Source organism: Flavobacterium sp. MMLR14_040 (assembly GCF_033657265.1).
Classification (GTDB): domain Bacteria; phylum Bacteroidota; class Bacteroidia; order Flavobacteriales; family Flavobacteriaceae; genus Flavobacterium.
In genome coordinates, this window is the sequence record NZ_JAWVWO010000028.1 from 1 (window position 1) to 57,671 (window position 57,671).

The 57,671-nt window shown below is 32.7% G+C and carries 52 protein-coding genes; 38 read left to right on the forward strand and 14 right to left on the reverse strand.

Annotation, left to right across the window (positions count from 1 at the left end):
* Positions 1 to 474: 474 nt before the first annotated feature.
* A complete protein-coding gene (locus SD960_RS22060) occupies positions 475 to 1,443 on the forward strand; it encodes a TerC family protein (RefSeq protein ID WP_318806064.1) in 969 nt (322 codons plus the stop codon).
* Positions 1,444 to 1,513: 70 nt separating this feature from the next.
* Here SD960_RS22060 and SD960_RS22065 read toward each other — a convergent pair whose 3' ends face one another.
* The 3 genes from SD960_RS22065 to SD960_RS22075 all read right to left on the reverse strand — a co-directional run bounded on the left by SD960_RS22065 (position 1,514) and on the right by SD960_RS22075 (position 4,237).
* Positions 1,514 to 2,035, reverse strand: a complete 522-nt coding sequence (locus tag SD960_RS22065) for a hypothetical protein (RefSeq protein ID WP_318806013.1) — start codon at positions 2,033 to 2,035, stop codon at positions 1,514 to 1,516.
* 89 nt (positions 2,036 to 2,124) lie between these two features.
* Positions 2,125 to 2,994, reverse strand: coding sequence for an alpha/beta hydrolase family protein (locus SD960_RS22070; RefSeq protein ID WP_318806014.1), 870 nt, complete (start codon positions 2,992 to 2,994; stop codon positions 2,125 to 2,127).
* A gap of 370 nt (positions 2,995 to 3,364) precedes the next feature.
* On the reverse strand, positions 3,365 to 4,237 hold the full coding sequence (locus SD960_RS22075) for an AraC family transcriptional regulator (protein ID WP_318806015.1): 873 nt from the start codon (positions 4,235 to 4,237) through the stop codon (positions 3,365 to 3,367).
* A 451-nt stretch (positions 4,238 to 4,688) separates the two neighbouring features.
* Here SD960_RS22075 and SD960_RS22080 point away from each other — a divergent pair, with 451 nt between their 5' ends.
* The 4 genes from SD960_RS22080 to SD960_RS22095 all read left to right on the forward strand — a co-directional run bounded on the left by SD960_RS22080 (position 4,689) and on the right by SD960_RS22095 (position 7,533).
* Positions 4,689 to 5,087 (forward strand): T9SS type A sorting domain-containing protein, encoded by a 399-nt coding sequence (locus tag SD960_RS22080; protein WP_318806016.1) that lies wholly within the window; start codon positions 4,689 to 4,691, stop codon positions 5,085 to 5,087.
* Between the two features lie 438 nt (positions 5,088 to 5,525).
* A complete protein-coding gene (locus tag SD960_RS22085) occupies positions 5,526 to 5,921 on the forward strand; it encodes a T9SS type A sorting domain-containing protein (protein WP_318806017.1) in 396 nt (131 codons plus the stop codon).
* A gap of 456 nt (positions 5,922 to 6,377) precedes the next feature.
* Positions 6,378 to 6,782 carry a T9SS type A sorting domain-containing protein gene (locus SD960_RS22090; protein ID WP_318806018.1) on the forward strand — a complete coding sequence of 135 codons (405 nt, stop codon included), beginning with the start codon at positions 6,378 to 6,380 and terminating at the stop codon, positions 6,780 to 6,782.
* Between the two features lie 358 nt (positions 6,783 to 7,140).
* Positions 7,141 to 7,533 carry a secretion protein gene (locus SD960_RS22095; RefSeq protein ID WP_318806019.1) on the forward strand — a complete coding sequence of 131 codons (393 nt, stop codon included), beginning with the start codon at positions 7,141 to 7,143 and terminating at the stop codon, positions 7,531 to 7,533.
* A 71-nt stretch (positions 7,534 to 7,604) separates the two neighbouring features.
* Here SD960_RS22095 and SD960_RS22100 read toward each other — a convergent pair whose 3' ends face one another.
* The 4 genes from SD960_RS22100 to SD960_RS22115 all read right to left on the reverse strand — a co-directional run bounded on the left by SD960_RS22100 (position 7,605) and on the right by SD960_RS22115 (position 14,078).
* Positions 7,605 to 9,179 carry a T9SS type A sorting domain-containing protein gene (locus SD960_RS22100; RefSeq protein WP_318806020.1) on the reverse strand — a complete coding sequence of 525 codons (1,575 nt, stop codon included), beginning with the start codon at positions 9,177 to 9,179 and terminating at the stop codon, positions 7,605 to 7,607.
* Between the two features lie 524 nt (positions 9,180 to 9,703).
* Entirely contained in the window at positions 9,704 to 9,856 is a 153-nt protein-coding gene (locus tag SD960_RS22105; protein WP_318806021.1) for a hypothetical protein, read from the reverse strand.
* 3 nt (positions 9,857 to 9,859) lie between these two features.
* Positions 9,860 to 10,414 (reverse strand): hypothetical protein, encoded by a 555-nt coding sequence (locus SD960_RS22110; protein ID WP_318806022.1) that lies wholly within the window; start codon positions 10,412 to 10,414, stop codon positions 9,860 to 9,862.
* A gap of 223 nt (positions 10,415 to 10,637) precedes the next feature.
* Complete coding sequence (locus SD960_RS22115) at positions 10,638 to 14,078, reverse strand: methylmalonyl-CoA mutase family protein (RefSeq protein ID WP_318806023.1); 3,441 nt, start codon at positions 14,076 to 14,078, stop codon at positions 10,638 to 10,640.
* 337 nt (positions 14,079 to 14,415) lie between these two features.
* On the opposite strand from SD960_RS22115, the gene SD960_RS22120 reads away from it, so the two are divergent.
* From SD960_RS22120 to purU, 7 genes are all read left to right on the forward strand, one after another.
* Positions 14,416 to 15,987, forward strand: a complete 1,572-nt coding sequence (locus tag SD960_RS22120; RefSeq protein ID WP_318806024.1) for a L,D-transpeptidase family protein — start codon at positions 14,416 to 14,418, stop codon at positions 15,985 to 15,987.
* 245 nt (positions 15,988 to 16,232) lie between these two features.
* Positions 16,233 to 17,105 (forward strand): hypothetical protein, encoded by an 873-nt coding sequence (locus SD960_RS22125; protein ID WP_318806025.1) that lies wholly within the window; start codon positions 16,233 to 16,235, stop codon positions 17,103 to 17,105.
* A 189-nt stretch (positions 17,106 to 17,294) separates the two neighbouring features.
* Positions 17,295 to 17,636, forward strand: a complete 342-nt coding sequence (locus SD960_RS22130; protein ID WP_318806026.1) for a hypothetical protein — start codon at positions 17,295 to 17,297, stop codon at positions 17,634 to 17,636.
* A gap of 176 nt (positions 17,637 to 17,812) precedes the next feature.
* Positions 17,813 to 18,235 (forward strand): cytochrome c oxidase assembly factor Coa1 family protein, encoded by a 423-nt coding sequence (locus SD960_RS22135; RefSeq protein WP_318806027.1) that lies wholly within the window; start codon positions 17,813 to 17,815, stop codon positions 18,233 to 18,235.
* A 32-nt stretch (positions 18,236 to 18,267) separates the two neighbouring features.
* Positions 18,268 to 18,828 carry a hypothetical protein gene (locus tag SD960_RS22140; protein ID WP_318806028.1) on the forward strand — a complete coding sequence of 187 codons (561 nt, stop codon included), beginning with the start codon at positions 18,268 to 18,270 and terminating at the stop codon, positions 18,826 to 18,828.
* 196 nt (positions 18,829 to 19,024) lie between these two features.
* A complete protein-coding gene (locus SD960_RS22145) occupies positions 19,025 to 19,744 on the forward strand; it encodes a DUF4197 domain-containing protein (protein ID WP_318806029.1) in 720 nt (239 codons plus the stop codon).
* Between the two features lie 103 nt (positions 19,745 to 19,847).
* Positions 19,848 to 20,702, forward strand: coding sequence for a formyltetrahydrofolate deformylase (gene purU, locus SD960_RS22150; protein WP_318806030.1), 855 nt, complete (start codon positions 19,848 to 19,850; stop codon positions 20,700 to 20,702).
* A gap of 237 nt (positions 20,703 to 20,939) precedes the next feature.
* On the opposite strand, the gene SD960_RS22155 is transcribed toward purU, so the two are convergent.
* Complete coding sequence (locus SD960_RS22155) at positions 20,940 to 22,418, reverse strand: catalase (RefSeq protein WP_318806031.1); 1,479 nt, start codon at positions 22,416 to 22,418, stop codon at positions 20,940 to 20,942.
* A 622-nt stretch (positions 22,419 to 23,040) separates the two neighbouring features.
* On the opposite strand from SD960_RS22155, the gene SD960_RS22160 reads away from it, so the two are divergent.
* Together SD960_RS22160 and SD960_RS22165 are read left to right on the forward strand one after the other, a co-directional pair.
* Positions 23,041 to 24,051: an aldo/keto reductase gene (locus SD960_RS22160; RefSeq protein ID WP_318806032.1), complete on the forward strand. Its 1,011-nt coding sequence runs from the start codon at positions 23,041 to 23,043 to the stop codon at positions 24,049 to 24,051.
* A 93-nt stretch (positions 24,052 to 24,144) separates the two neighbouring features.
* Complete coding sequence (locus SD960_RS22165; RefSeq protein WP_318806033.1) at positions 24,145 to 25,065, forward strand: helix-turn-helix domain-containing protein; 921 nt, start codon at positions 24,145 to 24,147, stop codon at positions 25,063 to 25,065.
* 156 nt (positions 25,066 to 25,221) lie between these two features.
* On the opposite strand, the gene SD960_RS22170 is transcribed toward SD960_RS22165, so the two are convergent.
* From SD960_RS22170 to SD960_RS22180, 3 genes are all read right to left on the reverse strand, one after another.
* The gene (locus SD960_RS22170) at positions 25,222 to 26,022 is read right to left on the reverse strand and encodes a helical backbone metal receptor (RefSeq protein ID WP_318806034.1); all 801 of its coding nucleotides are present in this window, start codon (positions 26,020 to 26,022) and stop codon (positions 25,222 to 25,224) included.
* A gap of 277 nt (positions 26,023 to 26,299) precedes the next feature.
* Positions 26,300 to 27,127, reverse strand: coding sequence for an orotidine-5'-phosphate decarboxylase (gene pyrF / locus SD960_RS22175; protein WP_318806035.1), 828 nt, complete (start codon positions 27,125 to 27,127; stop codon positions 26,300 to 26,302).
* Between the two features lie 113 nt (positions 27,128 to 27,240).
* Positions 27,241 to 29,424, reverse strand: a complete 2,184-nt coding sequence (locus tag SD960_RS22180) for a DUF5723 family protein (protein WP_318806036.1) — start codon at positions 29,422 to 29,424, stop codon at positions 27,241 to 27,243.
* 159 nt (positions 29,425 to 29,583) lie between these two features.
* Here SD960_RS22180 and SD960_RS22185 point away from each other — a divergent pair, with 159 nt between their 5' ends.
* From SD960_RS22185 to SD960_RS22235, 11 genes are all read left to right on the forward strand, one after another.
* Positions 29,584 to 30,057 (forward strand): DNA starvation/stationary phase protection protein, encoded by a 474-nt coding sequence (locus tag SD960_RS22185; protein ID WP_318806037.1) that lies wholly within the window; start codon positions 29,584 to 29,586, stop codon positions 30,055 to 30,057.
* A 105-nt stretch (positions 30,058 to 30,162) separates the two neighbouring features.
* Positions 30,163 to 30,348 (forward strand): CsbD family protein, encoded by a 186-nt coding sequence (locus tag SD960_RS22190; RefSeq protein WP_042566323.1) that lies wholly within the window; start codon positions 30,163 to 30,165, stop codon positions 30,346 to 30,348.
* Between the two features lie 158 nt (positions 30,349 to 30,506).
* Positions 30,507 to 31,058 carry a helix-turn-helix domain-containing protein gene (locus SD960_RS22195; protein WP_302095263.1) on the forward strand — a complete coding sequence of 184 codons (552 nt, stop codon included), beginning with the start codon at positions 30,507 to 30,509 and terminating at the stop codon, positions 31,056 to 31,058.
* A gap of 30 nt (positions 31,059 to 31,088) precedes the next feature.
* Positions 31,089 to 31,538: a response regulator gene (locus SD960_RS22200; RefSeq protein ID WP_042566325.1), complete on the forward strand. Its 450-nt coding sequence runs from the start codon at positions 31,089 to 31,091 to the stop codon at positions 31,536 to 31,538.
* Between the two features lie 10 nt (positions 31,539 to 31,548).
* Positions 31,549 to 33,333, forward strand: coding sequence for a CHASE3 domain-containing protein (locus SD960_RS22205; protein ID WP_318806038.1), 1,785 nt, complete (start codon positions 31,549 to 31,551; stop codon positions 33,331 to 33,333).
* A 134-nt stretch (positions 33,334 to 33,467) separates the two neighbouring features.
* Positions 33,468 to 34,034 carry a DUF4142 domain-containing protein gene (locus tag SD960_RS22210; RefSeq protein ID WP_318806040.1) on the forward strand — a complete coding sequence of 189 codons (567 nt, stop codon included), beginning with the start codon at positions 33,468 to 33,470 and terminating at the stop codon, positions 34,032 to 34,034.
* A gap of 39 nt (positions 34,035 to 34,073) precedes the next feature.
* Positions 34,074 to 34,721, forward strand: coding sequence for a porin family protein (locus SD960_RS22215; protein WP_318806041.1), 648 nt, complete (start codon positions 34,074 to 34,076; stop codon positions 34,719 to 34,721).
* Positions 34,722 to 34,761: 40 nt separating this feature from the next.
* Complete coding sequence (locus SD960_RS22220) at positions 34,762 to 34,914, forward strand: lmo0937 family membrane protein (protein ID WP_007811479.1); 153 nt, start codon at positions 34,762 to 34,764, stop codon at positions 34,912 to 34,914.
* Between the two features lie 49 nt (positions 34,915 to 34,963).
* Positions 34,964 to 35,248 (forward strand): YtxH domain-containing protein, encoded by a 285-nt coding sequence (locus SD960_RS22225; RefSeq protein WP_042566329.1) that lies wholly within the window; start codon positions 34,964 to 34,966, stop codon positions 35,246 to 35,248.
* A gap of 36 nt (positions 35,249 to 35,284) precedes the next feature.
* Complete coding sequence (locus SD960_RS22230; RefSeq protein WP_318806042.1) at positions 35,285 to 35,674, forward strand: phage holin family protein; 390 nt, start codon at positions 35,285 to 35,287, stop codon at positions 35,672 to 35,674.
* Positions 35,675 to 35,679: 5 nt separating this feature from the next.
* Positions 35,680 to 36,072: a hypothetical protein gene (locus SD960_RS22235; RefSeq protein WP_318806043.1), complete on the forward strand. Its 393-nt coding sequence runs from the start codon at positions 35,680 to 35,682 to the stop codon at positions 36,070 to 36,072.
* Between the two features lie 369 nt (positions 36,073 to 36,441).
* Here SD960_RS22235 and prfA read toward each other — a convergent pair whose 3' ends face one another.
* On the reverse strand, positions 36,442 to 37,518 hold the full coding sequence (prfA, locus tag SD960_RS22240; protein ID WP_026981929.1) for a peptide chain release factor 1: 1,077 nt from the start codon (positions 37,516 to 37,518) through the stop codon (positions 36,442 to 36,444).
* Between the two features lie 375 nt (positions 37,519 to 37,893).
* On the opposite strand from prfA, the gene SD960_RS22245 reads away from it, so the two are divergent.
* The 3 genes from SD960_RS22245 (at position 37,894) to SD960_RS22255 (ending at position 41,700) form a co-directional block, all read left to right on the forward strand.
* On the forward strand, positions 37,894 to 39,942 hold the full coding sequence (locus SD960_RS22245; protein ID WP_318806044.1) for a hypothetical protein: 2,049 nt from the start codon (positions 37,894 to 37,896) through the stop codon (positions 39,940 to 39,942).
* A gap of 263 nt (positions 39,943 to 40,205) precedes the next feature.
* On the forward strand, positions 40,206 to 40,925 hold the full coding sequence (locus tag SD960_RS22250; RefSeq protein ID WP_318806045.1) for a hypothetical protein: 720 nt from the start codon (positions 40,206 to 40,208) through the stop codon (positions 40,923 to 40,925).
* Positions 40,918 to 41,700: a hypothetical protein gene (locus SD960_RS22255; RefSeq protein WP_318806046.1), complete on the forward strand. Its 783-nt coding sequence runs from the start codon at positions 40,918 to 40,920 to the stop codon at positions 41,698 to 41,700. The genes SD960_RS22250 and SD960_RS22255 overlap by 8 nt, the downstream gene beginning before the upstream one ends.
* A gap of 161 nt (positions 41,701 to 41,861) precedes the next feature.
* Here the strand turns inward: SD960_RS22255 and SD960_RS22260 are convergent, their stop codons facing one another.
* Positions 41,862 to 42,188, reverse strand: coding sequence for a hypothetical protein (locus SD960_RS22260; RefSeq protein WP_318806047.1), 327 nt, complete (start codon positions 42,186 to 42,188; stop codon positions 41,862 to 41,864).
* Between the two features lie 193 nt (positions 42,189 to 42,381).
* Between SD960_RS22260 and SD960_RS22265 the strand changes: the two genes are divergently transcribed.
* The 6 genes from SD960_RS22265 to SD960_RS22290 all read left to right on the forward strand — a co-directional run bounded on the left by SD960_RS22265 (position 42,382) and on the right by SD960_RS22290 (position 49,083).
* A complete protein-coding gene (locus tag SD960_RS22265) occupies positions 42,382 to 43,179 on the forward strand; it encodes a PhzF family phenazine biosynthesis protein (RefSeq protein ID WP_318806048.1) in 798 nt (265 codons plus the stop codon).
* Positions 43,180 to 43,307: 128 nt separating this feature from the next.
* Entirely contained in the window at positions 43,308 to 43,679 is a 372-nt protein-coding gene (locus SD960_RS22270; protein ID WP_318806050.1) for a hypothetical protein, read from the forward strand.
* A 125-nt stretch (positions 43,680 to 43,804) separates the two neighbouring features.
* Complete coding sequence (locus tag SD960_RS22275) at positions 43,805 to 44,560, forward strand: helix-turn-helix domain-containing protein (RefSeq protein ID WP_318806051.1); 756 nt, start codon at positions 43,805 to 43,807, stop codon at positions 44,558 to 44,560.
* Between the two features lie 63 nt (positions 44,561 to 44,623).
* Positions 44,624 to 45,781 carry an NAD(P)/FAD-dependent oxidoreductase gene (locus SD960_RS22280; RefSeq protein WP_318806052.1) on the forward strand — a complete coding sequence of 386 codons (1,158 nt, stop codon included), beginning with the start codon at positions 44,624 to 44,626 and terminating at the stop codon, positions 45,779 to 45,781.
* Positions 45,782 to 46,103: 322 nt separating this feature from the next.
* A complete protein-coding gene (locus SD960_RS22285) occupies positions 46,104 to 48,431 on the forward strand; it encodes a DNA topoisomerase 3 (RefSeq protein ID WP_318806053.1) in 2,328 nt (775 codons plus the stop codon).
* 175 nt (positions 48,432 to 48,606) lie between these two features.
* On the forward strand, positions 48,607 to 49,083 hold the full coding sequence (locus tag SD960_RS22290; RefSeq protein ID WP_318806054.1) for a DUF6265 family protein: 477 nt from the start codon (positions 48,607 to 48,609) through the stop codon (positions 49,081 to 49,083).
* A gap of 218 nt (positions 49,084 to 49,301) precedes the next feature.
* On the opposite strand, the gene SD960_RS22295 is transcribed toward SD960_RS22290, so the two are convergent.
* Complete coding sequence (locus tag SD960_RS22295; RefSeq protein WP_318806055.1) at positions 49,302 to 50,462, reverse strand: MFS transporter; 1,161 nt, start codon at positions 50,460 to 50,462, stop codon at positions 49,302 to 49,304.
* A gap of 261 nt (positions 50,463 to 50,723) precedes the next feature.
* Here SD960_RS22295 and SD960_RS22300 point away from each other — a divergent pair, with 261 nt between their 5' ends.
* The 4 genes from SD960_RS22300 (at position 50,724) to SD960_RS22315 (ending at position 57,624) form a co-directional block, all read left to right on the forward strand.
* The gene (locus tag SD960_RS22300; protein WP_318806056.1) at positions 50,724 to 53,030 is read left to right on the forward strand and encodes a TonB-dependent receptor; all 2,307 of its coding nucleotides are present in this window, start codon (positions 50,724 to 50,726) and stop codon (positions 53,028 to 53,030) included.
* Positions 53,031 to 53,111: 81 nt separating this feature from the next.
* On the forward strand, positions 53,112 to 54,260 hold the full coding sequence (locus tag SD960_RS22305; RefSeq protein ID WP_318806057.1) for a PepSY-associated TM helix domain-containing protein: 1,149 nt from the start codon (positions 53,112 to 53,114) through the stop codon (positions 54,258 to 54,260).
* Positions 54,261 to 54,368: 108 nt separating this feature from the next.
* Positions 54,369 to 55,094: a DUF4198 domain-containing protein gene (locus SD960_RS22310; RefSeq protein ID WP_318806058.1), complete on the forward strand. Its 726-nt coding sequence runs from the start codon at positions 54,369 to 54,371 to the stop codon at positions 55,092 to 55,094.
* A 235-nt stretch (positions 55,095 to 55,329) separates the two neighbouring features.
* A complete protein-coding gene (locus tag SD960_RS22315) occupies positions 55,330 to 57,624 on the forward strand; it encodes a TonB-dependent siderophore receptor (protein WP_318806059.1) in 2,295 nt (764 codons plus the stop codon).
* Positions 57,625 to 57,671 lie beyond the last annotated feature (47 nt).

Here is a 57,671-nt window from a genome sequence, read left to right on the forward strand (position 1 = left end):
GGCTGTACAAGGTAAACATCCAGTGAATGATCACAGTAAGTTTCCTCTCTGTTAAAACAAAGATAAAAAATATTAAAATTAATTAGGTAATTAAGATAGTACCTAGGGCATTCATTTTCATAAGAATATTTTCGGATGATTTCTCATTTCATTTTTTTATAATCTTAATGATCTGAATCCGTCCAGTTGTCATCCCGAGGAACGAGGGATCTTCGCAAGTAGCTCGACAAAGATTGAAGATTTTGATTGCGGAGTTTCTCCTGGAGATCCCTCGTTCCTCGGGATAACAAAAATGCGTTGACAAACTTTCGAAAAAGGTCGATACGCGCAATCAAACCCGACAGGTTTTAAAAACCTGTCGGGTTTCACTAACAAACACCAAAATCTTAACTAAAAATGAAAGTTATTTTCTAATAATTAATTTTTAAGTTAAACATCAAAACTTATCTTTGTAAATCATTTAAAAATTATCTTATAATGGTTTGGATTTTATTTTTAGTAGGCGTTGTACTTATTCTTGCTTTAGACTTAGGAGTTTTTAATAAAAACCCTCATATTATTAGCACCAAAGAAGCAAGCAAATGGACCCTGATTTGGGTTACACTTTCATTTTTATTTTCCGGAGTAATTTACTGGCTTTATACTACAGATTATATTGCAAACCCTGATGGATTGAAACCTGCAGTTGCTTCTATGAAGTTTATCACAGGTTATTTAATTGAGCTTTCTTTAAGTGTCGATAATATTTTTGTTATTGCTATTATTTTCGCTTCTTTCAAAATACCACAAAAATACCAGCACCGCGTTTTATTCTGGGGAATTATTGGTGCCGTAGTTTTCCGTGGATTAATGATTTTCTTCGGAGTTATGCTGATCAATAAATTTACGTGGACAACTTATTTATTTGGTGCTTTCTTATTATTTACAGCAATAAAAATGTTGTTTTCCGGCGAAGATGAAGACTTTCATCCAAAAGATTCTTTCATATACAAAGCCTTAGGAAAAGTAATCCCGATTACTTCTGAATTTGATAAGGAAAGATTTTTTATTTTAACCGAAAAAGGAAAAAAAGCTGCCACTCCACTCTTCGTTGCTTTAATCGTAATTGAAGTAATGGATGTGCTTTTTGCCGTAGACAGTGTTCCGGCGATTCTGGCGATTACCTCAGATCCGTTTTTAGTATTTAGTTCTAATATTTTTGCTATTCTTGGTTTGCGTTCTATGTACTTTTTCCTTGCTAATATGCTGGCAAAATTCAGTTATTTAGAATACAGCTTAATCGCAATTCTAAGTTTCGTTGGATTAAAAATGTTACTTCACGATTGGATTCACGTTCCGGAATGGGCTTCTTTAGGATTCATTGCCCTTTCTCTTTTAGTTGGAATCTTGGTTTCTCTTAAATTTGGAGAAGAAAAAGAATTGACAGATTTGGATCAGGAATAATTTTCGAGATATATATTCATAAAAAAAGGAAATCTTTCGATTTCCTTTTTTTATTATTTAATTAAAACAATTAATTTAATTGTTTCACTTTACTGTCATCAATGTTATACTTTTTGATTACTGCATAATAATCTGAATAATCTGGTTTAACAGTTGATTTATTTGAAAAATCACCTGGTACAATCACAATTCTAAAGGTTTGATTATTTATATATTCAGGAGTTAAAGCTAAATCATAATTTCCTCCAGCATAAATACTAAAATCTTCTCTACTAAAATCAAAGTCATAATCAAAATCTCCTCTTGATGTATAAACTGTTCTCGGAATTTGTTGCCAAATCGGTGTATTCGCATCAATAGTTCCAGTTAATCTATAAATCAAAAGAACATCAGAATTAAAAATTACAGGATTTAACTTTTGATATATATTATATCCATCAGTAGCACTATAACTAAAACTTACATTATTTAACTCAAAAACTTCAGCAACTGGCCCTACAGGTCCTTCTGGTCCCTGTGGCCCTTCCGGTCCTTCACAGCTCGAAAATGCAACTAATCCAACAACTGCGAATAGTATAAATATCTTTTTCATAATTTTTATTTTTTATGGTTATATACATAAAGGTATTTCAAAAATCAAACCAAAAAAAATATTTACATCATTCTTTGTTAAAAATTTCCTTATTTTTTCGCAACCAACTGATTCTTAAGTAGAATTTTATTAAAAAATAATACATGATATGGCAATGAATTTTCCCAGTAATCCCAAGTATGAGCACCCGGTCTTTCTGTGTAATCATGTTCTACCTTATTATATACTAATCTTCGGTGTAACTCTTTATTGGGTTCTATTAAAAAATCATCTACCCCGCAATCTATTATTAAAGGTAATTTGTTTGCTTTTATTTTGTCGAGCATATTGATAACCGCATATTGTGCATACATTTCAGAGCTATCACTTTTGTCTCCAAAAACGGGCTGCATTAATTTCACGACTTGCGCAGATGAATCTCTGTTTAACATTACACTCATATCTACAGCCCCGCTCATACTTCCGGCAGCGCAAAATAAATCGGGATGTTTAGCAGATAAATACAAAGCACCGTGCCCGCCCATCGAAAGTCCGGTTATAACTCTTCCGTTTCTATTGCTAATTGTTCTGTATGTTTTATCGACTTTCTGAATCACTTCTTGTGTAATAAAAGTTTCAAACTGACTCCCTTTATTTACCGGGCTGTCTAAGTAAAAACTAAAAGTTTCTCCTTCGGGCATTACAATAATTATGTTGTATTGATCTGATAAGCTTTGAACCAATTTTTTGTTTGGAGTATTTTTTAACCAATCACTAAAATGACCGTAAGCACCATGTAATAAATACATTACCGGAAAAGCAGTTTTACTTTTACTATAAGAATTTGGCAATACAACAGCAGCTTTATAGGTTTTACTCATTGCTGTACTGGCAATTTGCAATGTATCTACTTTTGCAGCATAACTCATAGAAGAAATGCATAGGAATACAGCAAATACAAGGAATTTAAAGTTTTTCATATTGATATTTTTTTCTGATTAGGGATTGTAAATATACCTTTTTCCAAATAAAATATATGAAAAATCCGACCGGTTTTTAGAAGATTAGAATTTAAACTTTAGTCTGTTTTTTTTTGCCACAGATTAAAGGATTAAAAGATTTTATTTCACGCGGATTTTGCAGATCGAGCAGATTTGAATTGATAATCATCTACTAAATCTTTTTAAAATATGCTCGAAAAACAAACAAGAGAAATTTAAATGTTTAAATTCACATTATACAATTAGTAAAAATTCGTGAAATTTGTGGCAGAAAAAAAACCACATATTAAAAAATCTTTAAAATCTTTTAATCTGTGGCATTAAACTTTAGACGAATCTGTGGCAAAAACTATTTAATAATAATCTTATGTTCGTTACGGTATTGCGAAGCGCTTTTACCAGTATATTGTTTAAACGATTTACTAAAATGACTAAAATTGTTGAACCCGCTTTCGTAACATACTTCGTTGATAGTGATTGGTTTTTCGGCCAAAAGTTTTGAAGCGTGAACCAAACGATATTCATTAACAAACTCCGTGAATGTTTTGTTAGATATTTTTTTAAAATATCTGCAAAATGAAGGCGTTGTCATACTTACCAAACTAGAAACCTCATCTATAGCAATAGATTCCTGAAAATGATCTTTTACATAATTAAAAACCACATTGATTCGATCACTGTCTTGCGTGTTTAATTCCATAGCAAAACCATCAGCATTTAATATTGTATATTCTTCTGATGAATCTAATTCATCTAAAATATTCAAAAGTGTCAGCAAACGTTCAAACGGAAGCTGATCATCCATCATCTCAATTTTTTTACCTATTCTCTTTTTGGTTTCTCCACCAAAAGCGATTCCACCTTTAGACTGGGTCAGAATATTTTGAACCTTTTTCATTTCCGGTGCAGCAAAAAATCCACTACCCAAAAAATCAGGTTTAATATGAATCACGGTTTCATTTACATTTCCTGTTTGTTCATTGGTAAAACCACAATGAGGTAAATTAGAACCTATGAGAATCAAACTACCATTTGTATAATAAGAAACATGGCTTCCTATTTGTCTCTTTCCTGCGCCACCATTAATATAAACCAATTCAATTTCGGGGTGATAATGCCACAAATGAGACTTAACGTTCGTCTTTTCAGCATGTTTGGTATACGTAAAAGAACTTCCGTATGAGTTGGATATCACTTCGAGAGCTGGGGCGATGGTCTTCATGATAAAAGTCTTTAAAAAATAATAGCAAATTTAACAAAAACGCCTACAATAATTCATATTTTAACCTATAACGGTTTCGTAACTGAGAATATTGCACAAAAATGATCTAGTTACAAAACTTGAAATTATCAACTTTTAGTCGTTTTTTCCATGACTCGTATTTTTATTGACTTTTTTTTTAATATATCGTATTTAATTCTGTCTTTTTATAAACATATACCATTATTGTAAGAATTTTACATGTTTAGTAAAAATGTTAATTTTTTTAAAACATTGAAAAATAATAACTGAATTAACTAAAACACCTAAAATAATTCAAATTTTAACCTATAACGGTTTCGTAAATGAGAATATAGCACATAAATTGGAAAATAGAGTTGTGATAAAAAACAGATAACTGAAGTAATTTTACATCACAGAAATGAACTAATAATTTAAAAGAAAGACAATCATGAAAAAGATTATAAAATTAAGTTTAGTATGCGCAGTGCTTTTTTCAGGAATGAGTACTTATGCAATTGATGGAAATGAAGATTTTAACCTTCATGTATTGAAAAACGGAAAAGTAATAACTTTTGGTTTAAACCAGACTCAAAAAGCTAGTTTAGCTATATACGATAATGAAGGCACTTTATTCTATTCTGAAAATGCTTCAGGTAAAGATGGAATTTTAAGAACTTTCAGTCTGCAAGATTTTCCTAACGGAACTTATTTCTTAGAAATTCAAGACAATGCGAAAAAAGTAAGATATGAAATTACTGTAAATGATAATGTTACGACTTTATCTCCAAAAGCAATTTCTGCAGTTTACAAGTCATCAGATAAAAATACAAGCGTAGCAGTACGCTAAAAGAGTTTATACTTTTACAGTATAAAAATGAGGTTAGATAGTTAGTAAAGTAAAAAACAATTTTTTGTTTTGAAACAGCTCTTTGTGGTTATTGAGCTGTTTTTTTTTGTTTTATACTTTTTTTTGCCACAAACGCACTAAGACACAAAGTTTAATTATTAAGCTTTGCGTAAATCTTTGCATTCTTTGCGATAAAATCTCAAATACATTTTTGTAAGAAATCACAATAAATTTACATTCCCATGATTTAAACAAAACATTAAAAAATAATAACCATATTAACAAAAACGATAAATATAATTCAAATTTTAACCTATAACGGCTTCGTAAATGAGAATATAGCATCGAAATCAGCAAATAGAGTTGTGATAAAATCTGTAATACTAAAGTAATTTTACATCATAGAATTAGAACTATTAATTTAAAAAAACTAATACGATGAAAAATTTAAAATTAAGTTTAGTATGTGCAGTACTTCTTTCAGGAATGAGTACTTACGCAATTGATGGAAATGCCGATTTTAACCTTCATGTGTTAAAAAATGGAAAATTAATATCGTTTGGTCTGAATCAGGTTCAAAAAGCAAGCCTGGCAATTTATGATCAGGACGGAAATCAGTTCTATTCTGAAACTGCTTCCGGTAAAGAAGGAATCTTAAGAACTTTCAGTTTAGAGGATTTTCCTGATGGAGTTTATTTCCTTGAAGTTGAAGACAATGCAAAAAAAGTGAGATACGAAATTGTGGTAAACAATTCAATTACTACTTTATCTTCAAAAGCAATTTCTACAGTATACAAATCATCAAATAAAAATACTAGCGTAGCAGTACGCTAAAAAACTTTTATACTCTACATACAGTATAAAAATGAGGTTAGATAGTTAGTAAAGTAAAAAACGTGATTGTTTTAAAACAGGTCTTTGTGGTTATTGACCTGTTTTTTTATGCTTTTTATTTTGCCCCGAAGACACAAAGGCACAAGGTTTTAATAATTAAACTTTGCAAACCTTGCGTAAACCTTTGCGCTCTTTGCGGTTTAAATTTTTTATAATTTATTGAAATCTATTTTGTAAGAAATACCAAAACACAGACTATTTAAATTTTAAACAAAATGTTATAAAAAATTAACTATATTAACATAAATGATAAATATAATTCAAATTTTAACCTATAACGGTTTCGTAAATGAGAATATAGCATCGAAATTAGCTAATAGAGTTGTGAGAAAAAAAGAACTACATAAGTAATTTAGTATCAGAGAATTAAAGCTAATAAACTAAAAAACTAATGTTATGAAAAATTTAAAATTAAGTTTAGTATGTGCAGTACTTTTTACAGGAATGAGTACTTATGCAATTGATGGAAATGAGGATTTTAATCTTCATGTATTAAAAGGAAATGGAAAGCTAATTACGTTTGCTCTTAACAAAGTACAAAAAGCAAAATTAGCAATTTATGATGCAGACGGTACCCTTATTTATTCTGAAACCGCTTCTGGTAAAGATGGGATTTTGAGAACTTTTAGCTTAGAAGAATTTCCGGAGGGAACTTACTTCTTAGAAGTTGAAGACAATGTAAAAAAAGTAAGACATGAAATTACAATTAATGACGGAACTTATGTTTTATCATCAAAAGCAGTTTCATCAGTTTATAAAGCAGGTTTTTCTGCCAAAAATACCAGCGTGGCCACACGCTAAAAAAGTTATACTATTATAGTATAAAATTGTGAAGTTAATTTGAAGATATTGTTTTAAAAAACAGCTCATTGTGGATATTGAGCTGTTTTTTTATGCCCAAATTTTATTAAAAAAAACAACTCGATTTCTTTTTGAAAAATTATTCTTAATAAATGAATACAAGCCGTATAAGCGGTATCAAAAAAAGTTTAAAGCAAAACATCCAGAACCCCAACAAATACGTACATAGTTCAAACAAAGTACAGAAAGAGTTTTAATTCAGCAACTTATGTCTTTAAAAAATAGATTTTTTTGCATAAAATTCAAATTGTATTTGTTAGTTTTACACATCCACGATTAATAATTAATTTAAAAAAACATGACAAAATTTACCAAAATGGGCTTAGTTGTTGCCGTATTTTTAACAACTATCTTTACTTATGCAATTGACGGAAAAGGGGATTATATCTTGTATATAAAAACCGGAAATGGAAAAGTAGTGAGCTTTACCTTAAATACCGTTGAAAAAGCAAATTTTTCAATTTTAAGCGAAAACAATACTTTGTTGTATGCAGGAGTTCCAGCTGCAGATGAAGACAATTTAGAGGTTTCAAAAACTTTAAGTTTAGAGGCTTATCCAGCCGGAACTTACTATTTACAATTGAACGAAAATGGTAAAGTAGTAAAACACAAGATTACAGTTTCAACAAAAAAGGTAAAAACAGTTGTGCTAGATGAATCAGTAAACGAAAGTCCTGCATTTCGTCGTTAATCGTTGTTTGCCTCAAACGTAAAGCATCAGCCACGGCTGATGCTTTTTTATTTACTTAATATTCTATCGTTTTATTCCTTTATAATTTTCTTTTCGATGAAGGTGCCATTGATTTTAATCTGCATAAAATAGTTTCCTTTAGTTAATTTAGAAATATCGATTTTACCATTATTGAGATCAATTGTATTGAAAACTAATTTTCCGTTTATATCATATATAGTAACATTTTCAATTCTATCGCTATCAGGTGTATTTATTTGCACAAAATCAGATGAAGGATTAGGATAAACCACTAAAGTTTTTTTACTGCCTTTTGATGGAATATCCAGATTATTCGCATACTTGTACAATTTGTTATCCTTTGCATAATATAATTCATCCTTATAAGAAATAGTATTCACGACATTATCTAAAATACTCTTATTTTCAGTGGTATTTAACGTAAGATCTGCAATCCATCCTTTTTTCATATAATTATTTTCTACCGATGAAATAAAATATTTACCATCGCTAATTTTAGAAATTGGAGAATAATCATAATTTTTAATAAACATAGTCGGCGCTATTAACCCATTAGATAATTCTTTTAAATATGAGAGTTTATTATTGGTAATCTCCAGCGACACTAATGATGTGCCTCCTGTTGGGTTTGAAGTAGTAAAAAGCAAAGCATTAGGTGTTTTTTCAAAATTAGAAGGAGAAAAATAATACTGGCTATTGTTGATGTATAGCAGGGACTCTTTTTTAATAGTTGTATCAAATTTCCAAACGGTCAGTTGATTCACCGATATTGAAAAAAACATAAAATACAAATCATCATTTAATGAGGTAACATCAGAATAATCTACTAAAGTATTTTGTGCAGTTGTTAAAGTGGCAACCGGTTTTGTATTCTCCAGAGTTCCATCAGTTTCATATAAAAAATACCTGCTAACAAAATACAGCTTATTATTGTGCTCGATATATTGTGTTAAACCTGTTGTTCCTCCAGGATCAGATCCGTTTCCATCTATTTGCGGCGTTATTGGAAAAGTACCATCAGCTGTTCCGTCGCTTCGCCAAACTCTCGAATCATTCGTTGAAGCTGGCTGAATTGTAAATATAAAAGTATTATTACACTTGCCTTGAAATGTCGCAGGATTCCATTGATTTAAAATCTCTTTGATAAGCACCATTCCGTTCGCTGTTCCGTCTGTTTTCCAAACCTGAAAGGTATCATCAATTTTCGCTAAGAAAAACAAGTAATTGCCCACAGCTGTAAGCTTAGAAATTTTTCCTTTAATAAAATTGGATACTTTTACGGTTCCTGCTTCGGTTCCATCCGTTTTCCATATTTCTACACCGGTATAAGCATCATCGTTAATGATGAAATACAGCTCATTATTTAAAATGGCTGAACCTTTTAATGAAGGTAAAAAGTCGCTGTCCGCTAAAGGATTGATATCCTTTAACAACTTTGTATTTTGAGTCGTCCCGTCACTTTGCCATATTTCACGGCCGGAATCTTCTTTATATCCCTGAAATAAAAAATTATCCCTGAATTTGACAAAATCACTTGGATAATTGCCAAAGCTATAGATTTCCTGCTGGGCATTGATTTTAATAACGGTCAAAATCAAAAGAAATAAAAGTAGTTTTGTTTTCATTAGCGCCTGTTTCTTTTTGTTTCTATTTATATAAAAAAGTAATGTAGTTTTTTTGTTAAACTAAAGAGTAAATATATACTTTCTACAATTACAAAAGAAAGAAGTCTATAAATAAAAAAGCATTTAATTGATAAAAAATCAACTAAATGCATTTGTTTTTCTATTTATAGATATTAGGTTCCCGAGCTGGATGCTCGCTCTATCAAGGCGCTTAGTGGTGAATTGTAGTAAATGGAAAACTCCCTAAATTAACTATTCGCATTTGCTGTGCGAAGTCTCCTGACTTCGTACAAGTTTCTATATTCCGTGACAATTATATTTTTTGATTCTCTTTGTAGATTATTGGAGCGGGTACGAAGTCGGGAGACTTCACATAGCGATCATCAAATCTTATAAATGAACACTTCGAGCCGGGATGAAGACTAGAAAGTATTACACAAAAGATATAATAAAATATCACTTTTTTTCAGCCTTTAAAAAAGAAGCAGTCTAACCGAGACGGCTTCTTTTTACTTCTTTTAAATCTATTTTTCTTCTTTTTTAGGCTTACCTATAACTATTGGTTTTAATGTATTTGAAGGTACAGGAACTACTCTTCCCGCTGTTACTTTATCCCCAATATTTGTTTTGTTAATAGAATTAAGTGAATCTAAAATCTTATTAATCTTTTTATCCATAATTTATTTTTTTGGTGGTGGATTTGATGGTCTCGAAGAAGGAGGAGTAATTGTTCTTCCTTTCTCTTCTGTAGCAGGCTTCGGACGTGGGGTTATTTTTTGTTTATCGCTCATATTATATATATTAATAGTTACAAATGTTATTAAACAGAGAATTCCAATTATTAATGACCAAATTGAAACTTTATTTAGGAAATTAATTTTTTGATTTCTTTTTTCGATATTCTTAAAAATCTTCTCATAATTATTATCATCTATATCTTTTATTGTAGCATCAGAATCTAACATTGATTTATAATGTGAGTACAGATTAGAAAGTAAAGTTAAAACCATTAGATACATTCCAATTACAACTAATGATTTCCAAATTGCTTTATCCAATGATACTATCTTTTCCAAAAAAGTTAAAGAAAGTACAAGTCCACCAGAAGCCATAAGATTTATGTACTTCTCAAAATCATCTTGACTTTTAGTTTTGTTTTCAATAACAGAATTACGATAATCAATCCATCCTTGGTGATCAATTACTTCCTCAGTATTTTCTTCTTTATCTTCCATCAAATTGTATTTTTATCTAATTATAAAAGAAAAAAATGACCACACAAAATCGTAATCAACAAACTTAACAATCCATCAAACATACCAATAAATAACATCAAATACAATTTAAAATTCTTGTTAAATAATCCTATCGATTTATTTAATTAAAAATAGTTTCAAAAAAAACAAAAAAACCTCCCATATCCTGAGAGGTCTTTCCATAAATATAAAACAGTAAAATTTACATATTCCTTCTATACTGCCCGCCAACTTCAAACAAAGCCGAAGTAATCTGACCCAGCGAACAAACCTTTGTAGCTTCCATTAAATGGTCGAATAAGTTTTCGTTTTTAATGGCGGCTTCCTGTAGCTTGTTTAGATGCTCGTTTACTTTTGCTTCGTGAAACTGGTGTAAATTATCCAGCATCGTAATTTGGTATTGTTTTTCTTCTTCGGTGGCGCGAATTACTTCTGCCGGAATTACCGTTGGAGAACCTTTTGAGCTCAAAAACGTGTTTACACCCACAATTGGGAAATCGCCGTTGTGTTTTAAGGTTTCATAATACAAACTTTCTTCCTGAATTTTAGAACGTTGGTACATGGTTTCCATTGCACCCAAAACTCCGCCACGTTCTGTGATTCTGTCAAATTCCTGTAAAACGGCTGCTTCTACCAAATCTGTTAATTCTTCGATAATAAACGACCCCTGAATTGGGTTTTCGTTTTTCGCCAAACCTAATTCTTTATTAATAATCAACTGAATTGCCATTGCTCTACGAACAGATTCTTCTGTTGGTGTTGTAATTGCTTCATCGTAAGCGTTCGTATGCAATGAATTACAGTTGTCGTAAATCGCATACAAAGCCTGCAAAGTAGTTCTGATATCGTTAAAATCAATTTCCTGTGCGTGTAACGAACGTCCGGAAGTTTGAATATGATATTTCAGCATTTGTGCTCTTTCGTTGGCTCCGTATTTGTTTTTCATGGCTTTCGCCCAAATCTTACGTGCCACACGACCAATAACCGAATATTCAGGATCAACTCCATTTGAGAAGAAGAACGATAAATTAGGCCCAAAATCGTTGATGCTCATTCCGCGGCTTAAGTAATATTCCACGTAAGTGAAACCATTAGAAAGCGTGAATGCCAATTGTGTAATTGGGTTTGCTCCCGCCTCAGCAATATGATATCCTGAAATTGAAACCGAATAAAAATTACGAACGTTTTTAGTAATAAAATATTCCTGAACGTCGCCCATTAATCTTAAAGCAAATTCAGTTGAGAAAATACATGTATTTTGTGCCTGATCTTCTTTTAAAATATCGGCCTGAACCGTTCCACGAACTTGCGATAATGTTTTGGCTTTTATTTCATTGTAAACTTCCAAAGGCAAAACCTGATCTCCCGTAACACCCAAAAGCATTAAGCCTAAACCATTGTTTCCTTGTGGTAAATCGCCTTGGTATTTAGGGCGCTCTAATCCGCTTTCTTTATATATTTTGTTGATTTTTGCTTCAACTTCTTTTTCTAATTCGTTCTCCTTTATATAATACTCACATTGCTGATCGATTGCGGCATTCATAAAGAAACCTAACAACATTGGCGCTGGTCCGTTTATGGTCATGCTTACAGAGGTTAACGCATGAACCAAATCAAAACCTGAATACAGTTTTTTAGCATCATCCAAACAACAGATTGAAACTCCGGCATTTCCAATTTTCCCGTAAATATCAGGACGAATATCCGGATCGTTTCCATATAAAGTTACACTGTCAAAAGCAGTCGAAAGTCGTTTTGCCGGCAATCCTGCGCTCACATAATGAAAACGTTTGTTGGTTCTTTCCGGTCCGCCCTCGCCGGCAAACATTCTCGACGGATCTTCGCCTTCACGTTTAAACGGATATAATCCTGAAGCAAACGGAAATTCTCCGGGAACATTTTCCTGTAAATTCCAACGTAAAATATCGCCCCAGGCTTCGTATTTAGGCAAAGCAATTTTCGGAATCTGAATGTGCGATAAACTTTCGGTATGTGTCGCGATTTTAATTTCTTTGTCACGAACCTTAAACGAGTAAACCGGATTTTTGTATTTGTTTACTTTCTCCTCCCAATTCAGAATAATTTCCCAATTGTAAGGATCTAAATCCATTTTTACTTTATCAAATTGGTTTAGTAAAAGGTTAAGGAAGATTCTGTTTTCGTCTAGTCCTTCGACTCCGCTCAGGATGACACTACTGTCGTCAATTCCGGCTTTATTGATTTGTGGAATTTTTCCGGAAACAGATTCTATCGTTTTAAAGATTCCGTATAATTTCTGTGCTACTTTTTGCTGCGAAAGGGCGCTTTCATCATAACTTCTATTGTTTTCTGCAATTTCAGATAAATAGCGCGTTCTGTGTGGCGGAATCACGAAGATTTTCTCGCTCATTTCGCGCGTAATTTCAAAAGTCGATTTTAATTCAGAATCTGTTTTTTCGACAATTTTATCCATAATCGCTTTGTAAAGCGTATTCATTCCCGGATCGTTAAACTGAGAAGCTATGGTTCCGAAAACCGGCATTTCGTCCGGATTTTTATCCCATAAATTATGGTTTCTCTGATATTGTTTCTTAACGTCACGAATCGCATCCAATGCGCCTCTTTTATCGAATTTATTTAAAGCCACTAAATCCGCAAAATCAAGCATGTCGATTTTCTCCAATTGTGTTGCGGCTCCAAATTCTGGTGTCATTACATATAAGGATACATCGGAATGATCCATAATCTCAGTATCAGATTGTCCAATTCCGGAGGTTTCCAAAATAATCAAATCGTATTTTGCGGCTTTTAAAACCTGAATGGCTTCGGCTACATATTTAGACAAAGCCAAATTCGACTGACGTGTCGCCAGCGAACGCATATAAACTCGTGGGTTATTTATGGCATTCATACGGATTCTGTCTCCCAAAAGTGCGCCTCCGGTTTTTCTTTTCGAAGGATCGACAGAAACTAATCCGATTGTTTTTTCAGGGAAATCAATTAAAAAGCGACGAACCAACTCGTCAACCAAAGATGATTTTCCGGCTCCGCCCGTTCCCGTAATTCCCAAAACAGGAATTTTAGAATCGGCATTGTTTTCGTGAATCTGATCAAAAACCGGTTTTGCAATTTCAGGAAAATTCTCTGCTGCAGAGATTAATCGTGCAATTGCCGTTGGCGTTTTATTTTCTATATGATCGATTTCTCCATTTAATTTATCTCCTATCGGAAAATCAGAACGTTCAACCAAATCATTGATCATTCCCTGAAGCCCTAAAGAACGGCCATCATCTGGAGAATAAATTCTTGTAATTCCATATTCATGTAATTCAGAAATTTCGCTTGGAAGGATTACTCCGCCTCCACCGCCAAAAATCTTGATGTGTCCCGCTCCTTTTTCATGAAGCAAGTCATACATATATTTAAAGTATTCATTGTGCCCGCCCTGGTAGGATGTCATGGCAATAGCATTTGCATCTTCCTGAATCGCGGTATTTACCACTTCTTCTACACTTCGGTCGTGACCTAAATGTATTACCTCAACTCCGGTTGACTGAATAATGCGTCGCATGATATTAATCGCAGCATCATGTCCGTCAAAAAGAGATGCAGCAGTAACAATTCTTACTTTATTTTTAGGAATATATGGTATTTGTTGTTCCATTTTATGAATATGATAATTTTAAGGGAGCAATTTACAAAATATTTTAATATTTGTTTATAGTTGAAGCTTTATGTTAATAAAAAAAATCCAGTCTTCCTTTTTCTTTTCACATTCCACGCTAAACATTTATGCACAAAGGGTAACAATTTCCATATCTATCGTATTTATCTTATATAAGTCTTATAAAAATGTTAATAACATGGCAATCTTGAAAGATTTAAATTTAATACAAGAACCTGTTTACCAGATCACTGAAGTAATTTAGCAATGTAGAAAAGCCCCAAATTTTTACCCAAAACTTTTACCGTCAAGTAATAACGTAAAAATTTAAAACACAATGAAAACATTATATCCATTATCACTAATTATAGCTGCGAGTTTTTTTGTATCTTCTTTTAAAAGTACAGAAAACGACATTCATTCTTCCAAAAAAGCTTCAAATATTGCAGCTGTTTACAACTCGGATTCTGATAATCTTGACAAGATTTCAAAAGAATTCTTTAAAAGATATTCAGATTTAAAAAAGTATAAATCTGATATCATGTCATTATACAAAAAAAGAGCCTTAGGTACAATTTGGTTTGATGAAGATGAGATCAATGAATTTGGTTCGGTGTTATATGAAAAAGCAAAGAAAACAAATGATTTGACTATCCCTTATCAAAAGGAAATTGACGAGCTTTTTTCTTCATCAGAAACAAAACTATCCAAAGTTGATGCGGATATGCTCTTAAGTTCTTTGTATGTTATTTATACGCAAAAAAATAATTCAGATTCTAAGAAAAAAATATCCTACAATGATGCGCTAAAAGATTTCCTTAACTATAGCACTATCGAACAGGCAACTGCTTCAACAACAGAAAATGTTAAGGTAGAATATGATCAATATTACAAATTACAAGACGTTCTAAAAAAATATAAAAAATTAGACCGATCAAATAAGTGGAAACCTATTGTTCCTGAAGAAGTACCTTATAAAGATTTACGCCCGGACGCTGTTTCGAGCACTATATCACAAGTCAGAACCCGTTTATATTTATTAGGAGATTTAAAAAATGATTCTAAAAGTGATATTTACGATCGTGAACTGATGGATGCCGTAATGAAATATAAAGTTCGCAACGGGTTTAAACCCAATTATATTTTAGCAGAAGAACATATTAAAGAAATGAATGTGCCGCTTGCTGATAAAGTGGAAACGCTAAAACTTAACATGGAAAGATGTCGTGCTATTTCGGCTCAAATTGCCAGCAGCGATGAATATGTTTTAGTCAATATTCCTTCGTACGAATTAGTGTATGTTAAAAACGGAAAAATACAATTGACCTCTCCTATATTTGTTGGTGCGCCATTAACTAAAACGACCATTTTTAACGGTGAAATTGACAGAATTGTTTTTAGCCCATATTGGACAGTTCCACAAAGTATTGTGAACAATGAATTAAAAAGTAAAATGGCCGAAGATAAAAATTATCTGGCTGAAAAAAATATGGAAATAGTAAATGGTCAGGTGAGACAAAAACCAGGTCCGGATAACTCTTTGGGATTAGTGAAATTTATGTTTCCAAACCCGGATGATATCTATATGCATGATACACCATCAAAAACTTTATTCGATTTTGAAAAAAGAACTTTCAGCCATGGTTGTATTAATGTACAAAAAGCAAAAGAATTAGCGGTTGCAATGCTTGCCGATTATCCGGAATGGACTCCTGCTAAAATTGACAAAGCTATGGATGGCCAAAAAGAAAACAGTTTTAAACTATCTAAAAAAGTGCCAATCTATATTTGCTACTTTACCTCACTGGTAAATGAAAATGGCGAAATTGGTTTCTATCAGGATGTTTATGAAAGAGATAATGAACCGAACAAAATTTTGGTTACAGAAGAAGCTGTTGGTATTAAATAATAATTATAACACAGCTTAAACGTAAATTTTAACTAAAGATAGCTTTTTGTTGCACCTTTTAGAAATTGATTTTTTGGAAGGGTAACAAGGAGCTATTTTTATTGTTTTTCACTTTTTATTTGCGATCAAAGATTGTCTTAAAACACAAACTTTAAAACTTCTATAGATAATTGATCCAGACTATTAAAAAGATCTTTGCCGGTATTTTCGACAAAATATCTGAAAGTACTTTTAATAAGTCTAAAATGAAAAAACAAATTTTAATTTTCAGTATTGTAACACTATTTTTTTGCTCTTGTAATAAAAATATTTCTACTGAAAATCAAACTGCATTGGGAAAAAACATTCCACATCCCAAACCTCCAAAAACAAACGCACCTCCACGTATATTGTTTATAGGAAACAGCCAAACCGAATATTTTGTAAGCGCTCCAATAATGTTTGAAGAATTTTGCAGAGCCAATAATCAACGAATGAATGTTGACCAACTAATTACAATTGGCGCTTCGTTACAAAAGGTTTACAACACAAATAAAACAGAAGCCAATCAAAATTTTTCTAATAAAGATAAGGACGGCAATTATTACGATTATGTTGTGGTTCAGGAAGCAACTGACATAGCTTTATCTGAACTTGAAAATTATAAGGCAAACGTACAAATGATTATCGAAAAAATACATCAAAACAGTCCAGATGTGGCGGTGTATATCTATCAGGGAATTCCGCCTGTTCCTTATACTGATTCTGATTACATGAAATATCGCAATAAAATGCGTAAAAATGATATCTCGGTTATGGGATTTATAAAAAACGCAGGCTTATTAAGAGTTGGGGATGCTGTTAAAGATGCTTATGATGGTAAAAACGGTTATAAATATCTTGTGGGCAATAAAGATAATTTACGCTATGGAAAACATACACTTCATCTTTTAAACGATGGCGGTTTTATACAGTCAATTCTGCTTTATGCTACCATTTTTAACAAAAAGCCCATGATTCCGAAAAAACTTCTTTTAATTACCGGCACCGGCTATTTTGACTCCATGAGAAAACAAGAAGTTGCTAAGGCAATTAGCAATCCAGAAGCGTTAAAAGAAATAGCTTTCAATAATCGTTAATTACAATTCTTATTACTGTTTTTATTAATTTTTTCAATATTAATCTTTCTTTGTAATCCGTTTACTACAAATACATTCTTTCGACACAAAAAAAAGCGTAACTTATTAATTTCAAACCGATTAAAGGATAATTAAGTACGAAAACCGGCGGAAATTTGCATCATAATAATACCACTAAAATTTATTATCATGAAAACAGAGAATATCGAAGGATTATCACTTTTTGAAATAAACGTGTTACTTCAACAAGGCGGAAGATTTGTAATGTTTCCGAACCTGATGACCAAAACTAAAAGTTCGACTATCTATTTTGTTCGTCCTGAAGAAAAAGTATTCAAGTACAGTTTGAGACATTTCCTGAAAAATTTAAAAAACGCCTGGCGTACGTTGCCCTTAAGACCCTTTTATGTTTCCAAATCTTTATTTTATTTAGCAATTGGCGGTACAGTTTATACTCACAATATTCTAGCCGATTTAAAACAAATAAACCCTATTCATAATCCTAATTTATACTGCTTACAATACGTATAATTTTAAATCTTAATATTCAATTCAATATAAACACAAATCCTACTGGAAAATCCCATTGCTTTAAATTTAGTAATGGGATTTTTTTTTGCAAAATAATGCTGAAGAAAATGCCCCGTTAAATCTAATAATTTCCATACATTTATTTTTTTATTACTCAGCAAAAAAATAAATATTCTATGGAAGATTCAAATAGCGAACATATTAAAAAAGACTGGTTTACCCGAAACTGGAAATGGTTTGTGCCAACCGGATGTTTAAGTATTCTAGTGCTTTTTGGCTTGTTTATAGCAGGGATTTTCTTCGGAGTAACCTCTATAATGAAAGATTCTGATGCTTACAAAGGTGCAATGACAGAAGCACAAAATAATAAATTAGTGATTGAAAAATTAGGAAATAATATAGAATCAGACGGAATGGTTTCGGGCAGTATTAATGTAAACAATAATACCGGAAACTGTGACATACAAATTCCGATAAAAGGAACTAAAGGAACAGGGACTTTATTTGTAGTTGCCACTAAAAGAGGAAAATGGAAATACAATGAATTGTCTGTTTATATTCAAAAAACCGAAGAAGAGATAGATTTATTACAGAAATAAAATCATTTATATATAACTTTAAATATTGTCACTTGAGATTATTTTTCCTTTTCAATTTATTTCTTTTTCAAAGCACTTTATCGTTCGCCCAGTCTGATGCTAAATATCATGGTTTTACAGATCGAATTTTGCAATTTTCAAAACCAAACAAAGTTTTATATTACAATATCGATGAAAAAGGAAACGGTACGATCGAATACACAAATGTAAAAAAGCAAATACTCCGTTTTCGTGTTCTTAATCACAAACTTCAAATATTACATGGCGGAATTGCTTATCAATTGTTTATTTATGAAAATAATGATTTACAAAAAATTGCAACTTTTGACAGCAACGGAAAACTAGCCGGTGAACATGAATCTCAAAATGAAGCCATAATTGAATTTATTGTAGAGAAAAAAGAGCAATATCTGAGGAAAAAGAAAATATTAGATGATGCCGAAGGAAATATTGATTTAAAAGATGACAATAAAGAACAAATCATAAGAGTAAAATTATTCGATTCTAATAACCGCCCGATAATGGTTTTAAACTCTAATTATATTTCGAGTAAAGAGTATTACAATTATTCTCATAGAATGTATTGGCCGTGAGAAAGATGCTAAGGCTCTAAGATAATGATTAGAATTTATCATTCAAACAACCTGAATCGTAAAAACTCAGAAGCTTAGTATCTCAGAATCTTAGAACCTTAAAAAAAACAAACAAAATCTTTCTGCTCCTGAAATAAAATTGTGGCTTTGTTTTTGAATAAGTAGTATTTTTGAAACTTAAAATAACCCCCATCTAATGAAAAAGATTTTATTATTGACTATTGTTACATTTTCTCTTGCTTCTTGTGCGCAAGTACAACAAACTCTAAATCAATTGCCACAATTGGCATCACAATTTCCTACCGGAAGTGTTGACATTGCTTCTGGATTGAAAGAAGCTTTAAATAAAGGAATTACTCAACAAGTAAGTAAATTAACCGCAACTGATGGTTTTTATAAAAATGAAGCTGTAAAAATTTTAATGCCTGCCGAATTACAAAAAGTAGATGCAACTTTACGTAAAATTGGTCTTAGTTCATTGGCAGATGAAGGAGTTAAAATGCTAAATCGCGCTGCCGAAGACGCTGTAAAAGAAGCAACACCAATATTTGTATCAGCCGTAAAAAATATGTCTTTTACAGATGCAAAAAATATTTTACTTGGAAATGACAGTGCTGCAACAACTTATTTACAAGGAAGTACAACAACAGCTTTATACGGAAAATTTAATCCGGTAATTAAAAGTTCATTTGAAAAAGTAGGTGCCGATGTAGTCTGGACAAAAATTATCAATAAGTACAACACAATTCCATTAGTAAAAAAAGTAAATCCTGATTTAACAGATTATACAACAACTCAGGCTTTGTCTGGTGTTTTTAAAATGATTGCTGTTGAAGAAAAAGATATCCGTAACAATATTAGTGCAAGAACAACTCCACTATTAAAAAGTGTTTTTGCAATGCAGGACGGGAAATAATTTCTCCGAAGGTACAAAGGCTCAAAGTTGCAAAGGTACAAAGCAACCTTTGCAACTTTGCAACTTTGCAACTTTGTCACTAACCAAAAACAACCAAAAAACAATGCAAAAAATTACCATTCTGATTCATTGCAAAGACCAAAAAGGTATTATTGCCGCAGTGACTACTTTTATTGCAAAAGTAGAAGGAAATATCATCTACATCGACCAGCATGTTGATATAGAACAAAATGTTTTTTTTATGCGATTAGAATGTGAATTGACTAATCACCACATTACTATTGAAGGCTTAAAAGAAGATTTTAATCAAACTATTGCAACAGATTTTAACATGTCATGGGATTTGTACAATCAGGAACAAAAACCAAAAATGGCTTTGTTTGTTTCTAAGTATGATCATTGTCTTTTTGATATTTTAGGCCGTTACAGCGCAGGAGAATTAAATGTCGAAATTCCGTTAATTATAAGTAATCATAATGACTTACGATCCATAGCAGAGCGTTTTGATATTCCGTTTCATTGTGTTCCTTTTACAAAAGATAATAAAGAAGAAGGTGAAGCCAAACAAATCGAATTACTGAAAAGATATCAGATTAATTTTATTGTCCTGGCACGTTATATGCAAATAATAACGCCAAATTTGATTGCACTTTACGAGAATAAAATTATTAATATCCATCATTCGTTTTTACCTGCATTTCCCGGCGCAAAACCTTATCATTCCGCTTTTAAGCGTGGCGTAAAAATCATTGGTGCAACAAGTCATTATGTTACAGCAGAATTAGACGAAGGTCCAATTATTGAACAGGATATTGCGAGGGTTTCTCACATACATTCTGTCGACGATTTTATCATGAAGGGACGTGATTTGGAGCGTATTGTTTTGGCAAGAGCTATCAAACTTCATGCAGAACGTAAGACGATGGTTTATAGTAACAAGACAGTTGTTTTTTCTTAGGAACTCAGGTACTCAGGTACTAAGATTCTAAGTTTTTTAACTCAAAGAGCGCAAAGGTTTACGCTAAGTTCGCAAAGCTTTCAAATAATACAAAATAGCAAACCCGACAGTTTTCAAAAAACTGTCGGGTTTTATTATGTCAAAAAGTTCCCAAAGTAAAGCCTTTGAACCTTTGTCACTCTGTCCCTTTGAACCTAAACTCAGAGCCTTAGAATCTTAGCATCTTAGAACCTTCCTCTACACTCTTGGATCAGCAAAACTATGTACTTGTTCCATTGTTAATCCTAAAGCATTTGCTACACCTTCTCCATAAGCCGGATCTGCTTTATAACAGTTTCTGATATGACGAATTCTAATAAATAACTGTGCTCCTCCTACTTGTGCTGCAGTATTTTTGAATAATAATTGTTTCTTCTCCTCTGTCAGTAAACGAAATAATAAGCCTGGCTGAGTAAAATAATCTGCATCATCTTCTCTAAAATTATGCGCATAGGCGTCACCGTGCAGTGCTAATGGCGGTTCTTTAAATTCCGGCTGTTCCTGCCATTCGCCAAAACTGTTTGGCTCATAATGTTTACGGCTTCCAAAATTACCATCTACGCGCATGGCTCCGTCTCGGTGAAAACTATTATAAGGGCATCTGGAAGAGTTTACCGGAATTTGATAATTATTTACTCCCAAACGGTAACGATGGGCATCTCCGTATGAAAACAAACGTGCCTGAAGCATTTTATCCGGAGAAAAACTTATTCCCGGAACAATATGAGCAGGATTAAAAGCAGCTTGTTCTACTTCTGCAAAATAATTTTCGGGATTTTTATTGAGTTCGAATTCCCCAACCGGAATAAGTGGAAAATCTCCTTTTAGCCAAACTTTTGTCAAATCAAAAGGATGAAAACGATAAGTAGCGGCTTGTTCTTCGCTCATTATTTGGACAAACATTTTCCATTTCGGAAAATTTCCTTCTTCAATAGCATCGTATAAATCTCTTTGGTGACTTTCTCTGTCGCCGCCTACTAACAATGCCGCTTCTTCATCAGATAAATTTTCAATTCCCTGTTGTGATACAAAGTGGAATTTTACGTAATGTCTTTCGTTTTGCGCGTTTAGAAAACTAAATGTATGGCTTCCAAACCCATGCATTTCACGATATGATCTCGGGATTCCCCTGTCGCTCATTACAATTGTAATCTGATGCAGGGCTTCTGGCAATAATGTCCAAAAATCCCAATTGTTATCAGCACTTCTTAAGTTAGTTCTTGGATCACGTTTTACGGCATGATTTAAGTCTGGAAATTTCATCGGATCACGAAAAAAGAAAACCGGCGTATTATTTCCTACCAAATCCCAATTTCCTTCATTCGTATAAAATTTCATTGCAAAACCGCGAATATCTCTTTCAGCATCAGCAGCACCTCTTTCTCCCGCAACAGTTGAAAACCGAACAAACATATCTGTTTTTTTTCCAATTTCCGAAAATATGTCGGCTCTTGTATATTTTGTAATGTCATGAGTTACAGTAAAAATTCCATAAGCACCCGAACCTTTTGCATGCATTCTGCGTTCCGGAATTACTTCACGATCAAAATGCGCCATTTTTTCTAAAAACCAAAAATCTTGTAATAAAACAGGTCCGCGAGGACCAGCAGTCTGAATGTTTTGATTGTCCGGAACAGGAGCTCCTGTTACAGTTGTTAATTTTTTGTTTGTTTCCATGTTGCTGATATTTAATATTTTATCAAATATACAAACTAATCTTACGATATATATAGGCAAAAATTGATTGTTGCTATAAATTAATAACCAGAAGTTATTTACAGTTACAGAATCCTCAAAACAGAGATCTTAAAAAATCTTAACTTAAGTCCAACAAAGTAATAACAAAACCTTAACAGCAGAACATTCATATATGTCGGATCTTTGTAATGTAATAAACTGGTTATTTATTATTTTGGTTTTGGTTAGTTAAATGATGCCGGCGTCTTCGAGATGCCGGCATTCTTTATTTATATAAGTTTTGTTTTTTTGTTTCAGGTTTAAAGTTTCAGGTTGCTTTAGATTGAACATAATTACCACAGAGTTTCACAAAAGGTTTTCACAGAGATTCGCAAAGTTTTTTATAATACCCTAATAAAATTACTCAGTGTACCTCTGTGAAAAAACTTTGTGCAACTCTGCGGTAGAATCTACACAATTCAAAAACTTGAAACATAAAAAACCTGAAACTTTCTACTCTTTCTCCAATATGGATACAACTACAAGGGATTTGGCTACTTTACAACTTTATTGTTGACGGATCTTTGTGCTATTAATTTAAAACACAAAAATCAAACAGGTTATGAGCACAATACAAAAATTTAAATTAGGAAATCAGGGGCTTGTTGTTCCTAATATTGGTTTAGGGTGTATGGGAATGACCCAAATTGCAGGAATGAATATTTATGGCAAAGCCGATGAAAAAGAAGCTATTGCAACAATTCACAAATCCCTTGAGTTAGGTGGAAATTTTCTGGACACAGCCGATTTATATGGTCCTTTACTGAATGAAAGATTAGTAGCAAAAGCAATAAAAGGCAATCGTGATGCTTATATTATTGCAACAAAATTTGGCTACGAAATTGATGATAACGAACAACTTACCTGGCAGTTTAACGGCAAGAAAGAATATGTAAAAAAAGCGGTAGAACGTTCTCTAAAAAACCTGGGAACTGATTATATCGATTTGTACTATTTACACAGACTTGACCCAAACACACCCATTGAAGAAACGGTACGGGCAATGGCCGATTTGGTAAAAGAAGGAAAAGTGGGTTATATCGGATTATCTGAAGTTTCAGCTGAAACGATACGCAAAGCACACAAAATTCACCCTTTGACTGCCGTACAAACAGAATATTCTTTATTTGAAAGAAGCGCTGAAGAAGCTGGTATTTTGGATACGCTAAACGAATTAGAAATTGGTTTTGTTGCCTATTCACCACTAGGAAGAGGTTTTATTTCGGGAGATATAAAAAGTCCGGATGATTTTGACGATACTGATTTCAGAAAAGCAATTCCGCGTTTTCAGGGAGAACAATTTTATAAAAACATAGAATTGGTAAATGAAATTCAGAAAATGGCAAACGAAAGACAAATCACTGCTTCTCAATTGGCACTTTCATGGATTGCATCAAAAAATATTTTAGCAATTCCGGGAACAAAAAGAGTAAAATATGTAGAGCAAAATATCGCCGCTGCGCAAATGGTTCTCTCTGCAGACGAAATGAATCGATTAGAAACGATTATTCCGCTTGGTACGCAAACCGGTGCCCGATATGATGCGGCTAATATGGCTGGAATTGATCAATAATTTACTTAAATAAATCACTCAGGAAAAGTTATCTTTACGGTAGCTTTTCCTCTTTTATATTGTTTTAAATATAATTGTTTTAAATATTTCGCTATGAAAAAAGAAGTTCATATTCCCTATACGATTCAGTCCATATCAGAATTACATTCTTTACTCAAAATTCCAAAACCAGAACATCCTTTAGTGAGTTTTGTCGATTTAAGTAAAATAACCTGCCATTTTGATGACAATCTAAAAAGTGTTGTTTACTCTTTTTATGCCGTTTGCATCAAAAAAGGTTTTACGGGAAAAATGAAATACGGACAAAGCAATTATGACTTTGATGAAGGTGTAATGACTTTTATGTCACCGGGACAAGTAATTTCTACAGAAGTTAGTGTTGATACTGCAGTTTATGGCGCAATGTTGGTGATTCATCCTGATTTTATTCAAAACTATGCCTTGGCAAAAAACATAAAAGATTATGGCTATTTTTCATATTCTGTTAGCGAAGCTTTGCATCTTTCTGACAAAGAACAAATTATGATTACCGGAATCATGAAAAATATCGAACAGGAATATTGTTCTTCTATAGATGCTTTTAGTCAGGACGTAATGGTTTCTCATATCGAACTGCTGCTTAATTATTGTAACCGTTTTTATAACAGACAATTCATTACGCGAAAAAGTGTCAATAACACTCTTTTAAGCAAATTAGAAACTTTGTTATCTGCTTATTTTGAAGGTGATAAAGTACAGAAATTCGGATTGCCTACCGTTGCTTATCTTTCAGATGAGCTAAATGTTTCTCCCAATTATTTAAGTGATATGCTGCGTTCCTTAACAGGACAAAGTACACAGCATCATATTCACAATAAAATTATCGAAAAGGCAAAAGAACTGCTGACAACAACTTCCTTAAGTGTAAGCGAAACCGCTTTTCAATTGGGATTTGAGTATCCGCAGTCTTTTAATAAATTATTTAAAAGTAAAACAAACGTATCGCCGTTGGAATTTAGGAGCTCGTTTAATTAAAGTGGCTTTGTTTCAAGTCACTTTTGAACTTAATTTTCTACCACAGAGATTCACAAAGGTTACGCAAAGTTTCACAAAGGAAAAATAATTTACTTTGTGAATCTCTGTAAAAAAACTTTGTGAATCTCTGTGGTAAAATTTATATCCAACTTGGAATTAATTCTTTAACCTTTCATGGAGTATTCTAAAATACGGAAATGCTTTTAACAATCGGCTGCCGTGCCACGAGAACATTTCGCCATCAACGAAAATAGTTTTGGCATGATGCGTAAAACGTCCAATTTCAAAAGCATCTTCTTCCTTAAAAGGATAGGGTTCTGAGGAAAGAAAAACCAAATCAGGATCGCCTTCCAATCTCATTTTTTTGAGTTCTACTTCGGGATAACGGCCTTTGTCTTCGTATATATTCTGAAAATGATTCAGTTTTAATAATTCATTGATATACGTATCATTTCCGGCAACCATATAAGGATCTTTCCAAATAAAATAAGCGGCTTTTTGCATTGGAATATCCTGAATGTATTTTTTAAAATCGCTCAAGGCAAAAGCCAGTTTGTCGTTCCATTTCTGTGCTTCGGTTCTGCAATTAAAAAGCTGCCCGAAATCTGAAATCATCTGAAAATTATCTTCAACAGAAATAATATTCGTTACCCAAACCGGGCAAATCGCACTTAATTGTTCGACGATTTCCTGCGTGTTTTCTTCTTTATTACAGATGATGATATCAGGCTGTAATAGTTTTATTTTTTCGAAATGAATCTTTTTGGTTCCGCCAACCACTTTTTTGGTTGATTTAAAATGATATGGATGTACACAAAACTTAGTTATTCCAATGATTTTTTCTTCTAAACCTAAATCAAACAACAACTCGGTTTGAGATGGCACTAACGAAATGATTCGTTTTGGCGTTTTCTCAAAAGAATGTAAAGTGCCAAGCTGATCGGGTAATTGTTTCATTTTTTTTTTGTTTCAGGTTTATTGGATTGTGTTTTTTTTACCACAGAGTTACACAAAGTTTTACACAGAGATTCGCAAAGCTTTGTTCTGAAATTTTACGGCAGAGTGAATACAAAAGTTTTCCAAAAGTTCACAAAGCTTTACTTTGTATTTAAATAAAATCTTTGTGGACTTTTAAAATAAACTTCATATACAGAATAACCTTTGCGAAACTCTGTGAAAAAACTTTGTGCAACTCTGTGGTAGAACTATATTCAAAGTATAGCAACCTGAAACTTTAAACCTGAAACCTGGAATCTAAAATCTCTTCCATCTCTTTTTGAACTAACAGTGCTTCCTCTCTGGCCTTTTCTGCAAAGTCAGTTCCTTTTGAGGCGTAGATAATTGCTCTTGCAGAATTTACTAACAAACCTACTTTGTCGTTCATTCCGTATTTGCAAACTTCAGATAAGCTTCCGCCCTGAGCGCCAATTCCGGGAACTAGTAAGAAACTATCCGGAACAATTTTTCTGATTTCTGTAAAATATTCAGCTTTTGTCGCGCCTACAACGTACATTAAGTTCTGACTATTTTTCCATGTTTTAGAGGTTTCTAAAACTTGTTTGTATAATTCTTTTCCGTTTACATTTAAAGTCTGAAAATCGAAAGCGCCTTCATTTGAAGTTAAGGCTAACATTATAGTATGTTTATTTTCGAATGCCAAAAAAGGTTCAACTGAATCTTTTCCCATATAGGGCGCAACGGTTACACTATCAAAATTTAAATCTTCAAAAAAAGCTTTTGCGTACATACTTGAGGTATTTCCGATATCACCACGTTTTGCATCGGCTATGGTAAACATTTGAGGAAAATTCTCGTTGATGTAATTGATTGTTTTCTGTAATGAAATCCATCCTTTTATTCCGTACGCTTCAAAAAAAGCAGTATTTGGTTTGTATCCTACCGCTAAATCGTGTGTGGCATCAATTATTGCTTTATTAAATTCGAAAATTGGATCTTCGGTTTCTAATAAATGTGGTGGAATTTTGGCTAAATCAGGATCTAATCCAACGCATAAAAATGATTTTTTTTGAAGAATTTGTTCGTGTAGTTGTTGTGTTGTCATTCTTGTTTTTTTAGTTCTTCTAATTTCAAAGAAATGGCTCTTTTTAGAAAGTATGCAAAAATAAAAAAAGCCACTCAATTAAGAATGGCTTTTTGGTATTATATTCAATTGATTTACAAATTACCTAAGTAAACAATTTCTGTTCTTCTGTTTTCTGCTCTTCCAGAAGCGGTTTTATTTGATTTAACCGGTTTTGTAGATCCAAATCCCTGAGAAGTTAGATTGGCAGGGTTTACACCTTTTTCTATTAAAAGATCCATTACTGCTTTTGCTCTGGCTTCAGATAATTTTTGGTTTGCTTTTGCATTTCCAACATTATCTGTATGACCGTTAATGGCAAATTTAGCATTTGGATAATTTTTCAATATCTCTTTTATAGCGTCTAATCTTCCAGAAGTCACCCCTTTTTTAGCATCATTTAAAGTCGCTTTTCCTGTTACGAAGAAAATAGATTTTGCTTCTACTTTTAGTTGCTCTAATGTTGCTTTTGTTACTTTAGGACAGCCTTTGTTTTCTGCTGGTCCTGCGATTAACGGACAATCATCTTCTTTATCAGAAACACCGTCTTTATCAGCATCAAGATCCGGGCAGCCTTTATTTTCAACTAAACCAGCGACATCCGGGCAAGCATCGTCTTTATCTAAAACGCTATCTCCATCTGTATCAGGCCAAGGGCATCCTTTGTTTTCTACCGGACCGGCAACTGCAGGGCAAGCATCAACATTGTCTAATAAAGTATCTCCATCTGTATCTTTCCAGGGACAACCTTTGTTTTCTTTTGGACCTGCAACAGCTGCACAAGCATCGTCTTTATCAAAAACACCATCTGCATCAGTATCTGGCCATGGGCAACCATTATTTTCTGCCGGACCTGCTACTTTTCTACAAGAATCTTCCTTGTCGATTACACCGTCTTCATCGGTATCTTTAAATTTCTTTTCGTAAACCGGAATTTTCAATCCAAGATAAAAATCAGCTGCCTTAGATTCTTTTGAAACTACATTACTAAGAATCGATCCAGAACCTACGAAAAAAGCTCCAACACGCAATCCAGAACCAACTTGTGTTCCGCTGTATTCCATCCAGGTAACTGGCAAATAAAAACTGAACCATCTGCTTTCGTAACGAGGTGATAAACTCACTCTGTTTGCAATACCATTCCCGTTTAGTTTACCAGAAGATACCATATTAATATCTCCGTTAAGATTCAGGTAAAATTTATTGTGAATATTCCAGTCAACATCAGGATGAAGCGCTGTTGGTAAATTTGTTTTTAATCCTTTTGAAGTTGAAACTTTAGTATAATGTTCATTCAAAAAGTCGTAAAAATCATCAGCCTCGTCAATCATTTCCTGATTAATAGAACCGTTTACATTATAAGTATCTTGTTTTGCATTTTTGTAATTGATAGATCCAATATCTGTTACAGACAATCCAAAACGTACTTTGTATTTATTTAAATCCCTGAAATTATTATCAGCAGGTTTTGCTTTACTTAGATCATATTTATCATAATCGGGTCTCCATTCGTACACAAGTCCAAAATCAAAACCAAAACCTCTTGAATTAGCATCAAAGTCATAATCATTATTAGTTTCCCAATCCTGACTTGTACCAATAGTAAGCTGTCCTTGAGAATTTAACGTTCCATTTTCAGGATTAGCGGTATTTTCAACGTAGGAAAGATTGATATCTTTTCCCTGGATATATCCGTTTGTTCCACCCTGAAGGTATTTTACAGTTAAACCTCCTTTTAAAAAGTGCTGGTCTTTTTGGTATAAAACTGCGGCGTATGAAATACCCAATTCTCCCCAGGAATTAGAAGATCCGTTTGCATTACCAGCATTAAGATTAAAACTGCTGGCTTTGTCTAAACCTTCTTTAACCTGATCTACAAGGTTTCCGTTGATGTTTCTTAAATTGCTTACCGATCTGGCTCTTGTAAAAACTGCGATGGTATGTTTTGGTGCAATATTAAACATGAATGACGGTCCCATAATATCAAAATTAATCACCGCATTGTTTGAATTTGATGGGGTTACTTTAGACTGGGTATCAAAATCATATCCGTCTTTATAAACATCAGTAAGTTTAACTCCGTACAAATCATTTTGTACAGCTCCACTAACAGAAAACAAGTTAATATCTGTTTTAAAACGAGAATCGGCTATAAAAGCCGGATTGAAAAGAACGCTTTGAACTCCGGCGTAATTGTCCTGAAAATACCCCATGTAAGATTGGGCATTAACGGTTAAAGTGCATGTAAAAAGAAATAAAATAAGTAGTGTTTTTTTCATTTAAAATTGGTTTAAAATTTAGTTGGCGGCAAAACTACAATAATAGATTTGTTATTGTGTTATGCTAACATTGAATTCATGTAACATCTTTAATAAATTATGTAAATAAAAAACTTGCTGTGTTCTATAATTTTGGCCTAAATCTAAAATAAGAGGATTATGAGCCCAAATATTGGAATTACGCCAAAAAGTTTAAAGAAAAGTACAAGTATATTAGCCACGATTTTATCTAACGAAATGACCTTATATGTAAAAACCAGAAAATTTCACTGGAATATTTCAGGAAACAGTTTTATGGAACTACATAAATTATTTGAGGATCAATACCGAGTTTTAGAAAACAATATTGATGAGGTTGCAGAACGCATTAGTCAACTTGGAGAAAAGACTATTGGAACAATGAAGGAGTTTATAGAAAACTCTACCTTAAAAGAATCTCCTAAAGAATACGCTTCGCAAAAAAACATGCTGGAAGAACTTTTAGAAAACCACGAACAATTGGTTACTGAATTTAGAGACTATATTCCGATTTTTGAAAATGATAATAACGATATAGGGTCTGCTGATTTTATAACAGGTTTATTACAACAACACGAAAAAATGGCCTGGATTTTACGTCGTTATCAGGTTTAAAACCTAAAACTGTGAATTATGCAACAATCCTGAAAATGTATATAACACATCGTTATGGATTAATTTGCAACTTTACAATACTATAAATTACTAAATAAAACTATCATGAATACTACAGAGATAAAAGGAAACTGGAATGAGTTAAAAGGGAAATTAAAACAAAAATACGCTGATCTGACAGACGATGATTTAATGTATGCTGAAGGTAAAGAAGACGAAATGTACGGAAAACTTCAGCAAAAATTAGGTAAAACTAAAGAAGAATTTCATCAAATGTTATCGGATTTGTAATCCTTTTTGACCCAATCAAGATACCGTCTAAAATTTTAAACTTAGACGGTATTTTTTTGATTAGCTCAATGACCAATTGACAAATAAATTTCACTTAAATCTGTAATCTCAGCAAAAAGTCCAAAAAATTTAACTATCTTTAACCCTATTTCGATCCTATGAAACTATTTATAAAGTTTGACATCAACACAATTTGTTCTCTATTTTTAAAGCAAAAATTAGAAGAACAAAACATGAATTTTACCACATTAGGTTTTGGCGAAATTGAACTAGATGAAAATCTGAGTGTTGAAGCGCTGGAAGCTTTAAAAAATGATTTAAGCCCTTTTGGTTTTGAAGTTGTTGAAAACCAAAAAAGCGTTTTAGTTCAAAAAATTAAAGATGCCATTATTGAGCTTGTTTATATGGATGATAATAATAATTTTAAAAGTTCTGTATTTTTGGCAGAGAAATTAAATCATAGTTATGGTTATTTATCGAATGTGTTTTCGGAAGTAACGTATTCTTCTATAGAAAATTTTATTATTTTGCAAAAAATAGAAAGAGCCAAACAATTGATGCTAGTCAATGAAATGAGTTTAACCGAAATTGCTTTTTTACTTAATTATTCGAGTGTTGCTCATTTAAGTACCCAGTTTAAAAACACAACGGGAATAACTCCTTCGGCTTTTCAGAGAATTATTAAAAAAAGAAGAGAGAATTTAAAATAAAAATATAAAACCAATAAACCCACTAATTCGATGCAAAAAAACGCATTACACATTTTACTCGCTGATGACGATGAAGACGACCGCCTTTTCTTTAAAGATGCCTTTGAAGAAGTAAGAGTACAAACCAAAGTAACATTTGTTCATGATGGTCTTCAATTAATGGAACATTTAATGCAACCGGATGTAAAATTACCTGATATTTTATTTCTGGATTTGAACATGCCTAAAAAAACAGGAAAAGAATGTTTGATTGAAATTAAAAAAACCGAGCATCTTAAAAATATAATTATTGCCATTTATTCTACCTCTTCGTCTGAAGAAGACATAGAAGATACTTTTATTGAAGGAGCCAATATTTATATAAAAAAACCAAGTGATTTTAACACTTTAAAGAAAATTATTAATGAAGTCGTGACGTTAAATTGGCACTATCACACGTCTGGTTTAAACCGAGATAATTTCCTGTTGCGCCTAAAATAATAATGCCTAAATGAAGTGGATACCCAAGTTTAATTCTTCAAACTCATTGAGAGTTATTTTTGTAATCGCAGTTTTCATTCTGTTATTTCTTTCTTCAATTGCTTACAAACACAACCAGGATTTAAACGAATCCAGTAAACTTGTAATGCATACTTATGAAATAAACATTCAATTAGAGCGGTTAATGTCGGCGATAAAAGATGCCGAAACGGGGCAGCGTGGCTATATAATAACACGTAACGGCCGTTTTTTAACCCCTTATATTTATTCTCGCGACAAGGTAAATACTTCATTCATTACATTAAAAAAACTTACAGCCGATAATCCGAAGCAACAAAAAAACCTTCAAAAATTATTTAAGCTCATTACACAGCGTTTCATCTCTTTCGAAAACTGTTTTAAGTACAGCAATCCTCAAACATATGATAAAAGAAAACTTGACAATCATATGTTTGGCGGACGAATTTTAATGGATAACATTCGTTTTCAGGTTGATGAAATGAATGATATCGAAAAAAAATACCAACAAAAAAGATTAAAAATATATGATCAGGAAATTTCTTTAAGTCCTGTTTTCTCTATTTCATTATTTTTAACCGCATTAATCTTTATTATTCTTTCTTACAGACAAATCAGCAAAGACATTAACCGCTTAAAGATATTCAACAAAAAACTTTTGATTTCTTCGCGATTAATGGCCGAGTCTGAGGTTATTGGTAAATTCAGCACCTGGCAATGGGATCTTGATGTTGATAAAATCGATTATTCAGACAATCAATATCGTTTATTAGGTTTTAAACCAAATGCTTTTGTTCCTGAAAAAGATACTTTTTTAAATTTCGTACATCCGGATGATAAAGAGGCTGTAGCAAAATCTATGGAAGGAATCGTTAACAATAAACAATTACCTTTTATTTATTATAAGATCATGCTTCCTAATAATGAAATAAGATATTTCAAATCGACAGGAAAATTGTTGACTGATCAGCAAGGAAGCCAAATTTTACTCGGAATCAATTTTGATATTACTGACGAGCATTTATTAAACATAGAACTTCAGGAACGTAATAGAGAACTGGAAAAAAGCAATCAGGAACTTGCCTCTTTTAATCATGTTGCAAGTCATGATTTACAGGAACCTCTTCGAAAAATTCAAACCTTTATTTCAAGGGTTTCTGATGCAGACAAAGCTGTTTTATCTGATAGTGCCAAAAATTATATTAATAAGATTGAAGTTTCTGCAAAAAGAATGCGTGTTTTAATAGACGATTTGCTTTTGTTCTCCAGAACGAATACTACTAAAAAGGAATTCATAAAATCGAATTTGAATGAATTACTGGAAAATGCCAAATCTGAATTAACAGAAATCATAGACGAGAAAAAAGCAACCATTACGGTTTCAAAATTACCAAAGCTTGATGTTATTCCGTATCAAATCGAACAGCTTTTTATCAACCTGATTGGAAATTCCTTAAAATACAGTCAGCCTGATATTCGTCCGGAAATTAATATTGTAACTGAAAAAGTTTCATCAAAAGATTATCCTGATTTATTAGAACAAACCAGTAAGAAATTCTATAAGATAACTTTTTCTGATAACGGAATGGGATTTGATCCTCAGTTTAAAGAAACCATTTTTATTTTATTTCAGCGTTTGCATTCTAAAACAGATTATCCGGGAACAGGAATTGGTTTGGCGATTTGCAAAAAAATTGTCGAGAACCATAAAGGTCATATTACTGCAGACAGCATTTTAGGAAAAGGCTCCGTATTTACTGTGTTTCTACCAGAATAAAACTTCCAAAAAACTACATAAAAAACGTTATATAAATCCATTATGGGAATTATATAACGTTTCTTTTTTATGCTGTAAAGCAAAACGCTTCATTCGTTAGCATCTTTGTAATGTAATACTTTAACAAGTAATTAATGAAAGCAATGCCCATATTGAGAGCAACATTTTTAAAAATATTCTTTTTATTGATCATCGTATGCAACACGTCTTGCAACAAAAATAATCTAATAGAAAGCAACTTTAAAAATGAAGCTTTTAATACAAATGACAAAGAGCAAATGGAAGCTTATTTTTTTATTGCGACGGCAAATTTAAGTAAAGCTATTATTTCTAAAAGTCAGATTGCAGAACAAAAAACTTCTAAAAGTATTATCAAGCAATTAAGCAGGAAAATTGAAAATCACCAAAATAATTTGTTAAGGGATATAGCAAAAATAGCCAATAAAAGGCTGGTGATTGTTACCGAAATAAACAACTCCAGTAAACTGGAATTATATAAGTTAACTGATACTAAAGCTGCCAGCTTTGATAAAGTTTATCTGGATTCATTGTTAGAATCATTAAACGGACAAATTGAAGCATTAGAATCGGTTTCTAGAGAAACAAATGACGAAGTGATTTTGAAATTAGTATTGCATTATTTGCCAGAAATGTATCAGCTTTTAAGAGAAACTGAACAAATTAAACAAAAAATTAATTAAATGCCTGTAGAGCAATCATTAACCTAAATTATCACAATTATGAAAATGCAATCAAATTTATTATGCGCCTTAGTCCTATTTATGACAGCTTCTTTTGGAATGTTACACGCTCAGGACGAAAATGTTACAACCGAGTTTGGTGTAAAAGGAGGTTTCAACATGTCTAATTTTTTATCTGACGATGATGAAGCAACTGACGAAAATATCCTATATGGTTTTAATGCCGGTGTTTATGCCACATTACCAATATCAGATTTTGTTGCTATTCAGCCAGAGGTTTTATTTACCACAAGAGGTTCTAAGTTAGAATATAACAGTGATCTTGCAAGCGGAGACGCAAAATTCAAATTAAACTATATCGAAGTTCCTTTATTAGTTAGAGTTAATATCACTAAAAACTTTAACCTTCAGGCAGGTGGATATGCATCTTATTTAGTAAGTTCTAAACTTACCGGAGACGGAGCTGCTGAATTTGACGAAGATATTGATACAGATGACTTAAACAAATTCGATGCTGGTATTGTAGCAGGTGTTGGAGTTGATTTTAGCCCGGTAAGTATTGGTGTTCGTTACAACTATGGTTTAACCACTATTGGTAAAGAAAGAACTGTTGCAGGACAAACTTATACATTCCCGGATGCAAAAAACAGTAACTTCTCTGTTTACTTATCATACAAATTAAATTAAAAAATAAATCAATTAATTATTAACCATAAATAACAAGACCATGTCAAATTTATTATATACAATCGCAGTGATTCTGGTTATCCTTTGGGCCCTTGGGTTCTTTGTATACAGCGCCGGAAGTATTATTCACATTTTATTAGTAATTGCTATTATCGCAATTCTGTTCAGACTTATTAAAGGTCGAGAAATTTAAAAAACACAACAATTAATTAAATATACATTAATCCATTAAATCAAATATTATGAAAACTAGTAGCACAATTTTAGGAATTTTAGGAGCCGCAGCGGCGGGAGCATTTTTAGGAGTTTTGTTTGCACCGGATAAAGGTTCAGAAACAAGAAAAAAAATAAAAGATAAATCAAAAGATTACGGAGATAACCTAAAAGGTAAATTTGACGGAATTGTAAGCACGATTACTTCAAACGGTAAAGATATTATCGAAGAAGGAAAAGCAAAATTCAATTCTGTGAAAGAAGACTTCAACACTGTTAAAGATGAAGCTAAAGCTGTAAAAACGAACTATTAAAAAAGTGAATTTTTTAAACCATAAAATACCTTTATCATGGAAACAAATGCAACAACAAGAAACGACGAAAACATTTTTGAAAAAGCTGAAAATTATACCCGAACAAGTATTGAATTAGTCAAACTTAAAACGGTATCTGCATCAGCAGATGTTCTTTCTACATTAACATCTAAAATTGCCGTTGGTGCTGTTGTTGCGTTTTTTACCTTGTTTCTTAATATCGGGATAAGTTTATGGATTGGAAAACAGCTTGGAGAATATTCTTATGGCTTTTTTATATTGGCGTTATTTTACCTGATTGTTGCCATTGTATTGAACAAATTTCAACATTCGCTAATAAAAACACCAATTGGAAATATGATTATTTCCAGTATTTTAAAAGAAACTAAAACTGATTCGAACGAAAATGACCAAGCTTTAAATTAATTGTTATGGGAACCATTAAAGAAAACGTTTTTACTGTTGACAGATTAGAACAAATGATTCTTGAAACAAAAGCGCAACAAAAACAGGACTGGATTGCAATTAAAGATGAAGTTGCAGAAATTAAACACAATCTGAAACCGTTAAATCTGATTAGAAATACGGTTGAAGAAATTAATGAAGCAGTTGGAGTTAAAAGTCATTTGGCACAAGCAGCAATCAGTATAGGAATTGGTTATCTCGCAAAGAGATTAGTAGTAGGAAAATCCGATTCGGCCTTTAAAAGCATCTTCGGATCAGTAATACAATTGATTATAACCAATTTAGTTTCAAAACCTCATGAATCTGAACCTTCAGAAGAAGATAAAGATCCATCACAACACGAACCATCACAAGAGTAATTGTACAACCTTAAATTATGTATCATGGAAAAGTTAAATGAAATAATTATAAAAAATGGTGTTTACATGTACTCTAACCTATATAAATGTTTTGAATTTACGAGAGTATTTTTAGGTATCTAACTTGATTATACGTTTTTATAAATAACAACGGTTAGTCAGTTAATATCCTTCACTATATATCTTAAAAGGTTCAAAGAGGCAAAGGCGCAGAGGTACAAAGATGCCAAAGATCCGGAGTTATCAGATTTGAATCTTATAAAAAAGGGACTGTTTCACAAGTGAAACAGTCCCTTTTTAAATTTTATTAAATCGTAAGGCACATTCTAAACCTCTGTACCTTTGTTCCTTTAAACCTCTGTACCTTTTTTAGAACACTTCCGAAGCTTCTTTCAATTTCTCCATATTGTTTACCAATTGTAATTCGGCAACAATTTTTTGGATATCACCGTTCATGATGTTTCCTAAATCGTATAAAGTTAAACCAACTCTGTGATCTGTTACACGACCCTGAGCGTAGTTGTACGTACGAATCTTAGCCGAACGGTCACCAGAACTAACCTGAGAGGTACGTTTTGTAGCATCTTCAGCCTCTTTCTTAGCCAATTCCTGTTCGTATAAACGAGAACGTAAAACGTTCAACGCTTTATCTTTGTTTTTATGCTGTGATTTCTGATCCTGACATTGCGCCACCAATCCGGTTGGAATGTGCGTTAAACGTACCGCAGATTTCGTTGTATTAACCGATTGTCCTCCAGGTCCTGATGAACAGAAGAAATCAACACGAACATCGTTCATATCAATTTGAACATCAAACTCTTCCGCTTCCGGTAAAACCATAACCGTTGCAGCAGATGTATGCACACGACCTTGTGTTTCAGTCTGAGGAACACGCTGAACACGGTGAACACCAGCTTCAAATTTTAAAGTTCCGTAAACATCTTCACCCGAAACCTCAAAAATTACCTCTTTGAAACCTCCGGAAGTTCCTTCGTTCATATCTACAACCGAAGTTCTCCAGCCTTGATTTTCACAATATTTAGTATACATTCTGAATAAATCTCCGGCAAAAATACTCGCTTCATCCCCACCCGTTCCGGCACGAATCTCGACCATTACGTTTTTAGCATCTTCAGGATCTTTAGGAATCAACATAAATTTGATTTCTTCCTCAAGTTCCGGCAATCTTTCTTTTGCTTCGTCTAATTGCATTTTGGCCATTTCGGTCATATCTGCATCACTTCCATCAGCAATAATTTCGTTTGCCTCATCTATATTAGCCATCAAAAGCACATATTCATCACGCTTTTCAGCCAATGCTTTCAGGTTTTTGTACTCCTGATTCAATTGCACATAACGTTTCTGATCAGAAATAACATCCGGCTGGATAATTAAGTCCGAAATCTCGTCGAAACGCTGTTTTACTATTTGAAGTCTATCTAACATTTTCTAATTCCTTTTATTGGAGTGCAAATTTACGAAATTTTTGTTGAAAATTCTATTATTGATTTTTTGAGTTTTTTAGGTTGACTTTTTAGTGGAATTATGTCAGCTTTTTGGATCTGTTTCCTGCTATTCGTTTACAATCTTTTGTTTCGCTAAAGCTTCACAAAAGGATTTCCACTTTTATCAGGGCTAGGGAGTTTGGTTTACAAGAATATTTATGGTTTCCGTAAAAAATGATTTTACAAATTTAATTTTGGAAAAATGATTTTACGATGTTAATTTATATATTTGAAAAATATAATTTTAACAAAAACTCAGCAAGATTGTTAATTAGTCATATGTTCTAAAACTAAAAAAGAAAAAATAATTTAATAAATGAACAAAGAAAAAGCAATAACGTATAGTCTTTTAGCTCACATAAGAAATACAGGTACATTAGCTAAAGGACCTATTGATATTTTTATTCCGCTTATAAAAAGAGTTCTTTCAAAAATGAATTCAAATGGTATATTTCAAGGTAAAAGCGTTTCTGAAATAAAATCTACTGCTGATCAATTATATTATATTGACTTCCCAATCCCTGTTTTAAAAAAGATATTGGTCGAAATTTGTAAAGAGGTAAATACTGAAGAAAAAACGCACTTTGTATTATACAAAGATGGTGCGTTTAGTATCAAGGAATTTGCATTTATAGAATATGATGAAATAATTGAATCCCAAACTAAAGATATAAACGAATTAGAAGATCTTTTTAAACAGTTTTGTGAAACTTCGGAATTAAAAATTGAAAACAGCAGTTCAATATTTAAGTTTATTGAAAAAAATAAATTTAATCTTTCAAAATACATTTCAAATAGCCAAACTACAAATGGATTTGATTATACAGCAGAAGCACAATTTGTAAATTTCTTTAAACAAATCCCTCCAATTTATGAAAGAATAAAGAATATTTATTTGGGTTCTATTATTTCTGGTTATATCGAGTACAATTCTGACGAAGCTGAAAGAGATATAGAATTATTATTTGATACTAATTTTATTGTTGGATTAATTGATTTAAATACCCCAGAATCAACACATACTTGCAGAACATTATTAAAAATTGCTAAACAACAAAAATTCAAAATTAGAATTTTAAAAGATACAATTGAAGAAACTAAAAATCTTCTAGATACAAAAGCAGAATTTTTTGAAAAGTCTTTTTTGCAAAAAAAAGTAAATCCAGAAGATGTTTATAATGCCTGCGATCGGAGAAGGTTAAATAAATCTGATTTAGAAAGAATAGCAGATAATTTAGAAACTACAATAAGTACATTTGGTATAAGTATTTTGTATCAAACCGATAAATTAAATAATGAAGCAAAATTTACTGAGGAATATAAATTGTTTGAAAAGGTAAGAAATTCTAAAAAATCTGCATTACATGATGCTACAGCAATACTTTACATTAACAAAACAAGAAAATTTAAAATTAAAGAATTTGATAAAGTTAATGCTTGGTTTGTTAATAACTCAACATCAAGTGATGGTGAAAATATATTTTTGAAGAATGGTTTTCAACCTGAAAGTATAAAAGCCGATGATTTACTAAATATCTTATGGTTAAGTAATCCACAGATCAATAAAAATATAGAAGGAAATGATTTAGCAGAAATCGGATTAACCTCTATAATTTCATTATCCTTAAATATAAATCTTCCAAAATCAAAAATTTTAAGAGAATTAGATGATAATATTCATAAATATGCAAAAGAAGAAATTAGCGACACTGATATTATAAGAGTTGCAACAAGAATAACCAATAAACAGCTTAGAGATATTGAAGAATTAAACATTCTTGCAGAAACAGATAAAGTAGAATTTGTAAAAAGATTAGAAGAAGAATCTAATAAACAAAAAAGAATTGAAGAATTAAGAATAAAAAAATTAGAACATATATTTGAAAATGTTTCGAGAAGAACTGACGAATTAGAAAAATCCAGAAAAGAATTCGAGGAAAAATCAAAAGGAATTGACGAAATATTGAAAGAGAAAAACTCTTCAACTTCAAAAGTTGCTAAATTAGAACATGAATTATTAAAAGAACGAAATATAATCATTGAATTAAAAAGAAATAATTGGATTAAAATCGAATTAAAAAAATGGAGAAGAAAAACTTGGTTTGAATTTCTTATCCTTTCTTCAATAATGATAGTCGCTCTTATCTATATATTTAATGAATCTGATTGGAATATTACAAAAGCAATTCAATACTTCACGGTCTTAAAATCGAACTTTATTATTAGTGGATTTATAACATTCCTTTTAGCAATTTTTAATTCAATTACAATAAAGACGTTATTTGGAAAATATAGAAATCATTCAAACATTAAAAGCTATAAAGAATCATTAGTGATTCCTGATAATTTAAAAGATTTAAAATAACAACCAGCCAGATCTCGCATTTATAGTTTACCCTTCAATAGTGCGGATTTGCAATCCGTACCCGTAACAGTGAGACACAATACTTTGTGTTTTTAAAAAGATGACCCTCTTTGTGGGCACGGATTGCAAATCCGCGCTATCGGGTTTCTTTTTTTATTTGTAACAATTATGTTAATATTTAAATCAATATATTAAGTAAGATAAATTATACGTATTATTGTGTTTAACAAAGTAATTACTTACAAAAATACATCTGATTTATTATGTTTAGAAAATTTGACACCTTTGACACCTTTACTAATTTTAAGAAAGATGACGATCTCGGTCAGTATTCTTCCTATGCTGCTTATAACAACGATTTATTGAGATTGGTCGATTTCTACGGGCGAACTCCATTTGATTGGTATCGAAACAAAAAAACCGGAGAAATAATTTGGCTTGACGGACATGCTAAAATTGACCACTATTCTAATTTAGGACATTCCTGGGGCAAAACTTTTACAAATGGTGACAGATTGTTATTGGATGGAGAGACCAAAAAAATATATTATAACGGAGACGTTATTTACAATTTTAAGAAAAAAAAATCATCATTTTTTAGTGGAGGATATGCACTTTCTGACGGCGGAAACAATCAAGACCCTGGCTCATTACGCAAAGGATCGAGAGGTGTTACATGGATTGATTTTGGTGGTGCATTTGAAGCGCTTATTATTATATTGGGATTTGAAGTGAAAGGTACTACTTCAAGAGGAAAAGGAACAAATGGAGGAAAACCAACATATGAGAATAAAGTAGATGATGGAATAAACGCTGTTGATTTTGGGTCAAATGGAATTAAAGCAGTGAAAGAAACTGTAGAGAAACAACAAGCTAAGGAGAATAATGAAAATAGTACTAGAGCTAATAAAAATTTAAGAACAACTTGGTATAACAAAGATGGAAAAGAAATTAGAACAGAAATTAAAAAGGATTATGAATAAAAGAAATAAAATATTAACAATTTTATTTTCTGTAATTCTATTAGCAATAATAGCGTTTTTTTTCTTGTCTAGGGCTGAAAAAAAACATGTTTTACGTGAATATTATCCAAACAGAAAACAAGCTTCAGAATATGAATATATCATTAAAGATGTTGATACTGTTTTGCATGGAAAATTTATACGTTACAACAAAGAAGGAAATAAAATAGCTGAAGGAAATTTTGTAAATGGAGAACCAAACGGAAAAAGCATCTATTATTTTGACAATGGCATAATAGAATCAATATTTTATCGAAAAAACAGCAAAATTTTACAGGAAATTACAGAAAATTATCCATCGGGAAAAATAATACAATACACATTATATGACTATTTTGGCTTGTCAGCTTTTATTGTTCGTTTTGATAAAAAGGGAAATGTTTTAAACTTTGAAGGTTATCCATTAATGGAAACATATCAATATAGAATTGCAAACAAAAAGAGATTTAAAACTAAAATTGAGCAGTACCTTAAAGTTGGAGACACACTACAACAGCAATATATAATAGCCAATATACCTAATGCCAAGCGCAGTTTTAAGATAGAAAATTTAAATGCAGATGAGGTAAAAACTAAACGAACATTCAAAAAAACGTCCCAAACTGGAATTAAAGTAAAAGAATTATTAATCAAAAAAGGAATTAATACGATAAGAGCCGTTGTTAAATATGAATTTAATGATAAAGAAAAAACGGTTATAAATGATACGATTTCTTTTAAGGTTGATGTTAATTAGTCTAAAGCTAGATGAAAAAGAAATAATTTCCCTGCTCCCCCGCTGGCGCTGGCGTCTCGCTCGTGAACGCAAACTATGTCAATAACAAAACAAATAAAATTATATGCTGGCAGAACGGGACGCTAGCGCTAGCATATAGTAAATCTTAAATTGCATTAGCCTTACAAACAAATCTTATGCAAATCATCCAAAATTTCCATTTCTTCTTCAGGTAAAAGCTGTAAAGCAATTTCAAGCAAAGTCATTACATTATGATCAGCTTCATTAAAAGAAAAACAGGCCTGACTTCTGGCATCATCATTAAGCAAAATAATACTTGCTTTTAAAAGACTTGAAACCATTAAATTTAATTCGTTATAACCAGATATTTTTAGGTTTACGCTAAACGAGTTGTCACTACTATTTTCTGGTTTTAGTTTTTTGAATTTATTTAATCTTTTCATTGATTCAAGAAATTCTGTGACTTTTTGTTTATGTTGTGTTTCCATGATTTTCTATTTTTTTCTTGAAAACAAAACTACAAGTAACAGATTACTTTTAAGTGATTGCATACAATCGGTTGTATGCAACTGTAATATCTAAAACATAAATTATAATTCCACATGACATAAGTTTAAACAAGTAAAAATCTTTAAATTTGATTAAAATAATACAGTTCTAAACTTATAGAAAATCAAACAAATGAAGACATATTTTGTAGACTCATTTACAAATGAAAAATTTAAAGGAAATCCCGCTGCAGTCTGTTTACCAGATACAGAACTAGATAGCCAAACCATGCAAAGCATTGCTACAGAAATTGGATTTTCTGAAACTGCTTTTATAAAGCAAATCTCGGATAACGTTTACAGCATCCGGTTTTTTTCGCCAAAGACTGAAATTCCGTTATGTGGACATGCAACGTTGGCTTCATCAAAAATTGTTTTCGATACGACTTCATTTCAAAATATAAAATTTATTAACTATGAAAATATCGAGCTGTTTATTGAAAAAGTTGGAAATAAAATCAAAATGCAATTTCCTGTTTACGACACCGAAGAAACCGAAGTTCCTCAAAAAATGATAGAGGCACTTGGAATTTCTGAAGTTGTAAATAAAAGATACAGTCCAAAAAATAAAATTATTTTAATTGAAATTAAAAGCACAACCGAACTGGCTAATTTAAAACCTGATTTTACGGCTTTGCTAAATTCACACACCGGAATAAGTGGCGTTTTGGTAACTGCCGTTTCAGACAACGAAACTTTCGATTTTCATTACAGATATTTTTGGCCTTGGGCAGGCACTAACGAAGATCCTGTAACAGGTGGTATTCAAACTTTTTTGACTAAATATTGGGCCGAAAAGCTGAATAAAACAAAACTCAATGCGTATCAGTCTTCCTTAAGAACAGGAAAGATGAGTACAGAACTTTTAGGTGACAAAGTTTTTATTTTAGGAGAAGCCGTAAAGGTATTAGAAGGAGAATTTGTTTTGTAAATAAACCATAGATTGTTGTAAATTGCTTCTTCCTTACAAAGATGCAATAAAACTACTTTTATAAAACAAAAGAATAAAAACTTGGTATCTTAGTGACTTCGTGGCAAAACCTTTAAACACATTTAATTATGGAAACAAGATTTGAAGCCGGAATCAACATTGCAATTAAAATTCCGAAGCAAAAATATAACAAAACTGTAGCTTTCTACCGTGAGATTTTAAAACTGGAAGTAAAAGAAGTGCCAATAGATAATCCAACAGTTTCAAGGACACATTCGGTTCAATTTGGGAACAATGTGATTTGGCTGGACTGTGTAGACAATTACACCCATTCTGAAACCTGGCTGCAATTGACCGTTCCTGATGTCGAGGAAGCTACAACATATTTAAAACAAAATGGTGTTGAAACTTGCGACGAAATTGAAGAAATTCCCAAAAATATGCATTGGATTATGGATCCTGCCGGTACCGTTTTTAACTTGCAGAAAAAGAGTGAATAAATAACTTGGCACATCTTAGTGAGATTGCTTTCGCCCCGAGAACACGTCTTCCTCGCAAGGACACAGTAAATAAAACTTAAAAAAACTTAGTGCCCTAGCGCCTTCGTGGCAAAACCATCATAACAATGAACAATAACTTCTACTACAAAGCCATAGAACCAGACCAATCACTTACTGACTTTGTAGAAAATATTGGAATGTTTCATAACCAGTCAGGCAAAGACATGGAAGTGGTTTTAATGCCAGACGGAAGAATTGATTTGTTTTTTATGAAGTCTGAAACAGAGCCATTTCAGGTTGCGCTTATTGGTCTGGAAAATGTGCCAGAGCAACAAGTCATTCAGGCAAATACACTAGCATATAAAATTAGTTTTAAACCGCTTGGAGTCGAATATATTTTACAGACTTCAATTGCTGATATTTTAAATAATGCCAAAGTTTTACCTCAAAACTTTTGGGAAGTGAACGATGATGATCTGATAAATTTTGAATCTTTTCACAAAAAAATAGTAGAAAAAATCAACGAAATTTTACCCAATAAAATCGACGAGAGAAAACGTAAACTTTTTAAACTGGTTTATGAATCAAACGGTGAAATTAAAGTACAGCAACTTTCAGAAGAAATATCCTGGAGCAGCCGCGAAATCAATCGATATTTCAATAAACAATTCGGGCTTTCGTTAAATGCATTTTGCAAGATTCTGCGTTTCAAAGCTTCATTAGAACATATTGCAAAAGGCAAACTTTTTCCGGAATTGAACTTTACAGACCAAAATCATTTTATCAAAGAAATTAAAAAATTCTCTGGCGTAGTTCCCAGTGAATTGCTAAAAAATACGAATGACCGATTTATACTATTATCCGTCCTGAAAGCACAATAATTTTGTCCCCAACAATGGCTAAAAAAAGCCAAACGGGAATAAAATAATTTAAACTTCTAAGGAATGTTACTAGAAAATAAACAAGTTGCCATTATTGGTGGCGGTCCGGGCGGACTTACTTTAGCCAGACTTTTACAATTGCAAAACGTTAATGTAAAAGTATATGAAAGAGATTTAAACAAAGATGCGCGCGTTCAGGGTTCGCCTCTCGATTTGCACGACGGATCTGGTTTGGCGGCCATTCACAAAGCTAATTTGTTTGAAGAATTCAAAAATAACTTTTTGCCAGGCGCAGATAAAACTTTAATCTTAAACGAAAAGGGAGAAATATTTCATAGCGATCACGAAACCAATGTTCATGAAGATTTTGGCAACGAATACTTTCGCCCAGAAATTGATCGCGGAGCCTTACGCAAAATATTGTTAGATTCTTTACAACCCGAAACCGTAGTTTGGAACAGTCATTTTGTTTCTATGGAAGCTCAAAACGAAGGCTGGTTATTGCATTTCAAAGATGGAAATTCGGTTTATGCAGATATTGTCATTGCTTCTGATGGCGCAAACTCAAAAATCAGACCTTATATTACTGATATTAAAGCTTTTTATACTGGTATTTTAATGCTTGAAGGCAATATTTATGAGTCGGCAAAAAATGCGCCTCATATTGCTTCATTAATAGATGGCGGAAAAATAATGGCATTTGGTGATACCCAAAATATTTTACTCGGACAAAAAGGCGGCGGCGATCTTGGTTTTTACGCCAGTTTTAAAGCCGATGAAAACTGGACCAAAACAAATGGTTTGGATTATGCCAATAAAACACAAATGCTGGAATGGTTTAAAACCGAATATCCGGAATGGAGCAGCAATTGGTACGAATTATTCGAAAATGTTTCTGCGCCGTTTATTCCACGTCCGATTTATTGCATGCCTTTGGATCAAACCTGGGAAGCGATGCCTAATTTAACCATGATTGGCGATGCCGCACATGTAATGCCTCCGTTTGCCGGTGAAGGCGCCAATATGGCCATGCTCGATGCTTTAGAATTAAGCGAATGCCTGACATCTGATAAATATAAAAATATTCAGGAAGCTATTTCAGGTTATGAAATCATCATGCGTAAAAGAGCTTCTGAAGCAGCACAGGAATCTATTGAAAACGGCGAAAAAATGCATTCAAAAGAGGCATTGAAAACGATGTTGGAGTTTTTTAGTCACTAAGATTCTGAGGCGCTGAGGTTCTAAGATTCTAAGAAAAAACCAAAGTCCTCGCGAGGAAGAGTTTTCAACAAGATAAAGCAATATCGCCATAAAAAATCATTATCAAATTTTCTCACAAAGACGCAAAGGCGCAAAGTTTTTTGTGTATTATTTTTAAACTTTGCGCCTCTGCGCTTTTGCGCGATTAAAAAAAAACCAGCTAAAAAACTTCATATCCAACTTCTTAACGACAAAACAAAAAACTTAGCATCTTAGACTCTCAGCGCCTCAGTACCTTTAAGAAAAATTGCCTAATTTCGCTCTTCAAATGTAAAAGAGAAAAATGAAGGTCTGTATTGCCGAGAAACCAAGTGTAGCACGTGAAATCGCATCCGTTTTGGGTGCAAATAACAAGCATGATGGATATTATGAAGGCAACGGATATGCTGTAACCTATACTTTTGGGCATTTATGTACTTTAAAAGAACCCAACGATTATAAACCACATTGGAAAAGCTGGGATTTGAACAACCTGCCCATGCTTCCTGAAAAATTTGAAACCAAAGTGGTAGAAAATTCAGGGATTCAAAAGCAGTTTAAAATTGTAAAAAGCCTATTCGACAAAGCTGATGTCGTTATAAACTGCGGGGATGCCGGGCAAGAAGGAGAACTGATTCAGCGTTGGGTAATGAACGAAGCCAATTATAAAGGCGAAGTTCAGCGTTTGTGGATTTCCTCTTTAACAACTGAAGCCATAAAAGAAGGTTTTGAGAATTTAAAACCGTCTGCTAATTACGATAATTTATTCTACGCCGGTTTTTCGAGAGCAATTGGCGACTGGCTATTGGGGATGAATGCTACGCGTTTGTATACCGTAAAACATGGCGGATACAAACAAGTTTTGTCTATTGGCCGTGTACAAACGCCAACATTGGCAATGGTTGTTGACCGTTGGAAAGAAATCGAAAATTTCAAACCTCAACCTTATTGGGAATTGCAGACTCTTTATAGAGAAACGCTTTTTAGTTATGAAGATGGCCGTTTCCTGAAAAAAGAAGACGGAGAAATTCTAGCCAATAAAGTCAAAGAAAGTGAGTTCGAAATTGTTTCTGTTGAAAAAAAGAACGGAAACGAATATGCGCCAAAACTATTTGATTTAACAGGTTTACAGGTTTATTGCAATACAAAATTTGGATTTTCTGCAGATGAAACGCTTAAAATTGCGCAAAGTTTATACGAACAAAAAGTAGTAACGTACCCCAGGGTTGATACTACTTTTTTACCAAACGATATTTATCCAAAAGTAGCGGGAATTCTGCAGAAACTGACTAATTATAGTGCCTTAACGCAGCCTCTTTTAGGAAAAAAGATAAAAAAATCGCCAAAGGTTTTCAACGATAAAAAAGTTACAGATCACCATGCGATTATTCCAACCGGAATCGAAATTAATTTGCCATACAATCAGCAACAGGTTTATGATATTATTGTAAAACGCTTTATTGCTGTTTTTTACGACGATTGTTTGGTTGCTAATACAACAGTTGTTGGAAAAGCGGCTGATGTGATGTTTAAAACTACGGGAAAGGAAATCTTAAAGAAAGGTTTTCGCGTTGTTTTCGAAGACCCAAATGCGAAGGAAAAAGAAGCAGATTTATTGCCCAGTTTTGTAGTGGGAGAAAAAGGTCCGCATGAACCTTCGTTTTTAGAAAAGGAAACTAAACCGCCGAATCAGTTTACGGAAGCAACTTTATTACGTGCTATGGAAACCGCCGGTAAACAAGTTGATGATGAAGATTTACGTGAATTGATGAAAGAAAACGGAATTGGTCGTCCGTCAACGCGGGCAAATATTATCGAAACACTTTTTAAACGTCAATATATTGTTCGAAACAAAAAACAGGTTTTGCCAACTCCAACAGGAATTCAGCTTATTGAAACGATTCAGAATGAATTAATCAAATCTGCTGAACTTACGGGTTCCTGGGAAAAGCAATTGAAAGATATTGAAAAAGGAACTTTTACCGCCGGAGCTTTTATCAAAAACATGAAGCGAATGGTTGAAGCTTTGGTTACTGAAGTTCGAAGCGAAACCCGACACGCCAATATTTCGCATGCCGGAAATGTTCAGAAAGAAGCCGTGAAAGTCGAAAAAAAGAAAGCGGATGGAATTTTGGCCGAAATCTGTCCTAAATGTAAAAAAGGAAATCTGATTAAAGGAAAATCGGCTTACGGATGCAGCGAATATAAGGCTGGTTGTGATTTTGTTCTGCCTTATGTTTTTTCAGATAAAAAAATAACAGAAAGTCAATATTTACGATTGCTCGAAAAAGGCTCAACTGTAAACATAAAAGGTTTTAAAACCCAAGATGGTACCGTAGAAGGTTTGATTCGTTTTGAAGAAAATTACAAACTTAAATTAGAGCCGAAGAAAACAGCAACAAAGACGAAATCAAAAGTAAATGCAAATGCGAATGCGAATACGGCATCTGATTCATTAACGTGTCCGAAATGCAAAAAAGGAACAATTATGAAAGGTAAAACCGCTTACGGTTGTGGCGATTATAAATTAGGCTGTGATTTTAAAGTTACTTTTGATATAGTCAGAGAAAAATTAAAAGATCAAAAGCCTAGTAAAGAATTAGTTTATGCAATTTTGCAGGAAGGTTTTTGATTTTTTTATTTTGCCACGAAGACTCAAAGACACAAAGTTTTTTTATTATTTAGTCTATACAACTTTTTAGAATTTCAACTAACCATCCTCAATAATTAATTCGTGAAAATTTGTGAAATTCGTGGCTAACTTTTTCATAACTTAGCTTTAGAATCTAACCAAAAAACTCACCAATATGTTTCAAAAACTAACCGTTTTAATGTTTTTTTTAGCAATTGTTTCTTGCCAAAAAAAAGAAACTATCGAAAAAGATAAAATCAAAATTGCTGATTGGCTTCTCGGAACCTGGGAAAATAAATCTCCCGATGGCGTACTTACCGAAAGCTGGCAAAAAGTAAACGATAGCACTTTTACCGCAACATCTTATTTTATAAAAACAGATGACACGCTGCATTCTGAAAAAATAACTTTGGCACAAAAAGGTGAAATGTTATTATACAGTGCTACTGTAAATGGACAAAACGACGACAAAGCGATCGATTTTGGTTCTACTTCAGAAACGGAAAATAAGTTAGTTTTCGAAAATCCATCGCACGATTATCCTCAAAAAATTACGTATAGAAAAGGCGCTAATAATACTTTAACGGCTGAAATTACTGGAAACTTACGTGGAAAGAAAACTACTGAAAGGTTTATTTTGATCAAGAAATAAAATAATAATCTCACAAAAACACAAGTTTTAAGTGATATATTGAATTGCCTCCTGCTTTTACTGGAGAATAAAATAAAGCCAATATTAGAGGCTTTAGTCAAATGCTAATTTTGGCTAAAGCCTTTTTAATATAATTACATAACCTCCAGCTAAAGCAGGAGGCAATTCAAATAAAACTTTACCAAAAAAAATCAGCATCTTAGCAACTCAAAAAAAAGCTACTCCTTCTCCCCGATCTTATTCACCATAAAAATCATCAATATTCCTAAAAGTGCCATGATCAAAAAGGCAAATTTCATACTTAGATATTCTGAGATAAAACCAACCATTGGCGGAACAAGTAAAAATCCAAGATACCCAATAGTCGATATAGAAGTTAGAGCTGAGCCACTACTTAATTTTGAGGATCTTCCGGCTATACTAAATACTAACGGGACTACGCAGGAAACACCAAATCCGATTAAAACATAACCAAAAATAGTTGGGTATGCGTATGGCAGAACAAAACAAATCCCAAAACCTACAGTAATCAATATTCCGCTGTAAAGCAGAATTCGTTTCGTGCCAAATTTCATTACACCAAAATCTCCAAACAAACGTCCTAAAGTTACAGCCGTTGCAAAAAATACAAATGCAGCACTGGTTAATTTTGGCGAAGCGTGCAGTATATTTTCAAAATAAATACCGCTCCAGTCATACATTGTATTTTCGCAAGCCATCGAGACAAAACAAATCAGGGCAAACTTTACGAGGTTTTTCTCTGGCAATGAAAAGAATTTCTTTTTAACAGGAACAGGCTCATTATGAATACTTAAAGGATAAAAACAAGCTGTAAGTCCCATCATCAAAATGCTTACTCCCAATAAGTGATAGGAAGGCGCAATATGCTGTGTAACCATTACATACCCCAAACCGGCACCCGAAAAAACGGCTATACTCCAAACGGCATGAAAACGGGTTATAATCGATTTGGGATATAATTTCTGAACCTCAAGAGATTGTGCATTAATAGATAAATTAAAAATATTACGAGACGCTCCAAAGATTAAAAGTATCATAACCAACTGCCATACAAAAGCAGCTAAGCCCGGTAAAGACAAAGCAATATTAAACATAATTGCACCCAACAACATGATATAACGGCTGCTGTATTTGTTTAATAACATTCCTGTAAAAGGCATGGTAAGCATTAAACCTATCGGAAATGCAAATAAAACAGCTCCAAATTCTGCTTCAGATAAATGTAATTGTGCTTGTATGTGCGGAATTCGGGATACCCACGAAGAATATCCGAAACCGGAAACGAAAAAAAATACTGTATTGGCTATTCTAAATCCTTTTGGTGAATTCTGGATTCTTTTAAAAAAAGGGAGAATCATTATTTGTAAAATTTATTTGGCTGCAAATTTAGGCCTTTTCAACTAAATTCTACTCTTTTAATTTTTTTCTTACGAATACAAAAACAGCATCATAAATCACAAATAAATGGTTATCAACAACATAAGACATCGTCATTAAAATAATAACAAAATTGACATGATCTATTTGAAATAATATTTGTTAAAGAAACAATAATATTTACATTTGCACTGTTTTTATTCATTCTAAATAAAAACACTGCTAACCAAATTATAATTATAATGAAATATCTTAATTTGAAAACGTCTCGTTTTCTATCTTTAATTTGCTTATTGTTTTCAATAAGCACGGTATCAGCCCAACAAACTAATGGAAAAATAAAAGGAACAATCACAACTTCAGAAGGAGATCCGGCTGCAGGTGTTAACGTTGTTCTTAAAAATTCAAAATACGGTACCGTTACCAATGATGATGGTACTTTTGAATTAAACAGAGTAAAACCAAATACGTATTCTTTGCAAATCTCCTTAACTGGTTACGAAACAACAGAACAAGAAGTCGTTGTAGCCGAAAGTGAAACTGCAAACGTCAACTTACAACTAAAGGTTTCTAATAAGGAATTACAAGAAGTGGTTATCAACAGCAAAAAAAGCATCTTATCTAAAAAAACAGATTACGTTGCAAGAATGCCGCTAAAAAATCTGGAGAATCCACAAGTTTATAGTGTGATTCACAAGGAGCTTTTATTAGAGCAAGTGGCTGTAAATATTGAAACTGCAATAAGAAATTCACCCGGAACTGTGCCTGTAACCTATCCTTCAGGAGGAATTGGCATTACGTTTAGAGGTTTTACAACAGGAGTAAATGCAAGAAATGGTATGGAGACTTCTACCAACCGTTCTTCTCTTGATCTTGCAAATGTTGAGCGCATTGAAGTATTAAAAGGTCCATCCGGAACTCTGTTTGGTTCTACAGTTTCATCTTTTGGTGGTGTTGTTAATCTGGTTACTAAAAAACCGTTTGAAAGTTTTGCCTCTGAGGTATCTTATACAGCAGGAAGTTTTAATCAAAACCGTTTAACTGCCGATGTAAATACACCTTTAAACAAAGAAAAAACGGTTTTATTCAGAGTAAATTTGGCTTATGACAATGCTAAAAGTTTCTTAGATCATGGTTTTAGCAAAACTATTGCTTTTGCTCCAAGTCTTACTTTTAAGGCAAGCGATAAACTTACTTTTAACATTGATGCCGAATTATTAAGTTCAAACAATACAAGACGTACGTATAACAGATATGATGCAGCTTCTGGAATTACAAATCCCGGAGATTTAAAAATTGGCTACAAAAAATCTTTATTCTATGAAGATAATGATGCAAAAACTTCTGCTAACAAATTTTTCGCTCAGGCAGAATATCAAATTTCTGAAAACTGGAAATCGACTACTTTATTCTCTTTTATGGGAGAAAATGTAGACCGCAGTTACCAGACTTATTTACTTTGGACTTCTCCTACTGTTGCAGCAAGAAGAGTTGGTAACTGGGGACCTATTTATGATAATTATACAAACATTCAGGAAAACATTAACGGTCAGTTTGCTACAGGAAGCATCAAACATAAATTGTTATTGGGAGCAAATTACAGCTTCAATAAAAGCGGTTTTTCTTCTGGTGTAACCGCTTATTTTCCAGATCTTGTAGATGTAACAGGAACATATGAGCCGTTAAGAAGAAAAGATGTTGATGCGGTATTAACTCAAACAGCTTATCCGGTTTCTACCAGCAGCACTTTTAGCCTTTATGCCTCTGATGTAATTAACTTTACAGATAAATTATCGGCTATGTTGAGTTTGCGTGTAGACAATTTTGATCTTCCTGCTACGGAAGGTTCAGAAGGATATAAACAAACGTCTTTATCTCCAAAATTAGGATTGGTATATGAAATTGTAAAAGACCAGGTTTCTATATTTGGAAACTACATGAACGGATTTCAAAATTCTGCTCCTACAATCCAGCCAGATGCTACAAAATTGATTTTGGACCCAATTTATGCCGTGCAATATGAGGGAGGAATTAAAGCCGAAGCTTTTAATAAAAAATTAAGCCTTACAGCAAGTTATTACAATATTACAATTGATAATGCAATAAGATCTGATGCAGATGGATTTACTTTCCAGGATGGTGAACAAATAAGCAAAGGTGTTGATTTTGAGTTAATCGCAAATCCTTTCGCAGGTTTAAATATTGTTGCAGGATATGCATACAATGATAATCGTGTTGAAAAAGTATCTAAAGCTATTGGTTCTCCGGAAAACGTTGCCAATTTTTGGACAACTTATACTTTCCAAAATCAACTAAAAGGTCTTGGTATAGGTGCGGGAGCAAATTATGTTGACAAATCATACATGTTTGAAGATAATGTTTTTTACATTCCATCTTACACAACTTACAATGCTACTGTATTTTATGACCAGCCAACGTGGAGAGTTGGTGTTAAATTCAACAACATAAGCAACGAAAAATATTGGGATTTTTACGGAAACTCTCAGGCGCCGGCTAACTTTTTAGTAAACTTAACTCTTAAGTTTTAAAAATTATTTCGCCATAAATAAACACCTCTTTCTTAGGAACAGAGGTGTTTCTATTTTAAACAAATTTCAAAAATCTTTTAAATGTCTTTTAAAAAAATCATTCTTAAAATCCACTTATGGCTGGGCATGGGTTCCGGTTTAATTATTTTTATTTTAGGAATTACGGGTTGTATTTATGTCTTTGATGAAGAGTTAAGACCTGTCGTTTATCACAACCGATATTATGCAGACGAAACAAAAAAGGAGAAGAAAAACATAAGCGAACTTTTAAAAATCGTAGAGGATTCGATTGGAAAAGATAAGCCAATCGGCGCTATCCGAATTCGAAATGAAAAAGATGCGACTGTAACCTTTTTTACCAGCAAAGAAAAAGAAAACCCAAATGCCATTTGGTATTGGGACACTCAGGAATATAATTATACGATTTATGTAAATCCTTTTTCAGGAAAAATTCAAAAGATAGAAAATACAACAACTGAGTTTTTTAACGTAATTGTATTTCTGCACTGGAGTCTACTGCTTACAAACGATATTGGAAAGCCTATTGTAGGAATAGCGGTAATTATTTTCATTATTTCACTTATAACAGGACTTATTCTTTGGTGGCCAAAAAATAAAAGTGCTGCCAAACAACGCTTTTGGTTTCGATGGAAAAATACCACCCAATGGAAACGCAAAAACTATGATTTGCACAATATTCTGGGATATTACGTTATGCTTTTTGCTTTGATTATTGCTTTTACGGGATTGGTTTGGTCTTTTAAATGGTTTGACAATAGTGTAAAATGGATTGCTAACGGAGGTCAGACGATTGAAAAAAAGAAAGACAATTTTGTTTCTGATCTATCCAAAAAGAAAGATCAAAATACAATTGATAAAATTTTAAACACAGCTCAATACGCTTATCCTAATGCAAACAATTATACAATTTCGTTTCCCGAAGATTCTTTACAAACACAATCGGTATATATTGAGAATGGCGGCAACTTCGACAGAATCAATTTACAGTTTGATCAGTACACAGGAAAATTATTAAATACTAAAACTTTTGCTGATAAAAACAACGGAGAAAAAATACGTTCGTTAAACTATGCCATTCATTCTGGCGGAATATTAGGATTGCCCGGAAAAATACTCGCTTTTTTTGCCAGTTTAATTTCTGCAAGTCTTCCCGTAACCGGTTTTTATATTTGGTGGGGAAGAAATAATAAAAAGAAGAAAGCTAAATAAACTAGAAAATTTTAACGATTCATTTTTAATGTTTTATTTTTAATTGTTCTAAATAAGAGTTAAGTTTGTGAAAAATATCATACCTAACAAAATTTAAATCCTGATCTTATGAAATCAAATACTTTAAAAAAAATCACCTTTTTTCTTTTTATGTTAGTTGCTAGTCCGCAATTGTTTGCTCACGCACTTTGGATCGAAACTAAAGCAACCGGAACAAAAGGAAAAGCACAGGAAATCTCTGTTTACTTTGGAGAATTTTCCGATAATGACATTACAAAAGCTGATAAATGGTTTTCAGATTTAAAAGATTTTACATTAGTAGTGATTAGCCCTTCTAAAAAAGAAACAAAACTTACGGCAGCAGCTTTAGAAAACAAATATCAGGCTTTCTTTACGCCAGATGAAGAGGGTGTTTACACAATTGCAATGCACCATAAAGTAAAAGATGTTTACGGAACTATGGTTTTAGATTACAATTCAAGCGCAACTGTAACGGTTGGAAACGCTGCAAAAGGAAACGAAGCCACAGTAAATACAAATGTTATTAGTGTATTTGCAAAAGATGTAGTAACTGCAAAACAAAAAACGAAGATCAATGTAAATGCTTTATACGAAGGCAAAGAGGCGAAAGAGCAAAAAATAAAAGTAATTGCACCAAATGGATGGGAAAAAGAATTATGGAGCAATGATAAAGGAGAAATCTCTTTTACACCAATTTGGCCAGGAAATTATATGGTAGAATTTGCTTATACAGAAAAATCAGCCGGAGAACACAATGGTAAAAAATACGATGAGATCTGGAAAATGGCTACTTATTTAATTTCGGTTAAATAATTTCAAAACCTTTTTAGATTTTACTTTTCAATCAAACCTTGCTTTTCCTAGCAAGGTTTTTTGTTTTAGGTATTTCAAATTATAAAAAATAAAAATAGTAAAAGCAAAATCTTAAGCTAATCTTAAGACAATATTAATTAAACTTTAATCAAGATAATTACCTCATAATTTTTTGTTAAGGACTTCACATCTCTATATTTGCATTCGTAATTTTTATTGAATCTAAATAAATACCATGAAACATAATTTAATACTATTCTTAGCCTTAATAAGTTTTGCAGCTTCTTACAGTCAAGATTACACAAGTACAGAAAACACTATCACAAACGATACTGTTAAAAACAAAAAGGGAGAAGTCCTTAACGAAGTGTTAATCACACCAAATAAACCTAAAAAGCCAGTTGAAGCAGCACGTTCCGGAATTAAAGTAATGGACTTGCCACAAAGTGTTCAGGTTATTGGCAGCGAAGTAATCGAACAACAACAAGCTATTAGGTTAAGTGAAGTAGTAAAAAACCTTAATGGCGTTTATGTAGGATCTGCTCGTGGTGGTGCACAGGAATCATTCTTTTCAAGAGGATATGATATGAGTGCCAATAATATGTTTAAAAATGGTTTTCGATATAATGCCGGTTCAATTCCAGAAGTTTCTTCTTTGGAGAAAGTTGAATTCTTAAAAGGAGGTTCTGCTTTATTGTATGGAAATGTTGCTCCTGGCGGAATTATGAATTTAGTTACCAAAACACCAAAATTTACAAGCGGTGGAGAGGTTTCTATGCAAATGGGAAGCTATTCTTATTATAAACCATCTGTTGACTTTTACGGACCTTTAAATAAATCGATTGCCTACAGATTTACAGGATCTTATGAAAACTCAGAAAGCTTTAGAGATTATGTAAAAAACGAACGTATTTATATCAACCCTTCGTTTTTATTTCATTTATCTGATAAGACCCAAATTACATTACAAGGAGATTATTTAAGTGCTGACTGGACTCCGGATTTTGGAACCGGAATCTACGGAAAAACAATTTTAGACTTACCTCGTAACGAATTCTTCGGAGCACTTTGGTCTACTGCAAATACTAAATCTTCTAGTGCTTCTTTATTATTTAACCATGATTTCAATAAAAACTGGAAATTAAATTTTAATTCTTCTTACCAGTCTTACCGCAGAACTCAAACATCTACAGCACAATTAAGTACAATCGATGCTAACGGAAACTGGAAACGTGGTTTAACAAAAGCTGACGCTGCCGAACAAATCTTTGGTGACCAGTTAAGTTTACAGGGAACTTTTAATACAGGAAGTATAAAACACCAAATCTTTACTGGTGTTGACTACGAAAACTCTTTGGCTCCAAGTTATACTTTTGGCTTCTATGCTCCGGGAAAACCTGCAGACCTTTTAACAACAGAAGCTACCGCTATAAACTTATATACTTACGATTATAGCACACAAAATACTGTTATTCCTTATCCAGCAAGAACTACTCAGTTAACAAGTACAGAAACGCAACGTTTTGGTGCGTATTTTCAGGATTTAGTTTCGATTAATCAATACATAAAAGTTCTCGCAGGATTACGTTGGTCATGGCAGCAAGGCGAAGCTACCACTACAAAAGAAGTAATAGAGAAAAAGAATAATGTAAACGTTATTACGACTGCTTACGAAGATGCAGTACCAGTAATTGGTGCTAAATCTATTAGCAAAGCTTTTTCACCTAAGGCAGGATTAGTAGTTCAGCCAACTAAAGATTTGTCTTTATTTGCGAGTTACTCCAACTCTTTTAATCCAAATACAGGAACAACAGTAGATTTAAAACCATTAGACCCGTCTATTGTCGATCAATATGAAGTTGGTGTGAAAAAAGATTTCTTCAAAGGCCTTTTGACCACAAACGTAACATTATATCAAATTACCAATAATAATTTAGCACAAACAGCTCAATATCAATCAGACGGTGTTACACAAAACGTTAATACTAATCTAAAAGAATTAGTTGGAGCTACAAAAGGAAAAGGAGTCGAAATAGATATTACTGCGACACCTTTAGAAGGTTTGAACATTATGGCTGGTTATAGTTTTAATGAAACCAAAGTATCTAAATCATCTGGCACAAGCGGAAGTCTTGTTGTTGGAGATGTTTTAGCAAGAACGCCAAAAAACACTGCCAATTTGAGTTTTTTCTACAAATTGCCTAGTGGTTTATTAAAAGGAGTAACTTTTGGAGCGATTGGAAATTATGTTGGAGATCGTACAGGTGGCTGGAATGATGATTATTTATGGACAGAAAACACACCTGTAACCAATCCAAAAACATATACTGTAACAATTAGAGATCGTGATATTCCTTTAGAAGGTTATGTTACTGTAGATGCTTCTCTTGGGTATGAATGGAAAAAATTCTCAATCTTATGCAGATTATCAAACATAACAAATGAATTGAATTATACAGTTCACGAAAATTATAGTGTAAACCCAATAGCGCCTCGTCAGGTAATGACTAGTTTACGTTATAAATTCTAAGTTTTGAATTAGATTTTCTCCATTCAGGGTTTTCTGATTACTAGAAA

What these genes read in the sequence shown, in the direction of transcription:
- SD960_RS22065 (WP_318806013.1), bottom strand. Translation starts at nt 2,035, where the DNA reads ATGAAAAAGATATTTATACTATTCGCAGTTGTTGGATTAGTTGCATTT.
- SD960_RS22070 (WP_318806014.1), bottom strand. Translation starts at nt 2,994, where the DNA reads ATGAAAAACTTTAAATTCCTTGTATTTGCTGTATTCCTATGCATTTCT.
- SD960_RS22075 (WP_318806015.1), bottom strand. Translation starts at nt 4,237, where the DNA reads ATGAAGACCATCGCCCCAGCTCTCGAAGTGATATCCAACTCATACGGA.
- SD960_RS22080 (WP_318806016.1), top strand. Translation starts at nt 4,689, where the DNA reads ATGAAAAAGATTATAAAATTAAGTTTAGTATGCGCAGTGCTTTTTTCA.
- SD960_RS22085 (WP_318806017.1), top strand. Translation starts at nt 5,526, where the DNA reads ATGAAAAATTTAAAATTAAGTTTAGTATGTGCAGTACTTCTTTCAGGA.
- SD960_RS22090 (WP_318806018.1), top strand. Translation starts at nt 6,378, where the DNA reads ATGAAAAATTTAAAATTAAGTTTAGTATGTGCAGTACTTTTTACAGGA.
- SD960_RS22095 (WP_318806019.1), top strand. Translation starts at nt 7,141, where the DNA reads ATGACAAAATTTACCAAAATGGGCTTAGTTGTTGCCGTATTTTTAACA.
- SD960_RS22100 (WP_318806020.1), bottom strand. Translation starts at nt 9,179, where the DNA reads ATGAAAACAAAACTACTTTTATTTCTTTTGATTTTGACCGTTATTAAA.
- SD960_RS22105 (WP_318806021.1), bottom strand. Translation starts at nt 9,856, where the DNA reads ATGGATAAAAAGATTAATAAGATTTTAGATTCACTTAATTCTATTAAC.
- SD960_RS22110 (WP_318806022.1), bottom strand. Translation starts at nt 10,414, where the DNA reads ATGGAAGATAAAGAAGAAAATACTGAGGAAGTAATTGATCACCAAGGA.
- SD960_RS22115 (WP_318806023.1), bottom strand. Translation starts at nt 14,078, where the DNA reads ATGGAACAACAAATACCATATATTCCTAAAAATAAAGTAAGAATTGTT.
- SD960_RS22120 (WP_318806024.1), top strand. Translation starts at nt 14,416, where the DNA reads ATGAAAACATTATATCCATTATCACTAATTATAGCTGCGAGTTTTTTT.
- SD960_RS22125 (WP_318806025.1), top strand. Translation starts at nt 16,233, where the DNA reads ATGAAAAAACAAATTTTAATTTTCAGTATTGTAACACTATTTTTTTGC.
- SD960_RS22130 (WP_318806026.1), top strand. Translation starts at nt 17,295, where the DNA reads ATGAAAACAGAGAATATCGAAGGATTATCACTTTTTGAAATAAACGTG.
- SD960_RS22135 (WP_318806027.1), top strand. Translation starts at nt 17,813, where the DNA reads ATGGAAGATTCAAATAGCGAACATATTAAAAAAGACTGGTTTACCCGA.
- SD960_RS22145 (WP_318806029.1), top strand. Translation starts at nt 19,025, where the DNA reads ATGAAAAAGATTTTATTATTGACTATTGTTACATTTTCTCTTGCTTCT.
- purU (WP_318806030.1), top strand. Translation starts at nt 19,848, where the DNA reads ATGCAAAAAATTACCATTCTGATTCATTGCAAAGACCAAAAAGGTATT.
- SD960_RS22155 (WP_318806031.1), bottom strand. Translation starts at nt 22,418, where the DNA reads ATGGAAACAAACAAAAAATTAACAACTGTAACAGGAGCTCCTGTTCCG.
- SD960_RS22160 (WP_318806032.1), top strand. Translation starts at nt 23,041, where the DNA reads ATGAGCACAATACAAAAATTTAAATTAGGAAATCAGGGGCTTGTTGTT.
- SD960_RS22165 (WP_318806033.1), top strand. Translation starts at nt 24,145, where the DNA reads ATGAAAAAAGAAGTTCATATTCCCTATACGATTCAGTCCATATCAGAA.
- SD960_RS22170 (WP_318806034.1), bottom strand. Translation starts at nt 26,022, where the DNA reads ATGAAACAATTACCCGATCAGCTTGGCACTTTACATTCTTTTGAGAAA.
- pyrF (WP_318806035.1), bottom strand. Translation starts at nt 27,127, where the DNA reads ATGACAACACAACAACTACACGAACAAATTCTTCAAAAAAAATCATTT.
- SD960_RS22180 (WP_318806036.1), bottom strand. Translation starts at nt 29,424, where the DNA reads ATGAAAAAAACACTACTTATTTTATTTCTTTTTACATGCACTTTAACC.
- SD960_RS22185 (WP_318806037.1), top strand. Translation starts at nt 29,584, where the DNA reads ATGAGCCCAAATATTGGAATTACGCCAAAAAGTTTAAAGAAAAGTACA.
- SD960_RS22190 (WP_042566323.1), top strand. Translation starts at nt 30,163, where the DNA reads ATGAATACTACAGAGATAAAAGGAAACTGGAATGAGTTAAAAGGGAAA.
- SD960_RS22195 (WP_302095263.1), top strand. Translation starts at nt 30,507, where the DNA reads ATGAAACTATTTATAAAGTTTGACATCAACACAATTTGTTCTCTATTT.
- SD960_RS22200 (WP_042566325.1), top strand. Translation starts at nt 31,089, where the DNA reads ATGCAAAAAAACGCATTACACATTTTACTCGCTGATGACGATGAAGAC.
- SD960_RS22205 (WP_318806038.1), top strand. Translation starts at nt 31,549, where the DNA reads ATGAAGTGGATACCCAAGTTTAATTCTTCAAACTCATTGAGAGTTATT.
- SD960_RS22210 (WP_318806040.1), top strand. Translation starts at nt 33,468, where the DNA reads ATGAAAGCAATGCCCATATTGAGAGCAACATTTTTAAAAATATTCTTT.
- SD960_RS22215 (WP_318806041.1), top strand. Translation starts at nt 34,074, where the DNA reads ATGAAAATGCAATCAAATTTATTATGCGCCTTAGTCCTATTTATGACA.
- SD960_RS22220 (WP_007811479.1), top strand. Translation starts at nt 34,762, where the DNA reads ATGTCAAATTTATTATATACAATCGCAGTGATTCTGGTTATCCTTTGG.
- SD960_RS22225 (WP_042566329.1), top strand. Translation starts at nt 34,964, where the DNA reads ATGAAAACTAGTAGCACAATTTTAGGAATTTTAGGAGCCGCAGCGGCG.
- SD960_RS22230 (WP_318806042.1), top strand. Translation starts at nt 35,285, where the DNA reads ATGGAAACAAATGCAACAACAAGAAACGACGAAAACATTTTTGAAAAA.
- SD960_RS22235 (WP_318806043.1), top strand. Translation starts at nt 35,680, where the DNA reads ATGGGAACCATTAAAGAAAACGTTTTTACTGTTGACAGATTAGAACAA.
- prfA (WP_026981929.1), bottom strand. Translation starts at nt 37,518, where the DNA reads ATGTTAGATAGACTTCAAATAGTAAAACAGCGTTTCGACGAGATTTCG.
- SD960_RS22245 (WP_318806044.1), top strand. Translation starts at nt 37,894, where the DNA reads ATGAACAAAGAAAAAGCAATAACGTATAGTCTTTTAGCTCACATAAGA.
- SD960_RS22250 (WP_318806045.1), top strand. Translation starts at nt 40,206, where the DNA reads ATGTTTAGAAAATTTGACACCTTTGACACCTTTACTAATTTTAAGAAA.
- SD960_RS22255 (WP_318806046.1), top strand. Translation starts at nt 40,918, where the DNA reads ATGAATAAAAGAAATAAAATATTAACAATTTTATTTTCTGTAATTCTA.
- SD960_RS22260 (WP_318806047.1), bottom strand. Translation starts at nt 42,188, where the DNA reads ATGGAAACACAACATAAACAAAAAGTCACAGAATTTCTTGAATCAATG.
- SD960_RS22265 (WP_318806048.1), top strand. Translation starts at nt 42,382, where the DNA reads ATGAAGACATATTTTGTAGACTCATTTACAAATGAAAAATTTAAAGGA.
- SD960_RS22270 (WP_318806050.1), top strand. Translation starts at nt 43,308, where the DNA reads ATGGAAACAAGATTTGAAGCCGGAATCAACATTGCAATTAAAATTCCG.
- SD960_RS22275 (WP_318806051.1), top strand. Translation starts at nt 43,805, where the DNA reads ATGAACAATAACTTCTACTACAAAGCCATAGAACCAGACCAATCACTT.
- SD960_RS22280 (WP_318806052.1), top strand. Translation starts at nt 44,624, where the DNA reads ATGTTACTAGAAAATAAACAAGTTGCCATTATTGGTGGCGGTCCGGGC.
- SD960_RS22285 (WP_318806053.1), top strand. Translation starts at nt 46,104, where the DNA reads ATGAAGGTCTGTATTGCCGAGAAACCAAGTGTAGCACGTGAAATCGCA.
- SD960_RS22290 (WP_318806054.1), top strand. Translation starts at nt 48,607, where the DNA reads ATGTTTCAAAAACTAACCGTTTTAATGTTTTTTTTAGCAATTGTTTCT.
- SD960_RS22295 (WP_318806055.1), bottom strand. Translation starts at nt 50,462, where the DNA reads ATGATTCTCCCTTTTTTTAAAAGAATCCAGAATTCACCAAAAGGATTT.
- SD960_RS22300 (WP_318806056.1), top strand. Translation starts at nt 50,724, where the DNA reads ATGAAATATCTTAATTTGAAAACGTCTCGTTTTCTATCTTTAATTTGC.
- SD960_RS22305 (WP_318806057.1), top strand. Translation starts at nt 53,112, where the DNA reads ATGTCTTTTAAAAAAATCATTCTTAAAATCCACTTATGGCTGGGCATG.
- SD960_RS22310 (WP_318806058.1), top strand. Translation starts at nt 54,369, where the DNA reads ATGAAATCAAATACTTTAAAAAAAATCACCTTTTTTCTTTTTATGTTA.
- SD960_RS22315 (WP_318806059.1), top strand. Translation starts at nt 55,330, where the DNA reads ATGAAACATAATTTAATACTATTCTTAGCCTTAATAAGTTTTGCAGCT.